At 68.1% G+C, this 56,959-nt stretch carries 50 protein-coding genes and 1 tRNA gene (1 of these 51 cut by a window edge); 14 read left to right on the forward strand and 37 right to left on the reverse strand.

The genetic code is table 11. From position 1 onward, the window contains the following. A partial coding sequence (locus IPV09_RS07845) for a hypothetical protein (protein WP_370590256.1) occupies positions 1–608 on the forward strand: 608 nt, incomplete at its 5' end. Between the two features lie 183 nt (positions 609–791). Beyond that, complete coding sequence (locus IPV09_RS07850) at positions 792–2,033, forward strand: multidrug effflux MFS transporter (protein ID WP_207474693.1); 1,242 nt, start codon at positions 792–794, stop codon at positions 2,031–2,033. A gap of 194 nt (positions 2,034–2,227) precedes the next feature. Here IPV09_RS07850 and IPV09_RS07855 read toward each other — a convergent pair whose 3' ends face one another. From IPV09_RS07855 to IPV09_RS07865, 3 genes are all read right to left on the reverse strand, one after another. Beyond that, positions 2,228–2,590 (reverse strand): hypothetical protein, encoded by a 363-nt coding sequence (locus IPV09_RS07855; RefSeq protein WP_207474694.1) that lies wholly within the window; start codon positions 2,588–2,590, stop codon positions 2,228–2,230. 978 nt (positions 2,591–3,568) lie between these two features. Then, entirely contained in the window at positions 3,569–4,744 is a 1,176-nt protein-coding gene (locus IPV09_RS07860; RefSeq protein WP_207474695.1) for a Gfo/Idh/MocA family protein, read from the reverse strand. A gap of 92 nt (positions 4,745–4,836) precedes the next feature. Continuing rightward, a complete protein-coding gene (locus IPV09_RS07865; protein ID WP_207474696.1) occupies positions 4,837–5,235 on the reverse strand; it encodes a hypothetical protein in 399 nt (132 codons plus the stop codon). A 110-nt stretch (positions 5,236–5,345) separates the two neighbouring features. Between IPV09_RS07865 and IPV09_RS07870 the strand changes: the two genes are divergently transcribed. After that, complete coding sequence (locus tag IPV09_RS07870; RefSeq protein WP_207474697.1) at positions 5,346–7,226, forward strand: DUF6884 domain-containing protein; 1,881 nt, start codon at positions 5,346–5,348, stop codon at positions 7,224–7,226. 38 nt (positions 7,227–7,264) lie between these two features. Here the strand turns inward: IPV09_RS07870 and IPV09_RS07875 are convergent, their stop codons facing one another. Next, on the reverse strand, positions 7,265–8,152 hold the full coding sequence (locus tag IPV09_RS07875) for a TIGR01777 family oxidoreductase (RefSeq protein ID WP_207474698.1): 888 nt from the start codon (positions 8,150–8,152) through the stop codon (positions 7,265–7,267). A gap of 116 nt (positions 8,153–8,268) precedes the next feature. On the opposite strand from IPV09_RS07875, the gene IPV09_RS07880 reads away from it, so the two are divergent. From IPV09_RS07880 to IPV09_RS07900, 5 genes are all read left to right on the forward strand, one after another. Beyond that, positions 8,269–11,367 carry a DUF3427 domain-containing protein gene (locus IPV09_RS07880; RefSeq protein ID WP_207474699.1) on the forward strand — a complete coding sequence of 1,033 codons (3,099 nt, stop codon included), beginning with the start codon at positions 8,269–8,271 and terminating at the stop codon, positions 11,365–11,367. 118 nt (positions 11,368–11,485) lie between these two features. After that, positions 11,486–11,947: a Pvc16 family protein gene (locus IPV09_RS07885; RefSeq protein WP_207474700.1), complete on the forward strand. Its 462-nt coding sequence runs from the start codon at positions 11,486–11,488 to the stop codon at positions 11,945–11,947. A 126-nt stretch (positions 11,948–12,073) separates the two neighbouring features. Next, positions 12,074–12,235, forward strand: a complete 162-nt coding sequence (locus tag IPV09_RS07890; protein ID WP_207474701.1) for a hypothetical protein — start codon at positions 12,074–12,076, stop codon at positions 12,233–12,235. 243 nt (positions 12,236–12,478) lie between these two features. Beyond that, positions 12,479–13,588, forward strand: a complete 1,110-nt coding sequence (locus IPV09_RS07895; protein ID WP_207474702.1) for an acyl-CoA desaturase — start codon at positions 12,479–12,481, stop codon at positions 13,586–13,588. A 281-nt stretch (positions 13,589–13,869) separates the two neighbouring features. Continuing rightward, entirely contained in the window at positions 13,870–15,447 is a 1,578-nt protein-coding gene (locus IPV09_RS07900; RefSeq protein WP_207474703.1) for an FG-GAP-like repeat-containing protein, read from the forward strand. Between the two features lie 6 nt (positions 15,448–15,453). On the opposite strand, the gene IPV09_RS07905 is transcribed toward IPV09_RS07900, so the two are convergent. From IPV09_RS07905 to IPV09_RS07925, 5 genes are all read right to left on the reverse strand, one after another. Further along, positions 15,454–16,314, reverse strand: coding sequence for an exodeoxyribonuclease III (locus IPV09_RS07905; RefSeq protein WP_207474704.1), 861 nt, complete (start codon positions 16,312–16,314; stop codon positions 15,454–15,456). Continuing rightward, a complete protein-coding gene (locus IPV09_RS07910) occupies positions 16,311–16,982 on the reverse strand; it encodes an NAD(P)H-binding protein (RefSeq protein WP_207474705.1) in 672 nt (223 codons plus the stop codon). The genes IPV09_RS07905 and IPV09_RS07910 overlap by 4 nt, the downstream gene beginning before the upstream one ends. Positions 16,983–17,153: 171 nt before the next feature. Further along, on the reverse strand, positions 17,154–18,734 hold the full coding sequence (locus tag IPV09_RS07915; protein WP_207474706.1) for a glycoside hydrolase family 10 protein: 1,581 nt from the start codon (positions 18,732–18,734) through the stop codon (positions 17,154–17,156). A gap of 265 nt (positions 18,735–18,999) precedes the next feature. Next, on the reverse strand, positions 19,000–21,537 hold the full coding sequence (locus IPV09_RS07920; RefSeq protein WP_207474707.1) for an ATP-dependent Clp protease ATP-binding subunit: 2,538 nt from the start codon (positions 21,535–21,537) through the stop codon (positions 19,000–19,002). A gap of 276 nt (positions 21,538–21,813) precedes the next feature. After that, a complete protein-coding gene (locus IPV09_RS07925) occupies positions 21,814–22,155 on the reverse strand; it encodes an Lsr2 family protein (RefSeq protein WP_207474708.1) in 342 nt (113 codons plus the stop codon). A gap of 241 nt (positions 22,156–22,396) precedes the next feature. On the opposite strand from IPV09_RS07925, the gene IPV09_RS14220 reads away from it, so the two are divergent. After that, the gene (locus IPV09_RS14220) at positions 22,397–23,542 is read left to right on the forward strand and encodes an NADH-quinone oxidoreductase subunit D (RefSeq protein ID WP_207474709.1); all 1,146 of its coding nucleotides are present in this window, start codon (positions 22,397–22,399) and stop codon (positions 23,540–23,542) included. A 75-nt stretch (positions 23,543–23,617) separates the two neighbouring features. On the opposite strand, the gene IPV09_RS07935 is transcribed toward IPV09_RS14220, so the two are convergent. The 9 genes from IPV09_RS07935 to IPV09_RS07975 all read right to left on the reverse strand — a co-directional run bounded on the left by IPV09_RS07935 (position 23,618) and on the right by IPV09_RS07975 (position 31,826). After that, a complete protein-coding gene (locus IPV09_RS07935) occupies positions 23,618–24,289 on the reverse strand; it encodes a hypothetical protein (protein ID WP_207474710.1) in 672 nt (223 codons plus the stop codon). A 67-nt stretch (positions 24,290–24,356) separates the two neighbouring features. Further along, positions 24,357–24,881, reverse strand: coding sequence for a DUF3180 domain-containing protein (locus tag IPV09_RS07940; RefSeq protein WP_207474711.1), 525 nt, complete (start codon positions 24,879–24,881; stop codon positions 24,357–24,359). After that, entirely contained in the window at positions 24,878–25,417 is a 540-nt protein-coding gene (gene folK, locus IPV09_RS07945) for a 2-amino-4-hydroxy-6-hydroxymethyldihydropteridine diphosphokinase (protein WP_207474712.1), read from the reverse strand. The genes IPV09_RS07940 and folK overlap by 4 nt, the downstream gene beginning before the upstream one ends. Beyond that, positions 25,414–25,779 (reverse strand): dihydroneopterin aldolase, encoded by a 366-nt coding sequence (folB, locus tag IPV09_RS07950; protein ID WP_207474713.1) that lies wholly within the window; start codon positions 25,777–25,779, stop codon positions 25,414–25,416. Before folB ends, folK begins: the two co-directional genes overlap by 4 nt. Before the next feature lie 155 nt (positions 25,780–25,934). Continuing rightward, positions 25,935–26,765, reverse strand: coding sequence for a dihydropteroate synthase (gene folP / locus IPV09_RS07955; protein ID WP_207474714.1), 831 nt, complete (start codon positions 26,763–26,765; stop codon positions 25,935–25,937). Between the two features lie 2 nt (positions 26,766–26,767). Beyond that, positions 26,768–27,361 (reverse strand): GTP cyclohydrolase I FolE, encoded by a 594-nt coding sequence (folE, locus tag IPV09_RS07960; protein WP_207474715.1) that lies wholly within the window; start codon positions 27,359–27,361, stop codon positions 26,768–26,770. Positions 27,362–27,372: 11 nt separating this feature from the next. Next, positions 27,373–29,490, reverse strand: a complete 2,118-nt coding sequence (gene ftsH / locus IPV09_RS07965; protein WP_207474716.1) for an ATP-dependent zinc metalloprotease FtsH — start codon at positions 29,488–29,490, stop codon at positions 27,373–27,375. A 74-nt stretch (positions 29,491–29,564) separates the two neighbouring features. Beyond that, on the reverse strand, positions 29,565–30,908 hold the full coding sequence (locus IPV09_RS07970; RefSeq protein ID WP_207474717.1) for an endonuclease/exonuclease/phosphatase family protein: 1,344 nt from the start codon (positions 30,906–30,908) through the stop codon (positions 29,565–29,567). Between the two features lie 102 nt (positions 30,909–31,010). Further along, positions 31,011–31,826: a helix-turn-helix domain-containing protein gene (locus IPV09_RS07975; protein WP_207474718.1), complete on the reverse strand. Its 816-nt coding sequence runs from the start codon at positions 31,824–31,826 to the stop codon at positions 31,011–31,013. Positions 31,827–32,075: 249 nt separating this feature from the next. On the opposite strand from IPV09_RS07975, the gene IPV09_RS07980 reads away from it, so the two are divergent. Then, positions 32,076–33,425, forward strand: a complete 1,350-nt coding sequence (locus IPV09_RS07980) for a DUF4921 family protein (protein WP_242681379.1) — start codon at positions 32,076–32,078, stop codon at positions 33,423–33,425. A 24-nt stretch (positions 33,426–33,449) separates the two neighbouring features. On the opposite strand, the gene IPV09_RS07985 is transcribed toward IPV09_RS07980, so the two are convergent. Genes IPV09_RS07985 through dacB form a run of 5 tightly spaced genes read right to left on the reverse strand, consistent with a single transcriptional unit; the run spans position 33,450 to position 39,441 of the window. Further along, positions 33,450–35,414 (reverse strand): DUF5107 domain-containing protein, encoded by a 1,965-nt coding sequence (locus IPV09_RS07985; RefSeq protein ID WP_207474719.1) that lies wholly within the window; start codon positions 35,412–35,414, stop codon positions 33,450–33,452. Continuing rightward, positions 35,401–35,952, reverse strand: a complete 552-nt coding sequence (hpt, locus tag IPV09_RS07990; protein ID WP_207474720.1) for a hypoxanthine phosphoribosyltransferase — start codon at positions 35,950–35,952, stop codon at positions 35,401–35,403. The genes IPV09_RS07985 and hpt overlap by 14 nt, the downstream gene beginning before the upstream one ends. 10 nt (positions 35,953–35,962) lie before the next feature. Next, a complete protein-coding gene (gene tilS, locus IPV09_RS07995) occupies positions 35,963–36,958 on the reverse strand; it encodes a tRNA lysidine(34) synthetase TilS (RefSeq protein ID WP_207474721.1) in 996 nt (331 codons plus the stop codon). A gap of 12 nt (positions 36,959–36,970) precedes the next feature. Further along, positions 36,971–38,002: a zinc-dependent metalloprotease gene (locus IPV09_RS08000; protein ID WP_207474722.1), complete on the reverse strand. Its 1,032-nt coding sequence runs from the start codon at positions 38,000–38,002 to the stop codon at positions 36,971–36,973. Further along, positions 37,999–39,441, reverse strand: a complete 1,443-nt coding sequence (gene dacB, locus IPV09_RS08005; RefSeq protein ID WP_207474723.1) for a D-alanyl-D-alanine carboxypeptidase/D-alanyl-D-alanine-endopeptidase — start codon at positions 39,439–39,441, stop codon at positions 37,999–38,001. The genes IPV09_RS08000 and dacB overlap by 4 nt, the downstream gene beginning before the upstream one ends. Before the next feature lie 66 nt (positions 39,442–39,507). On the opposite strand from dacB, the gene IPV09_RS08010 reads away from it, so the two are divergent. After that, positions 39,508–40,068, forward strand: a complete 561-nt coding sequence (locus IPV09_RS08010; protein WP_370590257.1) for an inorganic diphosphatase — start codon at positions 39,508–39,510, stop codon at positions 40,066–40,068. Then, positions 40,068–41,072, forward strand: coding sequence for a TRM11 family methyltransferase (locus IPV09_RS08015; protein ID WP_207474724.1), 1,005 nt, complete (start codon positions 40,068–40,070; stop codon positions 41,070–41,072). Before IPV09_RS08010 ends, IPV09_RS08015 begins: the two co-directional genes overlap by 1 nt. Before the next feature lie 9 nt (positions 41,073–41,081). Here the strand turns inward: IPV09_RS08015 and IPV09_RS08020 are convergent, their stop codons facing one another. The 3 genes from IPV09_RS08020 to IPV09_RS08030 form a co-directional block, all read right to left on the reverse strand. Continuing rightward, entirely contained in the window at positions 41,082–42,089 is a 1,008-nt protein-coding gene (locus IPV09_RS08020) for an acetylxylan esterase (protein ID WP_207474725.1), read from the reverse strand. 101 nt (positions 42,090–42,190) lie between these two features. After that, on the reverse strand, positions 42,191–42,529 hold the full coding sequence (locus IPV09_RS08025; protein ID WP_207474726.1) for a P-II family nitrogen regulator: 339 nt from the start codon (positions 42,527–42,529) through the stop codon (positions 42,191–42,193). After that, the gene (locus tag IPV09_RS08030; protein ID WP_207474727.1) at positions 42,526–43,902 is read right to left on the reverse strand and encodes an ammonium transporter; all 1,377 of its coding nucleotides are present in this window, start codon (positions 43,900–43,902) and stop codon (positions 42,526–42,528) included. Before IPV09_RS08030 ends, IPV09_RS08025 begins: the two co-directional genes overlap by 4 nt. A gap of 205 nt (positions 43,903–44,107) precedes the next feature. Here IPV09_RS08030 and IPV09_RS08035 point away from each other — a divergent pair, with 205 nt between their 5' ends. Next, entirely contained in the window at positions 44,108–44,599 is a 492-nt protein-coding gene (locus IPV09_RS08035; protein ID WP_207474728.1) for a hypothetical protein, read from the forward strand. A gap of 9 nt (positions 44,600–44,608) precedes the next feature. Here IPV09_RS08035 and IPV09_RS08040 read toward each other — a convergent pair whose 3' ends face one another. From IPV09_RS08040 to arsD, 10 genes are all read right to left on the reverse strand, one after another. Beyond that, positions 44,609–45,079 (reverse strand): histidine phosphatase family protein, encoded by a 471-nt coding sequence (locus tag IPV09_RS08040; protein ID WP_207474729.1) that lies wholly within the window; start codon positions 45,077–45,079, stop codon positions 44,609–44,611. 17 nt (positions 45,080–45,096) lie between these two features. Then, entirely contained in the window at positions 45,097–46,440 is a 1,344-nt protein-coding gene (locus tag IPV09_RS08045) for an FAD-dependent oxidoreductase (RefSeq protein WP_207474730.1), read from the reverse strand. Between the two features lie 55 nt (positions 46,441–46,495). After that, a complete protein-coding gene (locus tag IPV09_RS08050; RefSeq protein WP_207474731.1) occupies positions 46,496–49,504 on the reverse strand; it encodes a GtrA family protein in 3,009 nt (1,002 codons plus the stop codon). Positions 49,505–49,575: 71 nt separating this feature from the next. Further along, positions 49,576–50,622, reverse strand: a complete 1,047-nt coding sequence (locus IPV09_RS08055) for a glycosyltransferase family 2 protein (RefSeq protein WP_207474732.1) — start codon at positions 50,620–50,622, stop codon at positions 49,576–49,578. Between the two features lie 22 nt (positions 50,623–50,644). Continuing rightward, positions 50,645–50,720 (reverse strand) — tRNA-Thr (locus IPV09_RS08060). A 101-nt stretch (positions 50,721–50,821) separates the two neighbouring features. Continuing rightward, a complete protein-coding gene (locus IPV09_RS08065) occupies positions 50,822–51,469 on the reverse strand; it encodes an arsenate reductase ArsC (RefSeq protein ID WP_242681380.1) in 648 nt (215 codons plus the stop codon). Next, complete coding sequence (locus tag IPV09_RS08070) at positions 51,462–51,890, reverse strand: arsenate reductase ArsC (RefSeq protein ID WP_207474733.1); 429 nt, start codon at positions 51,888–51,890, stop codon at positions 51,462–51,464. The genes IPV09_RS08065 and IPV09_RS08070 overlap by 8 nt, the downstream gene beginning before the upstream one ends. 48 nt (positions 51,891–51,938) lie before the next feature. Next, entirely contained in the window at positions 51,939–52,640 is a 702-nt protein-coding gene (locus IPV09_RS08075) for a helix-turn-helix domain-containing protein (RefSeq protein ID WP_207474734.1), read from the reverse strand. Between the two features lie 75 nt (positions 52,641–52,715). Continuing rightward, complete coding sequence (gene arsA / locus IPV09_RS08080) at positions 52,716–54,464, reverse strand: arsenical pump-driving ATPase (RefSeq protein ID WP_207474735.1); 1,749 nt, start codon at positions 54,462–54,464, stop codon at positions 52,716–52,718. A 50-nt stretch (positions 54,465–54,514) separates the two neighbouring features. Further along, complete coding sequence (gene arsD, locus IPV09_RS08085; protein WP_207474736.1) at positions 54,515–54,904, reverse strand: arsenite efflux transporter metallochaperone ArsD; 390 nt, start codon at positions 54,902–54,904, stop codon at positions 54,515–54,517. 94 nt (positions 54,905–54,998) lie between these two features. Between arsD and IPV09_RS08090 the strand changes: the two genes are divergently transcribed. Beyond that, on the forward strand, positions 54,999–55,349 hold the full coding sequence (locus IPV09_RS08090; RefSeq protein WP_242681381.1) for a helix-turn-helix transcriptional regulator: 351 nt from the start codon (positions 54,999–55,001) through the stop codon (positions 55,347–55,349). 2 nt (positions 55,350–55,351) lie between these two features. On the opposite strand, the gene IPV09_RS08095 is transcribed toward IPV09_RS08090, so the two are convergent. Continuing rightward, positions 55,352–56,959 carry the 3' portion of an alpha/beta hydrolase gene (locus IPV09_RS08095; protein WP_207474737.1) on the reverse strand. The gene runs 90 nt beyond the window's last position, so only the last 1,608 of its 1,698 coding nucleotides appear in the window; its start codon lies off the right edge, out of view; its stop codon occupies positions 55,352–55,354.

The following is a 56,959-nucleotide window of genomic DNA, read 5'->3' on the forward strand; positions in this document are numbered from 1 at the left end:
CACAGCAGGGGTCCGGTCCGCAGCGGGGACCCGGGCCACAGCGGGGACCCCAGTTGCCGCCGCCCTTGCTGCCCCCGCCCGGTTATGGGATGCCGCCGGGCTACGGCACGTACGGCTACCGTCCACTGAAGCCCGAGCCGCCCAAGCCCAGCGCCAAGCGCAAGCTGGCCATCATCATCGTGCTGGCACTCACCGCCCTGGCCTTCGTCGGCAGCATCATGACCCCGCTGGTCTACCCCGCCGGTCAGCCGTGGAGCGGTGGCATCTTCCTGTGGCAGTGGACGCCACACCTGTTGACCGACCAGACCGAGTTCACCGTCGGCGCCTTCGTGTTCTTCTTCATCACCACCATCGGCTCGGCCGTCGGGGCGCTGCTGGCCTCGGCCGGGGTGATGGGCAGGATGCCGACCATCGTCTGGCTCGTCGTGGTCGGTCTGAACCTGCTGGTGGCCCTGTTCATGTTGTTGATCGTGGCCGTGGCGGGCGCCGACGAGAGCCTGTCGGTGGGGCCGGCGCTGTGGCTCAACATGGCTGGCATGGCCGGGGTGGGCGTTGCGCTGGGCACTGCGCGGCACCGCGCCGTGTGGATGCGCGAGTCCACGGTGTAGGAATCCTTTGACCGCTCCACGGCAAGGGAATCCACGGTGCGGGTGGTATTTCTCACACTGGCGCTGGTGACGTAGAATTACCCCGCGCCCCTGCCCGTTGGCCGCTGTGCGAGACGGGTCGTCCAATGTCAGGTCCCGCGCCCGGGACCTCGGCCGGACGGCGTGAACCCCAGGAGTTCACCCATGCACCAGACCGCGACGCCCACCCTGCACCGCGGTGACCAGATGACGTCCAATCGGCGCCTGTTCACCATCATCACCCTCGGACTGCTGACGGCCCTCGGCCCGTTCACGATCGACCTGTACCTGCCCGCATTCCCCGCCATCAAGGCCAACATGGGCATCAACGACGCCCAGGTGCAGGTGACCCTGTCGGCCACCGTGCTTGGCTTCGCGCTCGGCCAGTTGCTGGTCGGCCCGCTCAGCGACCGGCTCGGACGCAAGTGGCCGCTGCTGGCGATGACCAGCGTGCACGTGATCAGTTCGGTGCTGGTGGCGATCGCCCCGAACGTGGAGTTCCTGACGGTGATGCGCGCCCTGCAGGGCATCGGTGCTGCCGGTGGTGCCGTGGTCGCGATGGCCATGGCCCGTGACCTGTTCAGCGGCCGACGGCTGATCAAGATGCTGTCGAACCTGGCCCTGATCAACGGGCTGGCGCCGATCATCGCGCCGCTGGTCGGGTCGTGGCTGGTGACCATCATCGACTGGCGTGGCGTGTTCTGGGTGCTGGCCTGTTACGGCGCCCTGATCGTGCTGTTGGTGGCGACGCTGATCGTCGAGAGCCGTCCGCCCGCCGAACGCACCGTCGGTGGTGTCTCTGCCGTGTTCGCGGCCTACCGCAGGGTGCTGGGCGATCGGACCTATATCGGGGTGGCGCTGGTCGCGGCCTTCTCGTTCGGCGGCCTGTTCAGCTACGTCGCCAGTTCCTCGGTGCTGCTGCAGGAGGGCTTCGGCCTGTCCCCGCAGGGCTTCGGTGCCGTCTTCGCGATCTGCTCGGTGGGGGTCTTCGTCGGCGTCCAGCTGGGGAGTCGACTGGCCGCCAAGGTGGGTCCGCAGTGGATCCTGGTGGCCGGCACCACGCTGATGGTCGCGGCCGCCACGTCGTTCCTGCTGCTGCACAGCGCCTTCGACGGCTACGTCGCGCTGGTGCCGGCCATGTTCGCGTTCACCACCGGTTTCGGCGCCTGCATGCCCAGCGCGCAGGTGCTGGCGCTGCAGAACCACCGCGCGGACTCCGGTGTCGCGGCGTCCCTCATGGGTGCGACCAACATGCTGGTGGCAGCCACGGTCGGCCCGGTGCTGGGCGGTTTCGACATGACCAGCCCGGTGCCGTTGGGCACCGCGATGCTGATCTGCGCCCTGTTGGCGACGGTGATGCTGTGGACGGTCGTGCGGCCCCGATCGGTGCAGGTCAACCTCGACTGACCGCTCAAAGCTCGTGCTGAACGCTTCAGCGTCGAGCCGTGCCTCCGACCCCTCAAGGTCCAATTTGGCGAGCCGACCCGCATACGCGGTTGGAAGCCCCGCCCGACTGGACAACCGCTGGCAATCGGACCGTTACGACACGCGCCACCGGCGGGCTTGTAGACGGAATGCTTCAGGGTAACTAAGTCCAGGGCCTACCAGACGTAGAGGACGACCTTCGTGGGGGTGCCCTTTGGCACATATACGGACGCCCGAGCCTGCACCTTCTCACCAGAAGCGAGACGCTCCGGCGCAGAGGTGAAGTCCAGCCACGCTCCACCCACGATCTTTCCCGACCCATCGAGCAGCACGACGGCTGAGCTGATCTCGGCTGTCTTCACGTCTCCCGATGCAGCGATAACCGCCGTCACGTCGTAAGTCTTTGCAGTGGGATGCAGGTCGTACTCCGAGCGCTTGAAATTGGACTTTTCGACGGTCACCAAGGACTTGAACTCGCCGCTCTGCAACGTACCCTGTCTTGTGATCGCCACCGTCGCCTTGGCGGGAATGCCAGTCAAGTGAGCACCACCTGCTCCGCCGACGTAATACCATGTCCCTCCGGGACCGATAGGGGGCAAGGCAGTGTCGTAAGATCCAACGATCACCCCGTCCTTGTCCAACGCCTTCCAAGAGGCAGTCGCGCCAACACGTGTCTGGTTCGCCGGATTAGTGAACTTAACGACGAAACGCGCGAATGGGTCATCGTTGAAGTAGGTGTGAACGACCTCCGCTTGGAGGGTAGGGCCGTCTGTCGTACGCGTGGGTGTATTCGGCGCGATCGACGGTGACGTGGGTGCGGGCTCGGACGCGGGTGTGCTGCTGGCACCCCCACCGCATCCCGCTAGCACCAGAAGTACCGCAAAGATCAGAGAGAGGTACGGGCGTCGCATTATCTTCCTTCGGTTCATCCGGCTTGCATCGGCGCGGTCGCGGTTGGTTCGTTCAGGTCGGTCGTCCTTTGTCCCACGAACGGCTGCGAGAGCCAGCAGGGGGCTCTACAGAGTCCTGGGATCGCTGACCGTTCCTCGACTTTCGACTAGGAGCAGCGTAGTGCGTCCACTTGTGCTTCATCAGCCGCTGACTTGTGGAGTGAGATCTAACTCGCAATGACACATCGGTGCACCGTCACAGAAATTGCTCACAGCACCCGGGCCGACGTGCCCGAAGCTAGTCCAATTACTGCGGACGCTCGTCGTCTTCGCAGACGCGGGATACTGCCACCACCGAGAAGAGTCAGCCCCAAGTTCTCGTCACGATGTTCGTGACGAGACGCACCCAGGATTGCACCCCTTCATTGAGCAGGTGTCCCATCCCATGTACCGCCAGCGCAGGGCGCAAGCTTGAGGCACTTCATCCCCATGTTTAGGACGGCGCGCCTCTGGGCGCCGGATGGACCTCCCGGGGAAATGGCGCGGCCTCGACGCGAGTTTCTGACCGTAGGCGACGTCGAGTGTCCGACTCAGTCGACCAAGGTCACGGACCGCCCGTGTCCCTGCTCAGTTGCGCGGCGGGTGTCCGCCCTCGGCGCTGATCCTGGCGTTGAGTTCGGTCAGGAACAGGTCCTCGTCGAAGTCGAACGGCACCTCACGGCCCAGCCAGGACGACAGCAGCATCGCACTGGACAGCCGCAGCGCGTCCAGACCCCCGGACGCCGTGACCAGCACGGGTTCACCGAACAGGATGGCGCGGGCGAAATTCGTCAGCACCGCGGCGTGGTCCACGCCGAAGTCCGAGGTGCCCTCGACCACCTCGGTGGTGCTCAGCCCCGACCAGTCCACCGTGCCCTGGACGATCTGCTGCAGGGTGGCCGCGTCCATGGATTCGGAGAACTCGGCCATCGGGCGGTCCAGCCGGGTGATGGTCGCGTGCCGGCTGTCCTGCACGACGACCTTGCCCTGGTCGCACTGGATCTCGAGGCGGTCGACGCCCAGCATGTCGTGGGTGGCCGTGACGAAGGTGCCGCTGCCCCGCTGGCCGTAGTCCAGGACGGCAGTGACGTCGTCCTCGACCGTGATGTCGTGGCCGAAGCCGTAGCGGATCTTCGCGAACACTGACTCCGGGGCGCCGCACAGCCACTGCCACAGGTCGATCTGGTGGGCGGCCTGGTTGATCAGCACGCCGCCACCCTCCCCGGCCCAGGTGCCCCGCCACGGGGAGCTGTCGAAGTAGCTCTGCGGCCGAAACCAGTTGGTGATCGTCCAGTTCACCCGGCGGACCTGGCCCAGTTCGCCGCTGGACAGCACCTGCTTGAGGCGGATGAACAGCGGGTTGGCGCGCTGGTTGTACAGGACGCCGAGCCGGACGTCGGGATGCGTCTGGGCCACCTGGAGCATCCGGCGCACCTGCTGCGGGTAGACCCCCACGGGCTTCTCGAGCAGCACGTGCACGCCGCGTTCGATGCCGGCGACGGCCAGGTCGGGATGCAGGTAGTGCGGGACCGTGGTGACGATGGCGTCGACAGTTCCGCTGTCCATCATCTCGATCGGGTCAGTGAAGAACGGGACGTCGCCGAAGCGGTCCTGGACGGCCGCTCGGGAGGCGGCGCTGCGGCCGCTGAAGGCGCCGACGGTCATGTTCGGCACGTGGCCGTCGGCGACCAGCGTGGCGTAGAAGGCACCCTGACCGCGGGCGCCGACGATGCCGAGTCGAACGGGTCCGGTGTGGTCGGTCATGGTGGTCCTTCCGGGGTGCTGGCGCTGCCGCCGAAGCCGTGGCGGATGCCCTCACGCTAGCGTCCGGGTCGGGTTGGAGGGATGGTGGGCCGTCACTCGGCGAGGAAGACCAGTCCCTCGTGGGTGACGGTGTAGCAGAACAGGTTCCCGGTCGCGTCGTAGAAGCTCAGGTCGACGTTGCCCAGATCGGTGAAGTCCACGCGGTCACCGCGCGGGTCTCGATGGAGGACGAAGAGCCCACCCAGATCGGCCAGGGCCGAGATGATCGCCCGGTCATAGCCATAGCGGTGCAGGACAGCCCGTGGCTCTGCCCGGTCGTAACCCGGACGTGCACTCACGCCCTCAAACCGATCAGGCGCCAGGTACTGGAGCCGCTCTGTGAGCGGATGACCGGCGTCGTCGTGGAAGACCATCTCGACCACGGCCATGCGCAGACGCAGACTGTGTAGCAGGGCCAACTGCTGGCCGGGGGTTTCGGTGTCGATGGCCATTCGGAGGTCGACGCTTATGGAGTAAGGCTAGGAGAGAAAAACCGCGGGACCCCGGTGCCGCGGGTCGAAATCATGGCCGAGGACCCAGGACTGGGACTACATTCACGGGCATGGCGAACTGGGAACCTTTGCGCATATTGCTCGCTGATAGTCGGTCGCCAGTGACGCTGTCCTGGCAGGAGCTGGACGAATTGGTCGGCGGAATGCCAACCTCGGCGACCCACCACGTTGCGTACTGGTCCGGTGATCGGTCCCAGTGGGCCGGGTTCAGAGCGAAGGCGACGGTCGGAAGCTCCGTCACCTTCACACGCGCCGTTGATACGCGTTCGTCCTCGAACGGCCACACAACGCAGACCCATGTGGGAGCCGACATCATTCTGGTCAGTTGCGCGAAGCGCAAGGGCGACGAACCAGCCCCTGCCAAGGATCTGTACACCTCAGCGCTGTTCCGCGAGGCGCGCGCCTACGCCGAGCGCTCCGGTGCGCCTTGGTACATCCTGTCGGCCAAGCACGGCTTGATGGAGGTCAACGACGTGATTGCGCCGTACGACATGAGAATGCAGGACCAGTCCGCTGCCTACCGCCGGGAGTGGGGAGCTAACGTCATGGAACGACTGCACGAACTCGTCGGGCCAGTAGAGGGGATGACCATCGAGATCCATGCGGGGGCCGACTACGTCGCCCCCATCAGGAGTTTGTTGGTCATTCGCGGCGCCACTGTCGTGGAGCCGCTTGCCGGCCTGCAGCAGGGCCGGCGCCTCGCGTGGTATTGCCGCGACCGGTCAGACGCTGCCCCGGCAGCTGCACCTTTGTCACAGAACAGGAACGACGAGGTCGATATTGTCGAGCTGGCTGAGGCACTCACCAACAAGCACAATCGCGTGACCTTGTCAGACTTTGTGGCGAGCAAAGACCCACGGATGGACTCCCCCGGCCTGTACAGCTGGTGGATGGATGCGACAGGCGCGGCCGAGGTGAGCCATGGTCTCGGTCTCGAGGTAAGGCCGGGTTTGGTTTACGTCGGCCAGGCTGGCGCCCACCATTCAGAGGCGCAGAAGGCCTCCACCAACACCTTGTGGAAACGGATTGTGAAGATGCACTGCGGCCGACGGCAGGAGTTCTCGACGCTGCGCCGGACGCTTGGTTCGACCTTGGCGGAGGCTCGCGGCGAGTCGGGCATCGACGAATCGGCGCTCACCAGCTGGATGCTGGTTCATCTCCAGATCATTGCTCTCCCAGTCGCCGACGCGGCCACTCTCCGCGCCGTTGAAACTGAAATTCTCAGTCGGCTCGATCCACCGTTCAACCTCCACGAAGTTGAACGCACCGAACTGCGGTCACGACTGATGGCACTGCGCAAGAAATACCACCGTGGTCATCCCCGACACCCTCAACAACTCGCGGAAAAGAGTCCCCCAACGGCGGCCGCCCACTACGTGGACGCGCCGGATCCTTCGATTGACGAATTGATCACGCTGGTTTCTGACACCACACGTGGGATGACACCCGCGGAGTTCATCGCCGCCAAGACCCAAGACATGGATTCACCGGGAATCAACGCCTGGTTCGTGGACCAGCCCGGAGCTGACGAACTGAGCCTTGGTCTGGGCCTGCGTCTTGGACCCGGACTGGTCTACGCCGGACAGGCAGGCGCTGCCCGAGCAGACGGACAGAAGTCGTCCAACACCCTGTGGCTGCGGGTCACGACGATGCATCTCGGAGCGCGGCGCGACCTGTCCACTCTTCGCGAGAGCCTCGCGGCACTGCTGACGGAGGCCCACGACCAGCCCATCAGCGAAGGCGACCTCAGCCAATGGATGCATGAGCATCTGCGACTCATCGCCGTCCCGGTGGCCGATTCAGTCACCCTGCGTGATGTCCAAGGTGCGGTGGTGCAGAAGTTGGACCCCCCGCTCAACCTCCGCGGTGTGACAACAACCGCGGCACGTCAGCGCCTCGCGGAGCTACGGAAGAAGCACCGGCCCAGCTGACTTGTACCCGTCAGCCGGCCCCGGATGCAACCAGGGTTTCAGTTCACCGCCTCCATCGCCTCGTCGACGTCGTCGTGAAGGAACTGGAAACCGTTGTCCAGCAGCACCTTCGGCAACGCCTGCTGGCTCGCCAGCAGTGCATCGTCGACCATCTGGCCGGTGAACAGCAGCTTGGCCGCCGGCAGGGGCAACGGTAGGAACGCGGGACGGTGCAGAGCCACCGCGAACGCCTTGGTGAAGTCGACGTTGCGCACCGGGTTCGGGGCGGTCAGGTTCACCGGCCCAGAGATGTCGTCGTGGGTCAACAGGAACTCACACGCGCGGACGTAGTCGTCGACGCTGATCCAACTGACGTACTGGTTGCCGTCGCCGATGCGGCCACCGGCACCCAACTGGTAGAGCAGTCGCTGCTTGCCGAGGATGCCGCCGCTTCGGGTCAGCACGTGGCCGGTGCGGACTTTCACCACGCGGACGTGGTCGGGTGCCTGGTCTGCGGCCAGCTCCCAGTCGCGCACCAGTTCGGCGAGGTAGCCGGTGCCGTTCGTGGATGCTTCGGTGAGGCGTTCCGACCCCCTGTTGCCGTAATAGCCGATGGCTGAACCGGACAGGAACACTCTGCAGTTCGGGGCCTCGGCCAGGGCGTTGGTAATCGTCTGGGTGCTGGTGAGTCGCGACGCCCGCATGGCTCGCTTGTGGGACTCGGTCCAGCGGGAGTCGGCGATGCCGGCGCCGGCGAAGTTCACCACCGCGTCGACGTCGGTGAGTCCGGGGGCCGCGATGGTGCGGCTAGCCGGGTCGAAGCGGCGCTCGTCGGCTCCGTGAGGTTCACTGCGGACGAGTCGGATGACCTGATGGCCGTTCTGGCGCAGGTGTTGGGTAAGGGCAGTTCCGAGGAGTCCGGTGGCACCGGCGATGGCGACGCGCATGAAGCTAGTTTGTCAGGTACGCCATGGGGCCGGCGTACTCCCTGACAAAGGCACTCGTCTCGGTCCGACATGTGCCCGCCTCAAGATTCGTCGGGGCGTTATGCCAGTCTGTTCCCATGACCCTCGAGGACCCACATTCTCTACCCGAAGGCGCTTATGACGCCGTGGTCACCAGCGAAATCGAGGCTCGACTGCGCAAGACGCTCCTGCAGCGGGAAATCACAAAGATCGATGAGGCACACCTACCTGACTTGCTTTCCCGCCATGTACAGGGCAGTCTGCGTCGTTACCTGACCGGATTGAAGGCTGAGGATCGTGTTGCCGCGGTGAACTCGCTGTTGGAAAACATCGACGCGGCCGGGGACATGATTCCAGGTCCACCGAGCAAACTCATCTCTCTGCGTCCTGAGCCTGGACCAAGTGTTCAAGCTCGTCACGGTGTTCACCCGGTCATGCCCCTCAGCGAGGTGGCGCTCCTGACCAATACCGGTTCGGAACCGAACTTCGGCCACGAGATCCGCGGAGAGTTGGCGACCGCTGACGAGGTGTATCTCATCTGCGCGTTCATCAAGTGGTACGGAATCCGGACCCTCGAGCGTCAGATGCGGGAACTGGCGGAGCGCAACGCCACCTTCAAGGTGCTGACTTCCACGTACCTTGGCTCAACCGAGCGTCGCGCCCTCGACCGACTCGTCCGGGAGTTCGGCGCCGAGGTCCGCATCAGCTACGAAATCGAGCGCACCCGACTGCACGCGAAGGCCTGGCTCTTCCACCGAGACAGCCAGTTCCACACCGCATATGTCGGCTCCTCCAATCTGACGAGTACTGCACTCCTTGACGGCGTCGAGTGGAACGTTCGGCTCAGCCGCTCAGTGACTCCCAGCCTGCTCCGAAAGTTTGGCGCAACGTTCGAGACCTACTGGAACAGCGAGAATTTCGAGGAGTACCTCCCTGATCGCGATGGCGACCGGCTCGAAGCGGCCCTCGCCGAAGCCCGCGGCGGTGGCGCCGCTCACCGCGTGACGATCTCCCTATCGGGCCTAGAAGTACGCCCCTACCCGCACCAGCGCTCCATCCTTGAGGCTCTCGAGGTCGAGCGGACGGTGCATGGCCACCATCGAAACCTTGTCGTCGCAGCGACGGGCACAGGCAAGACCGTCGTTGCGGCCTTGGATTACCGTCGGTTGTGCCACGGTGACCGCCGCCCCTCACTGCTCTTTGTAGCGCACCGCAAGGAGATCCTGGACCAAGCACGACGTACGTACCGTGAGGTGCTTAACGACCCAAACTTCGGCGAGCTGTACGTAGGCGGATCTCGCCCCGAGACATGGCGACACGTCTTCGCTTCCGTTCAGTCGCTGAGCGCTGCAGTCGTCGGTGGTATGCGTCCGGAGGCCTTCGAGATCGTCGTTATCGATGAGTTCCACCATGCTGCTTCATCGAGTTACCAACAGCTGCTGACCCATCTGCAACCGAAGGAACTGCTCGGCCTCACTGCTACCCCTGAACGCACTGACGGCATCGATGTTCGCAAGTACTTTGACGGCAGGACCGCTGCTGAGATCCGCCTGTGGGACGCCCTTGAAGCCGAGTTGCTGGTGCCCTTCCACTACTTCGGTCTCAGCGATGGCACCGATCTCACGCAGGTGTCATGGCGAAGCGGACGCTACGACCCTGTCGAGCTCGAAAACCTCTACACAGCAAATACTGCCCGACTGCGTGTCGTCTTGAGTCAGCTGCAGGACAAAGTGCCTGACCTGACGGCCATGCGTGCGCTCGGGTTCTGCAGCGGTGTCAAGCACGCCCAGTTCATGTCTGATGCGTTCAACCAGGCGGGGATATCCGCAGCATGGGTGAGCGGAGCCACCGCTCCAATCGAGCGCGCCCAGACACTCCGAGACCTGACCGCTAGGAAGGTCAACATCGTCTTCAGCGCTGATGTCTTCAACGAGGGGCTGGACCTACCGGACGTCGACACCGTCTTGTTCCTGCGTCCAACAGAGTCAGCCACGCTCTTCCTTCAGCAACTTGGGCGAGGATTGCGTCGCACCAAGGACAAGGCAGTCCTTACAGTTCTGGACTTCGTGGGCAATCACCGCAAGGAGTACCGCTTCGATACGCGTCTGACAGCACTGACGGGAATCGCGCGCGGAACCCTCCGGGAGCACGTAGAGCGCGAGTTCCCGGAGCTGCCAGCCGGATCACAGCTGCTTCTCGACCGTCACACACAAGCCCAGATCCTCGAATCGCTGAAGCGCCAGATCACTACGCGTTGGGCAGAGACGGTGAAAACACTCAGGAACCTAGGCGACGTGACCCTTGCCCACTTCCTTGAGGCCAGCGATGTGCCGCTGAGCCAAGTGCTGAAGACGGACCGCAGCTGGACACAGCTACGCCGCGAAGCAGGGTTGCCAACCCCACCCGGTGGAGAACACGAGACACCGCTACTCAAGCGCGTCGCTGCCTTCGCTCACGTGGAGGATGCTGAGCGCCTCTACAGGTACCGCGAGGTGCTCACCGGTTCCACGCCCTATGCGCACTTGTCCCCCACCGACCAGATCTGGGCTCGGATGGTTCTCTTCTCACTGTGGCCGAACCTGCCGTTCGACAATTACGAAACACCTCTGCAGATCATCCGCAGTGAGCAGGCCGTGGTCTCCGACATCCTCGACGTGATGCAACTAGGCGTTGACTCCGCCACCCATCTGCCGGAGCCGCTCTCCGCCGGATTGTCATGGCGACCGCTACGGTCCCATATGAGGTACTCCCGTGAGGAACTATGTGCCGGTCTCGATTACGCCTCTCTAGACCGTAAACCTGCCAACATGCGCGAAGGAGTGTTCTACGCCGCAGACCTCGATACGGATGCGCTCCTGGTCACGGTCAATAAGGCTGAGCACGAGTTCAGTTCGACCACCATGTACGAGGATTACGCGATCAGCAGCGAGCTCTTCCATTGGGAAAGTCAGTCACGCACCACGGTGGCTTCGCCCACCGGGCAGCGATACATCAACCAACGCACCACTCGCAGCAACATCCTTATTTTCATGCGCCCCCAGCGGTCATCCGAGCTGGGTAAGGGCGCCCCATACCTGCTCTTGGGGCACGCCGACTACGTGCAGCATGAAGGAGAGCGGCCGATCGCGATTACGTGGCGTCTGCGGCGACAGATGTCACAGGACCAATTCGCGGTTGCTGCAGTCACAAGCATCTAGTAAGACAACTCAGCTAACGACTGTGGAGCCCCTCAGTGGTGGATCGGCGCGGAGTAGGTCAGCGTGGGGATCTTGCGCTCCCCGTGTCCTACATCCAGTCCCGTGCTACACCCTCCTCATGGCCACCATCACCTCCATCCTGGACGTCCTCGCCGCATCCGTGACCCCAGCACTCGCCAACGCCGTCCCGGGCGCCGAACTACGCCAGCAGCGGCCGCAGGACGCCGAGTCCCTCGCCTGTCTCTACCTGCTCGGACTTTCTCCCACTGAGGCCACCCACCACCTGACTGCGCCCCGTCCCGGCCCGAGGAACCAACCCATCCCCGCGGCCACCTCCACGGCCGAGGTCCTGTTCAGCTTCCACGGCACCCAGGCGCCGCAACTGCTCGAGTCGGTGCTCACCACGCTTCACCAGCAGCCCGTTGTCCAGGTCGGCGACCAGCCCGTCCCGGTGCGGCTGCAGCCGACATCCTGGGCTGATCTGTGCGCGATCTGGACCATGCTCGGTGAGCCACACTCGCCCTGCCTCGTCTACCAGGTGGGGCCGTTCGACGTGGATACGACCATCGGTCCCGGCTGAGCTGATCCCCCGTCCCGCCGACGGCCGGCACGCCACGGTGGGCGACACTGATCACGCGGCTCCATCCGCCGCGTCTGATATCGCCGTCGACACCGCAGCCCGACCCTGAGGCGTATCGTCGATGGCATGTGGACACTCCTGGTCATCCTGCTCGTCGCCTGGGCGGTGCTGTCAATCATCGGTTTCGTCTTCGAGGGTCTGATGTGGCTGGCCCTCATCGGAATCGTGCTGTTCATCGGAACGTTCGTCATCGGCATCATCCGGCAGAACGGCAAGCGCCTGCGCTGATCACAGGTTCGGTGAGTCACCCGTGGCAGCCGACGTGCCTCGACGACTGGTCGGGCACCGCTCACAGCCGCGTGCGTCGGCCAGACCTGGCCTTGCTCCGGGGAGCATCACGTCACGCGGACATCACATCTGGTGGAACGGCTGAATTTCTCGGGTTGCTCAAACTACACTAGGACTAGCTGTCGGCAATTGCCTGTGGCGTACAAGATGTAAATGTGCATCCAGATCCATAGGTAAAACTGCATGAGCGAAACCCTCCTGGCTCCCGCCGCACCGGCGGTGACGATCTCCAAGTACAAGGACGCGAGCTCCTTCCCGCCCCAGCTGCGGGCCTACGTGGAGGTGTCCACCGTGGCCAAGGAACTGGGCCTGCTGAAGAAGGCACGCTGGTTCTACATCCTGCTGATGGTCGGCCTCGGTCTGGCCCTGGCTGGTTGCGTCGCCGGGTTCATCCTGCTTGGTGACAGCTGGTTCCAGCTGCTGATCGCCGGCGCCCTGGGCGTCATCATCACCCAGTTCGCGTTCATCGGCCACGAGGCCGACCACAACCAGGTGCTGGAGTCCAGCGAGAACAACCACAAGCTGGCCCGCATCCTCGCCGTGGGTGTCGTTGGCCTGAGCCTGTCCTGGTGGAACAACAAGCACTCTCGCCACCATGGCAACCCCAACCGGGTCGGCAAGGACCCCGACATCGAGCGCGACACCGTCTCCTTCCTCGAAGAGGACGCCGCCAGCTCACGCGGGATCGTCCGCTGGATCAACCGTCGCCAGGGCTGGCTGTTCCTGCCCCTGCTGACCCTTGAGGGCGTCAACCTGTACAAGCACAGCTTCACCTACGTCCTGGGTCGCGGCCCGGTCACCAAGCGGTGGAGCGAACTGGCAATGATGCTGACCCACTTCGCGGTGCTGCTGGTGCCGGTGTTCCTGATGCTGCCGCTGGGCATGGCCTTCGCCTTCCTGGGCGTCCACTTCGCCGTCTTTGGTTTCTACATGGGTGGCGCGTTCGCCCCCAACCACACCGGCATGCCGATCGTGGACAAGAAGGCCAAGCTCGACTTCTTCACCAAGCAGGTGCGGATGTCGCGCAACATCAAGGGCGGCTGGGCCGCCAGCCTGCTGATGGGTGGCCTGAACTACCAGATCGAGCACCACCTGTTCCCGACGATGGCGCGCCCCCACCTGGGCCGCGTGCGCAGCATCGTCAAGGAGTACTGCGAGACCCACAACGTGCCCTACACCGAGACCACCCTGCTGCAGTCCTATGGCGTGGTCATCCGCTACCTCAACGAGGTCGGACTGGCTGCCCGCGACCCGTTCGCCTGCCCCATGAACACCCAGTTCCGCCGCGTCTGAGCACGCACCCCGCACCACCACCCGAGACCCGGGCCGCCACCGTGCGGTCCGGGTCTCGTCGTCTGGGGGTGCCGGGAGCAGGACGGCGCTCTTCCCCGCATGCCCTGGCGTGGCTTACGCTCGGCGGGTGACAGGACGACCCTGTCCCCCTCGCTGGACACGACCCCTGATGGCGGCCCCCCTTCCACACTGGCGGTGCCTGCGCGACGCCAGGTTCACTGCCGACCCACGTGTCGTCCCTGGACATCACTGCGTCGGCGCCCTGCCGAATTGAGTCCGCCATGCGCCACCCCACCGTCCTGTCTGTCCCCTTCCGCCTCGCTGCTGCCCTGGTGACAGCGCTCACGGTGCTCGTGACCGGCATCCTGCCCGCCAGCGCTGAGCCCGCGCGTCCGCTGCCCGCGATCGTCGTGGTCTCCATCCCCGACGCCCAGTTCCGTGAGTGCCTGCGACTCCGACTTGGCCTGGCCCCCGGCGTGCCCATCTGGGACGTCCACCTGAACGCGATCCCGACGCTCGACTGCAGCGCTCGACCCATCTCGAACCTGACCGGGTGGCAGCACCTGATCAACATGACCGATTTCTCCGGCTACGAGATGAACCTCACCGGCTCGCTGACGGTGCCCGCGCAACTGACCAGACTGGAGCGGATCAACCTCAACCGCAACACCCTGACCACCATCTCCTTCCCCGCCGCACTCACCGGCCTGAAGGAGATCCGTCTGATCGGCAACCGGCTCCACCGCATCTCGCTGACCAACAGCGCCACCCGGATCCAGGACGTCCACCTGGGGAACAACCGGCTCACCGACCTCAGCAGCCTGTCGTGGATGCCGACCTCGGCGCAGGTGCACGCCGGAGCCCAGCAGATTCCGCTGCCGACCGTTCCGCTGGGTGTCGCCACCACCCTCACCCTGCGCGACCACCGCGGCCGGGCGCCCGCCCTCACCGTGGCGTTCGGCACCACCTACTCCGGCGGCGTGCTGACCAACACCACTGCGGGGACCAAGATCCACTCGTTCACCCAGACCGGCCCCAGCACCCCGTACGGCACGTACTCGGGATTGGTCGTCCAGACCGCGACGATGGCGCCGGCCACCGGCAAGCTGGGTGACCACACCGGTGACGGCCTGACCGACATCTTCGCCACCGATGCCGGCGGCAACCTGCTGTTCTTCCGTGGCTCGGCGTCCGGCCCGGCCACGTTCCTGGGCAGTCGCGGCTCCGGGTTGGGGCCGATGACCTCCATGAACCAGATCAACGACATCACCGGCGACAACCGCTCCGACCTGCTGATGCGTCGCGGCGGGGACCAGTCGCTGTGGTTGTACCGCAGCTTCTCCCTGGGCTACCTCGAGCCGTGGCAGCGGATGGGTCAGAACTGGGGCGGCATGGACCAGATCGTCCCCGCCTTCAACCTGGCCGGCGGCTCGACCCAGTACGTCGTGGCCCGTCGCGCCTCGGATGGGCTGCTGTTCCGCTACACCCTCACCGCCGCGGGGCTCACCGACATCCGGCTGATCGGACAGCACTGGCAGGGCATGCGCCAGATTCTCTCGGTGGGTGACTTCAACGCCGACGGCCGCTCCGACGTGCTCGCGATCCGCGCCAGTGACGGCACCTTGTGGGCCTACGACGGCACCCCACAGGGGACGATCGGGGCCGGCCGGCAGGTCGGCCACGGGTGGAACGGGTTCATCCGCGGCTTCAGCGCCGGCGACATGTCCGGGGACGGCCGCCACGACCTGCTCAGCCAGCGCAACGACGGCGCGGTGTTCGTCTACAACAATCTCATCGGACGCTGGGCACCCGCCCGCCAGATCATGAGCGGTGCCAGCGGGTATGTGCTGATGGCCTGAACAGCCTCAGTCCTGGGCCTGGGGCAGGCGCACCTTCCCGCTGCGGCGCGGGTTGGACGGCGGCGGCACCACCGGGCCAATGTCACCATCGGGTGCCTGGTCGAGGTCGACGATCACCGGCGCGTGGTCGCTGGGCAGCTTCCCCTTGCGGGCCGCACGGTCGACCCACGCCGCCTGCACCCGTCCGGCCACCGAGGACGAGGTCAGCACCAGGTCGATGCGCATGCCCAGGTCCTGGTGGAACATGCCGGCCCGGTAGTCCCAGTAGGAGAACAGCCGCTGGTGTTCGGGCCAGCGTGCCCGGACCACGTCGACCAGCCCGAAGTTGGCCAGCCGTTGCCGTTCGGCTGCGGTGACATGGGTGTGGCCGACGTAGGCGGCCGGGTCGAACAGGTCCTGGTCGGCGGGGGCGACGTTCATGTCCCCGCACAGCGCGACATCGTCGGGGCCGGCGGCGACCACCCCCGCCAGGGCGTCGAGCCAGGCCAGCTTGTAGTCATAGTGCGGATGGCCCACCTCGCGTCCGTTGGGGACGTACAGGCTGTGCACGCGGACCCCACCGCAGGTGGCGCTGATCGCCCGCGCCTCGATCGTCCCTTCGTAGTCGGGCTGGCCGGCGAAGTCGGTCTCCACGTCGGCCAGACCAACCCGCGACAACAGCGCCACACCGTTGAACTGGCCCTGGCCGTGGTGGGCGGCCTCGTACCCGAGGTCGGCCAGCGGACCGGCGAACAAGTCGAAGAAGGCGGCGTCGCTGAGCTTGGTCTCCTGCAGGCACACCACGTCGGGGCGGCGCTGCTCGAGCCACGGCAGCAACCTGGGCAGGCGTTGTTTGGCGGAGTTGACGTTCCAGGTGGCGATCCTCACGACGCGATGCCCTGCGGGTTCACGGCCTGGCTGACCGGGGTCTCGCCGTCGTTGAAGTCGATCGTCCGGCCGATGGCGGCGGGCTCGGTGACCACGGCGACGATCATCTGGGCCACATTGCCGCGCGATACCTGACCGCTGCCCGGGGCACCGTCGGCGTCGAGGACCTCGACCATGCCGGTGGGGTTGTCGGTGGTCAACCTGCTGGGACCAAGGATCGTCCAGTCGAGCCTGCTGGCCCGCAGCGCCTGGTCAGCCGCGGCCTTGGCCTCGGCGTAGGCGAAGAACGAATTGTCGGGCTCGACACCGTGGTCGGCACCGGCGCCGGCGTAACTGACCATGACGTAGCGGCCCACCCCGGCGATGGTGGCAGCCTCGATGGAGGTGATGGCGGCGTCCCGGTCGACGGCATAGGTGCGTTCTGGGTTGCCGCCGCCAGCGCCGGCCGACCAGACCAGGACGTCCTGTCCGACGAGCAGGTCGGTGAAGGCGGCGGTGTCGAGGTGCTGGACGTCGGCGACGTGCGGGGTGGCGCCCGTGGCCGCGACCTCAGCCTCGTGGTCGGGGTTGCGGATCACCGAGGTGACCTCGTGGCCGGCCTCGACCAGCAGGGGTGCGGCCAGCAGGGCGACTCGTCCGTGTCCGCCGATGATCATGATGCGTGCCATGGTTTCCTCCGGGATGGTGGGGCATCGGTGAGTCCCACCCTAAGCGGCGTGGTCAACTGCTGACGCTGCGTCAGCAGACCCACACGCAGCACGCGGAGGCTGGTCGGCGACCGGCCCCGGGCATCTGCTGACGCTGCGTCAGCAGATGCCCAGCGGCTCAGCGGCGCCTCCTCAGTCGACGTGTGCCGCCCCGCTCGGCGCGCTCTGGTGCCAGAGCCTGTCGTAGGCCGTCACCACGTACCAGCCGTCGGCATCCGCCTCGGGCAGGTCGACCGACTGACGCACACCATCCCGGGCACGCACCGTCACCAGCAGGTGGCGGGCGTCCTGCAGTTCGGCGGCGGCGAAGTCAGGCCCCGACACCGTCCACACGGCGAAACTGGTCGCATGCGAGTGCGGCAACTTGTTCCACCGCACCGTCACGCCCGACCCCGACCGGACGACGCTGACCCCGACCGGCGCCTGCGGGGCCCGACCACCCAGGTGCTCGATGACCGGCACCAGCGCCGGCGACTGGTAGTGGTCGGCGACCATGATCGACACCGCGTTCTTGACGTCGGCGCGGACGTCCTTGGCGCTGAAGAACACGTCGCCGTCGACCTGCGGGTAGTCCTTGTTGAACTCCAGGTGCTTCGACAGCTCCTGCGGGTCGGTGAAGACCCCCGAGGTGTTCTTGTACACCGCCTGGCCGATGTAGAGCGCCACGTCGGTGCCCTCGACCACGCCGGCCCACCACGGCACCAGCTTGGCGTAGTCGGCCACCGTCAACCCGATCTGCCAGTAGATCTGCGGGTTGATGTAGTCGACCCAGCCCTGCTTGACCCACTGGTAGCTGTCGGCGCTGATCGCCGAGTACGACTCGGTGCCGCCGGTGTCCGACCCCCGCGGATCGGTGCGCCGGTTGCGCCAGATGCCGAACGGGCTGATGCCGAACTTCACCCACGGCTTGACCGCCTGGATGCGTTCGCGCATCTCGCGCACCAGCGCGTTGATGTTGTCCCGGCGCCAGTCGGCCAACGGGACGCCACCACCGTAGGTGGCGTAGGTGTGGGCGTCGGGGTAGTCCAGCCCGCCCGACGGGTAGGGATAGAAGTAGTCGTCGAAGTGCACCGCGTCGATGTCGTAGTGCTCCACGGCGTGCATCATGGCGTCCTCGACGAACTGGCGCACCGCCGGGATGCCCGGGTCGTAGTAGAGCTTGCCGCCGTAGGCCCACACCCAGTCCGGGTGCTGCTTGGCCGGGTGGTCGGCCACCAGGTCGGCCTGGTTGGTCTGCATCGAGACCCGGTAGGGGTTGAACCAGGCGTGGTACTCCAGGTTGCGGCGATGCGCTGCCTCCACTTGGAAGCCCAGCACGTCGTAGCCCGGGTCGACACCCTGGCTGCCGGTCAGGTAGCGCGACCACGGCTCGTACGGTGAGGGCCAAAAGGCGTCGGCTGTGGGACGCACCTGCGAGATGACCGCGTTCAGGTTCAGCTCGTCGGCCAGGTCGAGCCAGGCCTCGAACTCGGCCTGCTGGACGGCCACGTCCAACCCGGTGCGCGAGGGCCAGTCAATGTTGACCACCGAGGCGATCCACAGGGCCCGGAACTGGCGCACCGGCCGTGGCCCGTCGTCACCGCCCGAGGTCTCGGCGCGGGCCGGCACCGAGGTGGTGATGCCGGCGACGAATGCCGCACCCATCACGGTGGCGCCGCTGCCCAGCTTCAGCAGGGTCCTGCGGTCAAAGGGGGAACCGCTTTCGAACTGCATGGATGCCTCCTTGCATCACGGGAAATCTGTTCCGCCCACAGTGCCCACGCCAGCGACCTGCGGGGGCCGAAACGGTGAGGTGCGTCACTGCAGCTGCGCGCTTCCGCCCCCCGCCGCCGCCGTCCGCGTCCATCAGCACTCCTCCCCCGGCAGCACTCGTCCGCGCCCGGCAGCACTCGTCCGCGCCCGGCAGCATTCGTCCGGACATGCACAGACGGCGCCGAGTGAACTCGACGCCGTCTGTGGTGTGACCGGGTGGTGCTGCTCAGCCCTCGCGCTCGACCGACCCCTCAATGGGGGCGGCGCCGCCCAAGCTGGCCAGGGCTGCCGGGTCGTCGGGCACCTCCGACTTGGCGTTGCCGGTGAACGTGAACGGGTGCTCCGCCCCCGCCTCGGCGACGTCGACCAGGACGACCTCGCCAGCCTTGAGCTCCCCGAACAGGATCTTCTCCGCCAGCACGTCCTCAATGTCACGCTGCAAGGCACGACGCAGCGGTCGGGCGCCCAGCACCGGATCGTAGCCGCGCTTGGCCACCAACGCCTTGGCGGCGGCGGTCAACTCGATCCCCATGTCCTTGTCGCGCAGGCGCGCCTCGAGCTGGGCGACCATCAGGTCGACGATCTGCTCGATCTCGGCCTGGGTGAGCTGATGGAAGACCACGATCTCGTCGACGCGGTTGAGGAACTCGGGACGGAAGTGCTGCTTGAGTTCGTCAGCCACCTTCGCCTTCATATTCTCGTAGCTGGACGCCTCGTCGCCGGTGCGGCTGAAGCCCAGGCTCGAGCCCTTCGCGATGTCCCGTGAACCCAGGTTCGTGGTCATCACGATCACCGTGTTCTTGAAGTCGACCACGCGACCCTGGGCATCGGTGAGTCGACCCTCGTCCAGGATCTGCAGCAGCGAGTTGAAGATGTCCGGGTGGGCCTTCTCGACCTCGTCGAACAGGATCACGCTGAACGGCTTGCGGCGCACCTTCTCCGTCAACTGGCCACCCTCTTCGTAGCCGACGTAGCCGGGGGGCGAGCCGAACATCCGCGAGGCGGTGTGCTTCTCGGAGTACTCCGACATGTCCAGGGTGATCAGGGCGTCCTCGTCACCGAACAGGAACTCGGTCAGCGCCTTGGTCAGCTCGGTCTTGCCGACACCCGAGGGGCCGGCGAAGATGAACGAGCCGCCGGGACGCTTGGGGTCCTTGAGGCCTGCGCGGGTGCGGCGGATCGACCGCGACAACGCCTTGACGCCGTCACGCTGCCCGATGATGCGCTTGCCGATCTCGTCCTCCATGCGCAGCAGACGAGCCGACTCCTCCTCGGTGAGCTTGAAGACGGGGATGCCGGTGGAGCTGGACAGCACCTCGGCAATCTCCTCCTCGCCCACCTGCGCGGCGGTCGTGGTGTCCCCTGCACGCCACTCGGCCTCCTTGCCGGCACGTTCGGCGAGCAGCTTCTGCTCGTCGTCACGCAGTCCGGCGGCCCGCTCGAAGTCCTGGGCGTCAATCGCGGCTTCCTTCTCCAACCGGACCGCAGAGATCCGCTCGTCGAACTCGCGCAGGTCCGGCGGGGCGGTCATCCGCTTGATGCGGAGCCGGGCGCCGGCCTCGTCGATCAGGTCGATGGCCTTGTCGGGCAGGAAGCGGTCCTGGATGTAGCGGTCGGCCAGGTTGGCGGCCGCGGTCAGGGCCTCATCGGTGATGGTGATGCGGTGGTGGGCCTCGTAACGGTCGCGCAGGCCCTTGAGGATGTCGATGGTCAGCGAGATCGACGGCTCGGCGACCTGGATCGGCTGGAAGCGCCGCTCGAGGGCGGCGTCCTTCTCGATGTTCTTGCGGTACTCGTCCAGGGTGGTCGCCCCGATGGTCTGCAGTTCGCCACGCGCCAGCATCGGCTTGAGGATCGAGGCCGCGTCGATGGCACCCTCGGCGGCACCGGCACCGACCAAGGTGTGGATCTCGTCGATGAACAGCATGATGTCGCCGCGCTGCTTGATCTCCTTGAGGACCTTCTTCAGTCGCTCCTCAAAGTCACCGCGGTAGCGGGAACCGGCGACCAGGGCACCCAGGTCGAGGGTGTAGATCTGCTTGTCGCGCAGGGTCTCGGGGACGTCGCCGCGGACGATGCCCTGGGCCAGGCCCTCCACGACGGCGGTCTTGCCGACGCCGGGCTCACCGATCAGCACCGGGTTGTTCTTGGTGCGACGGCTCAGCACCGTCATCACCCGCTCGATCTCCTTCTCGCGCCCGATCACCGGGTCGAGCTTGTTCTCGCGGGCGGCCTGGGTCAGGTTGCGTCCGAACTGGTCGAGCACGGTACCCGACTGGGGCGCGGCGCTGCCCTCGGGGGCACCAGCGGTCGAGGGCTCCTTGCCCTGGTAGCCGCTGAGCAGCTGCAGGACGGTGTTGCGGACCCGGTTGAGGTCGGCGCCGAGCTTGATCAGGACGGAGGCGGCGACGCCCTCGCCCTCACGGATGAGTCCGAGCAGGATGTGCTCGGTGCCGATGTAGGAATGATTCATCTGCAGCGCTTCGCGCAGCGAGAGTTCCAGCACCTTCTTGGCGCGCGGGGTGAAGGGGATGTGGCCGGTCGGCACGGTCTGGCCGTGGCCGATCACCTCTTCCACCTGCTCGCGCACAGCCTCCAGGGAAATCCCCATCTGCTCCAGGGCCTTGGCAGCGACGCCCTCGCCCTCGTGGATGAGTCCCAACAAGATGTGCTCGGTGCCAATGTAGTTGTGGTTGAGCATCTTGGCTTCGTCCTGCGCGAGCACGACGACGCGTCGGGCCCGGTCAGTGAACCGCTCGAACATATGGTCTCCTCCATCGCACTTCCCACAGGCCGTGAGCCGAACGATCCATGTCGTCTGGAGCCACCGGGGTCCTTGATGATCCCGGTAGCAAGTGTCACCAGTCTAGTAACGACGCCAACCGCATTCACCTTCCAGCGGTTCGCTGGCAGCGGATGCCTGCCTCAGGCCATCCTCGCGCACGGCGGTGACACGAAACGTCCGCCCCGGTCCAGTGGTCCGGGGCGGACGTCAGCGACGCAGTGTGCCTGCGCGGGATGGGGCAACACCCCACCATGATCAGGCGTGCGCGGCCTCGTAGGCCTCGACGACCTCCTTGGAGACGCGACCACGCTCGGAGACCTTCATCCCCTGGCTCTGTGCCCAGGCGCGAATGTCGGCCCCCTGGGAACGCCTGCCGCGGCCCCGACGAGCGCCGTTGGTGGCGCTGCCGGTACGACTGCGCCCACCCGTGCGGCGTGCGTGACCGATCCACACCGCCAGCGAATCGCGCAGCTTGGCAGCATTGGCCTCATTCAGGTCGATGTCGTAGGAGACGCCATCGAGGGCAAATGACACGGTCTCGACCGCGTCGCCGCCATCGAGGTCATCCTCGATCACCAGAATCGTGCGCTGTACCATGTGAATCCCCCTCATTGAGGACCGGCCGAGGCCGATCCGTGGGCCACTCGCCAGTGGCCCTCTTCGTCAACGTACATTCTGTACCCCGGCCGGGGTCCTGACTACAACTCGCGTGAGTTATTTGGTTGCAATAGATAAAAACATACTGGCTGTGCCGCCATCTGCAAAAGGTGCCGGTGCCATCAGCGCGGCACCATCGGCCCGGGATGCAGGTGCGGGCGATCTGCGGCAGTCTGGTGGGGTGACCCCTATCGAACAATGGTGGCTCGGCGCCCTGCCCCCCGGCACCGCCGCGGATGCCGGCGTCGAACGCGTGATTGATCTGGGTCCCCAACATCCCTCACGGGCCGGCCTGGTGGGGCTGCGGGTTGAGCTCGACGACCAGCGTCGGATCACCCGAGCCGCCATTCAACCCGGATTCCTGCACCGCGGCGCCGAGAAGTTGTTCGAGGTGCGCGACTACCGGCAGGTGTTGATGTTGGCCGACCGCCACGACTGGCAGGCGCCGTTCAGCGGCGAACTGGTGGCCGCGCTGGCGTGCGAGCAGTTGTTGGGCCTCAGCGCTCCCCCGCGGGCCGTGTGGTTGCGCACGCTGCTCGCGGAGGTGGCCCGGATCGGTTCGCATCTGGCCTTTTTGAGTTGGGTTCCGCATGCCCTGGCCGATGCCGATCTGGCGGCCCAGTTGCGCGGCGTCCGCGACGAGGGGCGGGAACTGATGCTCGCCTTGAGCGGGAATCGACTGCACCCCATGCTCAACCGGCTCGGTGGCCTGTCCGTCGACGCCAACGCCGCCTGGTGGGACCGGTTGGCCCGGTGGCTCAAGACGGTCGAGGAGCTGCGAATAGAGGCCTGGACGGCTGGGCTGGGGCTGCCACCGGGGCTGGGGACAATGTCGGACCGACAGGTTCGCGCATTCGGGGTTTCCGGGCCGGCCGCCCGGGCCAGTGGACTGGACGTGGACCTGCGCCGAAAGCCGGGATATCTCGCTTATCCGAACGTCCAATGGGCCACTCGGACCATTCCCGGACGAACCGGTGACGCGACCGCGCGATTCCAATGGCTGGCATATGAAATATGGAATTCCGTCGACTGCATTCGCCAGTGCAGCACCGCCGTGGCCCATGTTAATTCACCCATCAACACCAAGCTGTCGCGCATCATCAAGCTTCCCGACGCGGAAACATGGTTGGCCATAGAGGCACCGCTCGGGGTGGCCGGCATTCACGTGGTCTCGCGCGGGGCCACCACGCCGTGGCGCTTCAAACTGCGCACGCCCACCTTCGCCCAGATGAATGCCCTGCAACAGGTGCTCGTGGGTGTGCCCGAGCAATGGGCCCCGGCGGTGATCGCCTCGTTGGGCTACACGATCGGCGACCTGGACAAGTAGTGCCGGCACGCACATCGACCCCGCACGCGGCGGGGTCGATGGTGGTCCATGCTCGGGGAGGATCTCCGGAAAGGTTCAGGCCTGCTTGCGCTGGTCCAGGAAAGGCATCTTGAGCTGGGCCAGGTCGACGATGGTGGGGTGGTTGCCGTCACTCCACAATTCGGCAGCCGTCGGGATGCCGCCGTTCATGATGGTGCGGGCCGCGGTGCGGCGCGGCAGGGTGACCACCTGCGCGTCGGTGCGGCCAAGCTCTGCCATGGCGGCTTCCAGTGCCTCGAACTCGGCCTGGCGGGCCGCCAACTGCTGCTCGAGCTCGCTGATGCGCACACCGCGGCGGTCGCTCTCGGAACGCACCGAGACGAGGTTGCCGCGCAGGGTGGACAGTTCCAGCTGGCGAGCGGACAGGTCGCCGCGCAGGGCGGCGAGTTGCTCACCATGGGCCCGGTAGCGGCTGGTGAAGGTGTCGATCATGTCCATCGACTCGACGTGGTGGGCATGGGCAGCCAGCGAGGCCGCCTCACGGGAGGCCTTCAGTTCGGTGCGGTGCAGCACCTCGAGCCGGCTGATCTCGCGGAAGGCGAACCAGACGGCGAAGGCGGCCCCCAGGATGCTGGCGAACAGTCCGGCGCGGACCATCCAGATCGGCCCGAAGGCGCAGATGAGTCCGATGACGGTGGCCGCGATCATCAGCCACAGGCTGGCGCGGCGCTCACGGAAGGAGGAACGGGGAAGAGCATGGGAGGCCATGGCGCCATGCTATTGCCTGCGGCGGTGCACGGCCAGCGACAGGCCGCAACGCACCAGGGATTGCCCCTCAGGCGCCGTCCGCGGAGTCCTGGGGAGGGTCGGCCCGGCAGGCACGTTCCAGCAGGTAGCCACCCAGGGCGAACATGGCCCCGGCCACTGCAGCGCCTGACCCGGCGACCGCCCGCTCGGAGTACAGCGGCACCTCGAGTCGTCCGAGTTGGGCCACGATGTAGGCCAGGTGTCCGCCGACCAGCAGCAGGCCGGTGAACAACATGCTGCGGCCCAGCACCAGGGCGGCCAGCGGCACCTCGAAGTCGGTGCGTCCGTCCGGGTCGTCCAGTCGGCGGCGCAGCCACACCGAGCCGATCGCGGCAGCCGCGGCCATCAGCACCAGCAGCACCGACATGGTCCAGGGGGTGACCGGCAGCACGGCGCCGATCAGGTCGAAGAGGCTGACGGTGAGCCAGCCGAGCAGCAGGCCGAGGACCAGACCGAGCAGCACCAGAGCGGGACCGGCCGGTGTGAGGCGCGGCTGCGGCGGCGGCGCTGGACGGCGCGGGGGTTCCGGTGCGTCGTCGAAGACGCGGCTCACGGAAGCTCGATGACCTCGTCGGTCTTGTGCACCCCGGTCACGTCGACGTCGCGGACCAGGTCGGCGATCCTGCCCTTGCCGGGCAGTTCGCCCAGCGGGTCGGCCTCCAGCCACGGCACCAGCACGAAGCCCCGCTCGTGGGCGCGCGGGTGGGGCAGCACCAGCTCGTCGGTGTTGCGCTCCCGCTTGCCGACCATGACCAGGTCGATGTCGAGGGTGCGCGGGCCGTTCTCGACGTCGCGTCGGCGTCCGAAGGCCTCCTCGATGGCGAAGGCGCGTTCCAGCAGGGTGACCGGCTCCAGGGTGGTCTCGCAGACCAGCACCAGGTTGTAGAAGTCGGGCTGCTCGACCTCGCTGATCGGATCGGTCAGGTACACCGAGGAGACATCCACCGGGATGACGTCGGGGGTGGTGGCCAGCTGGGTCACGGCGGCCTGCAGGATCTCCAGGCTGTCGCCCACGTTCGAGCCGAGGCTGAAGACGACCTTGCTGATGGGGCGAAGGTTGCCGAGGGTATCGACGTCGATGAACGTCATGACTTGCTCCTGATCACGGTGATGGTGACGTCGGTGAACGGCACCGGGATGGGGGCATGGGGTTTGTGGACGACAACCTCCACAGTAGTGACCGGGTCAATCGCCAGGATGTCGTCGGCGATGCGACCGGCCAGGGTCTCGATGAGCTGCAGCGGTTCGCCGGTGATGTGGCCCACCACGCGTTCGGCGACCTCGGCGTAGTTGACCGTCCCGGCCAGCTCGTCGCGGGACAGGTCGACCGGGGCCTGCCATCGCACGTCGACCAGGAACTCCTGGCCATCGCGGGTCTCCTGGGGCAGCACGCCGTGGAAGCCAGTGGCGCGAATGCCGGTCACTGTGATCCACACGGGCTCAACTGCCATGGCGACGACCTTTCGCTTGTTCGTTCGTGACACTACCGGAGGCCGGTGGCAGCCCTCCGGGTCACCCCCAGGGGTGGGACTGGCCGGGGCCGGTCAGGGGCGCGGTCGGCGTTGTTGGGCGACTGCTGACGCAGCGTCAGCAGTTCCCCACCGACTCATCTGTTCTGCTGCTGGGACCGCAGCCGGGCCACCACCTCGGTGGCGTCACGATGCTGGCGCACGGTGTGGGTGCGCACCGCCCACACCCCCTGCAGGGCGCACAGGGTGGTGATCGCGACCGCGGCGTCGTCACGCTGCAGCACCGGACGGGGACCACGCTCGTCGCTGAGCAGGTCACCCAGGAACCGCTTGCGCGAGACCCCGACCAGCACCCGGAAGCCGAGACCCAGGAAACGCTCCTGGTCGGCCAGCAGCGCCCAGTTCTGGTCGGCGTCCTTGGCGAAGCCGTAGCCGGGGTCCAGGATCACCCGTTCGCGGGGGATGCCGGCGGCCAGGGCCGCCTCGACGCGGCCGCGCAGTTCATGGTCGACCTCGGCGGAGATGTCGTCATAGCGGGCCAACTCGTTCATCACCGAACCATGGCCACGCCAGTGCATGGCGACGTAGCTCGCCTCCGAGTCGGCGACCACCCCCAGCATGTCGGGGTCGGCCAGGCCGGCGGACACGTCGTTGATGATGGCCGCGCCCTCATCGATCGTGGCCCGGGCGACGCTGGCGCGCATGGTGTCGACCGAGACGCTCACCCCGCGCGCGGCCAGCGCCGCGACGACGGGAACCACGCGACGCAGTTCCTCCTGCTCGGACGGACGCGTGGACCCGGGCCGGGTGGACTCGCCCCCGACGTCAATGATGTCGGCCCCCTCGTCCAGCATCCGCTGGGCGTGGGCAAGGGCGTCCTCGTGGGCGAAGTGGTCACCGCCGTCGCTGAACGAGTCCGGGGTGACGTTGAGGATGCCCATCACCAGGGTTCGTGGCGGCGCTGCCATGCTCAGCGCCTGACGGAGTTGATCAGCGCAAACGCCTCGGCACGCGTCTCGGCGGCCCGCATCGAGCCGCGGACGGCCGAGGTGGTGGTGCGCGAACCCGGCTTGCGGACCCCACGCATGGTCATGCACTGGTGCTCGGCCTCGACCACGACCAGGCAGCCACGCACGTCGAGGTGCTCGACCAGGGCATCGGCGATCTGGGAGGTGAGGCGTTCCTGCACCTGCGGACGCTTGGAGTACACGTCGACCAGACGGGCCAACTTGGACAGCCCCGTCACCTTGCCGTCCCCGTCAGGAATGTAGGCGACGTGGGCGACCCCGGTGAATGGCAGCAGGTGGTGCTCGCACATGCTCCACAGTTCGATGTCGCGCACCAGCACCATCTCGTCGTGGTCAATGGCAAAGGTGGTGGACAACACCTCGGCGGGGTCGTGGTGCAGGCCCGCGAAGATCTCGGTGTAGGCGCGTGCGACCCGTCCGGGGGTACCGCTGAGGCCCTCGCGGTCGGGATCCTCACCAATGGCGTACAGGATCTCGCGGACCGCGTTCTCAATGCGCGGCAGGTCGAAGTCGTTGAGCTCGAGGTCTGAGGTCATGGACCCCGCCCTCAGCGGTTGCCGGGCGGCGGACCCCACGGGTTGCCACCCTGCTGGCCGGGGTACTGCTGCGGCGGTCCCCACTCCTGGGGCGGCTGCCACGGCTCGTGAGGGCCGTCCTGGCCGCCCGGCAGTCCGGTGTGCCCGAGCTGGCCCGGGGGCAACTGCAGGCCACCCGCGGGGTGCGGCTCAGGCTCCTCGGCGGGCAGTTCGGGCAGCTCCACCGGCGGCAGGTGCGAGGGCACCCGGTTCTCCGACCCGGTGTAGCCGCCGCGCTCGGGCCAACGCTTCAGGTTGGCGAAGATGCGGGCGACGTCTGCCTTGGTCAGGGTCTCCTTGGCGACCAGTTCACGGACCAGTTCGTCGAGGATGTCGCGGTTGGCCTCCAGGACGTCGAATGCCTCCTGGTGGGCGGTCTCCAGCAGCTGGGCGACCTCCTGGTCGACGATGGCCGCGGTCGCGTCGGAGTACTCCTGGCTGCGTCCGGCGCCGCCGGTCATGCCGAGGAAGGGTTCGGAGTCGCCGCCGCCGAGTTGGACGGTGCCGATGCGGGCGCTGAAGCCGTACTGGGTGACCATTGCCCGGGCCACCTTGGTGGCCTTCTCGATGTCGTTGCCGGCGCCGGTGGACGGGTCGTGGAAGATCAGTTCCTCGGCCGCCCGGCCGCCCATCATGTAGGCCATCTGGCCCAGCAGTTCACCGCGGGTCTGGCTGTACTTGTCCTCGTCGGGCATCACCATGGTGTAGCCCAGTGCCCGACCGCGGGGCAGGATCGTCAGCTTCTGCACCGGGTCGACCCCGGGCATCGCCGCCGCCACCATGGCGTGGCCGCCCTCGTGGTAGGCGGTGACCAGACGTTCGTGCTCGTTCATCAGGCGGGTGCGCTTCTGCGGGCCGGCGATGACGCGGTCGATGGCCTCGTCCAGTTCGCCGTTGCCAATGAGCGGAAGGTTCAGGCGCGCCGTCAGCAGGGCGGCCTCATTGAGGACGTTGGCCAGGTCGGCGCCGGTGAAGCCGGGGGTGCGGCGGGCCACCGAGTGCAGGTCGACGTCGTCCGACATGGGCTTGCCCTGGGCGTGCACCCGCAGGATCTGGGCGCGGCCGGACATGTCCGGGGCCTCCACCGAGATCTGCCGGTCGAAGCGGCCCGGACGCAGCAGGGCCGGGTCCAGCACGTCGGGACGGTTGGTCGCCGCGATCAGGATGACCCCGCCGCGCACGTCGAAGCCGTCCATCTCGACCAGCAACTGGTTCAGGGTCTGCTCGCGTTCGTCGTGGCCGCCGCCCATGCCGGCGCCGCGGTGGCGACCCACGGCGTCGATCTCGTCGATGAAGACGATGGCTGGGGCATTCTCCTTGGCCTGCTCGAACAGGTCACGCACGCGGCTGGCGCCGACGCCAACGAACATCTCGACGAAGTCCGAGCCGGAGATCGAGTAGAACGGGACCCCGGCCTCGCCGGCCACGGCACGGGCCAGCAGCGTCTTGCCGGTGCCGGGCGGGCCGTAGAGCAGCACGCCCTTGGGGATCTTGGCGCCCACGCGCTGGAACTTGGCCGGCTCGGAAAGGAATTCCTTGATCTCCTGGAGTTCCTCGATCGCCTCCTCGCATCCGGCGACGTCGGCGAAGGTGTTCTGCGGGGTGTCCTTGGACGCGATCTTGGCGCGGGACTTTCCGAAGCCCATCACGCCCCGTCCACCGCCCTGGCCGCCCTGGATCAGGTTCATGACGACGAAGAAGCCGACGATGAGCAGCAAGAACGGCAGGAAGTTGTAGAGCAGGCTCGACCAGAAGCTGGGCCCGGGGTTGGAGCCGACCCACTCGTCCAGGGTCTTGGCGGCGTAGCGCTCGTTCAGCGTGGTGATCAGGTCGTCGGCCTGGTTGTTGACCCAGGTGGCCTGCACCTTGGTCCGGCCCTCGTCCTTGGTGATCCGGATGGTCTGCTCGCCGTCGATCAATTCGACCTTTTGCAGCTTGTCATCACTGTTGATGATGGCCACGGCCTCGGAGGTGGGGACGTCCTTGAAACCGGTCGCCTGACTGGCGAAGTTCATCGCCGCAATGATCAGCACCAGGGCGATCAGGATCCACACCACGGGACCGCGGAAAGCCTTCTTCAGGTTATTCAATGTTTGTCCTCGCCAGGGCCCGACAGATCGGAGGCAAGCCTACCAGCGGCTGTCGAACGCTCACCCGGCCACGATCAGCGTCCGGTGTTGGGCAGCGCTGGTGGGCGGAGTCGGGTCTGGCTCGGGGTCGACGACGGAACGGTCGGGGTCGGACGGCTCGGCGTCGTGGTGACGACGGGGGTGGTGACCGGGGTGGTCTGGTCGCTCACGAAACCCACCCTGGCCCAGACCAGTCGGTGGTCGGAGGTGGGGAACGGGAACTGGCCGGTCAAGCGCGACAGGTCGTCGGCGGCCAGCGGCCAGAACACTCCGGCCGCCGACACCGTCATGCTGGTGGCGCTGGGAAGGACGTAGTCCACGCGCAGATTGCCGGGGCGCGGGTCATCGGCGAAGTCGGCCGTGTCGTACTTGGGGTCGCTGGTGTGGGTGAGGTTGGCGAGCCCCTGCAGGTTGCTGGCCTCGACGGCGCCCTCGGAGGTGGGCATCGGGTCGAGCACCTGCGGGGAGTTGAGCAGTTGCTGGATCGAGCCGGGCGCCGAGTCCCCGTCGTTGGGGTCGGAGTTGTAGTCGCCCAGGATGACGAAGTTCGCGTCGGTGTCCAGCCCGCCGGTGGTGCCGGTGTCGTCGTAGAGGTAGTCGGCGGTGTCGGCGATGTAGTCGGCCCAGATACGGATCTCGTCGTGGTTGCGCAGCTTGTTGCGCATCTCGGGTCCGTCGAAGCTTGGGGGCGTCGGGTGGGCGGCCAGGACGTGCAGCGTGGTGCCGTTCACGTCGATGGGGATGTCGGCGTGGGTCTTGGACGAGAGCCGGAAGATGTCGAGTTCGGCGGGGCTGTAGAAGTCGGCGGGGGCGCCGGTGGCGGGGTCGTCGGGCAGCTTCGCCCCGGGCATGTCCTTCCACAGGAAGTTCTGGAAGGTGCGCACCTGGTCGTGCTTGATCGGGTATTTGGAGTAGACCACCATGCCGTACTGGCCGGGGAACAGGCCAAAACCAAAGGCGTCGTCCGGGCCGCCCACGGTGCCGTCATTGTTCAGGTCTGCACCGCTGGGCACCCCGGTGTTGACGGGCGCGATCCAGTAGTAGGGGTAGTCGGCCACCGGCGCCCCGTTCTGGGACACCGTGAGGTAGTTGTCACGGAACAGGGAGGCGGCAGTGCCGTCGGCGACGTAGTCGAACTCGTTGATCAGGATGATGTCTGCGCCCGAACGCTGGATGGTCTCGGCCGCGTTGCGGGCCTGGGCATTGCCGGGGGTGGACAGGTCGCTGACCAGTTGACCCGCAGCGTTGCGGTTCAGACTGGCGTTGAAGGTGGCGACGGTCAGTTCGGGTGCCGCGTCGGCCGTCGCCGGCCGGGCGGAGACCGCGGCGAGGGCGAGCAGGGCAACGACCGACAGTGCGGTGAGGGATGTGCGCAGCATCTCGGGATCCTCAGGACGTGGACGACGGGGACAGCAGCAGCGTAGGTCGGTTGAGGTGGCCGTGGGCCAACCGTGGGTGAACTTCAGGCGACGACCCACACCTCAGGCGACGTCCCAGTCGTAGGACTCGCAGCGGCACCGGCAGTCAGGGAGGCACAGGTCGCTCTGGAAGCACTCGTCGGGGCAGGAACACGGTTCGGGCTCGGGACGTGGACCCCGCCTGGCTCGGGCTTCGGCCTGGGCGGCATCGCGCATGGCCCGTTGGGTGGCCCGCCAGTGGATGTAGTCGGTGGGGGTGGTGATGTCGTGGCACCAGCGGTTCCAGACGAGGCTGTGGAACGGCACGCAACCCGGGGCCCGTGACACGACCCGGCCCGTGAGCGCCGCACGACGCTCGTCGCGGCACAGTCGGCGCGGCGCGTGGATCGATCGCACCTCCTTGCGGTCGGATGGCCGGGGTTCCCACAGGTCCTCGTCCCACAGGTGGACGTCGAGGTGTGCCGGCATCCGTCGCCCGCCCCGATCGCGCAACGTCTCGCTGGGGGCCGTGGCGACCGGGTGGTCGTCGGCGTCGACCAGTCCGAGTCGGCACCCCGCGATCTCGGCGATGGCGGCCAGCATGTCGGCCGTGGGCATCCTCGAACCGGACTCCCACCGGGCCACCGTGCTGGGACAGACGCCCAACAACGCCGCCAGATCACGCTGGCTCAGGTCGGCGATCCGTCGGCAGCGCAGGATGATGCCCTGCACGTCGAACCGAGGTTGGTGGGTGCGACCGCCCTCGAGGCGCTGCTCGTGGTCCCCGTCCGCCGACCCCACGTTCGGCGCGTCACCCGGCGCGTGGTCACGCAGCGCGTCATCCTGTGCGTCGCCAACCGGTGCCTCACCGGACCGAAATCCCCACATTCCACGCAACATGGCTGTTCCTCCACTGGTCTGCACTGACCTTGGTCCCAGTGTGCGGAGGGGGTCGGACAAATCCTGTCCCTGGCCGTCCCGCGGGCAGTGCGGTGAGGTCGTTGGCGAGCTGCTGACACAGCGGAAGCAGCTGCCCAACGACCCATCCCACGCCTTCTCGCCCCCACCTGCTGACACAGCGGAAGCAGTTGCCCAACGACCCCACCGACCCCCTTCTCGGCCGGGCCCGCTGCGCACTAGCCTTGCCGCATGTCGCCGCAGCCGCAGGAGCAGGGCTTGGACCCGGAGCTCGCCAGCTACATCGCGGTGATGGCTGATGGAACGGTCAAGCAGCGCAACCCGTTCAGCGGCACCCACGTCTGGACCATCCCTGGGCGGGGGCATCGTCCCTTGAGCGACACCTCCGTCGTCCCGCTGCCGCTGGACCCCCGGGAGCAGGGACGCCACTGCGCCTTCTGCGACAAGCGCTACCTGGAGACCCCACCGGAGAAGTCCCGGGTGGTCCGCAGCGACGGCGGGTGGCACATCCTGCACGACCTGCCCGCCGAGGACCTGTTCACCACGACCGCGGAGTTCCGACGCATCCCCAACCTCTACGAGATCCTCAGCTACGACTACTGGGCCAAGAACTACGGCTACGAGCTGCCCCCGGCAGTGAGGGCCCGACGCGCCCGCTACCTGTCCAGCCCCGCGGGCCGGGCCCACGTCCTGGCGACCGCGACCACCAAGCTGCGCGCCGCCGGACGCGGCCGCGACGCACTGGACGCCCTGGGCGAACAGGCCCTCCTCGCATCCGCAGATGGACTGTTCGGCGGCTGCCACGACGTCATCGTCGGACGCCGGCACTTCGTCGACGGCGCCACCGACACCTCGCAGCTCGCCTCCTCGGGAACCCTGGGTGTTGAGGAGCACCAGCACTACATCGCGTTCACCGTGGACTCCCTGGGACGGCTGTACGAGGCCAACCCCCATGCCCGCTACGTCGCGGTCTTCCAGAACTGGCTGGCCCCGGCGGGCGCGTCGTTTGACCACCTGCACAAGCAACTGGTGGCCATCGACGAACAGGGCAGCACCAACGAGGCCGCCATCGCGAGGCTGCGGTCCAACCCCAACCTCTACAACGAGGCGGGCGTCAACTACGCCGCCGACCACGGCCTGCTGCTGGCCGAGAATGAGCATGCGGTGGCCTTCGCTGGCTTCGGGCACCGGTACCCGTCCATCGACATCTACTCCACCTCGGCGACCTCACGCCCTTTCGCGCAGGACGACGACGAGATCCGCGGCATGAGTGACGTCATCCACGCGATCCATGCGGCGACTGGTGCTGAGGTGGCCTGCAATGAGGAGTGGCACCATCGCCCACCCGGCGCCGAGGTGGCGATGCCGTGGCACGTGACAGTGAAGTGGCGGTTGTCGACGGTGGCAGGCTTCGAGGGGGGCACGAAGCTCTACCTCAACACCGTGGACCCGTTCAAGCTGCGCGACCGGATGCTGCCGCGCCTGCGGGAGTTGCGCGACTCCGGGGCCATCGCTGCGCTGCGGCTCGGCGAGGAGTGCTCGCTGGCACCAAACCGGCTGCGCTACCAGCAGGGACGCTGAGCCAGCCCCCGTCTCGGCCCGATGTCAGGCCCGTCCCGGCTCGATGAACATGCGGAAGTCGTAGTGGGCGGGCAACGGCTCCTCGGTGCCCAGCAGCCGCTGGTGGTCGAACCACAACTGGTCCAGGCTCAGGTCCCCCTCGCGCAGGTCGGGCAGCAGCAGCGGCCGCGCCAACAGCTCCCCGGCGCCGGCGGCATCACCCACGGCGACGCGGGCGGCGGCCTCGAGGTACTGGACCCGAGGAAGGTTCCGCTGCTCCTGCGAGAGGCCCTCGACCAGGGCAACAGCCTCGTCGTCGCGTCCGGCGCTGCGCAGGGCCACCAACAGCTCCACCAGCAGTTCGTCGGCGGCCGGTCCGCTCAGGCCGGTCGCCAGACCGTGCGCCTGGTGCAGCAGGTCGACCCGCTCGGCCCCGTCCGGGCCGGTGAGGGCCAGCGCCCGCGCCGCGGCGGCGCTGGGTTGCACCGACAGGCTGAGCCGCCACAGCTCTCGAGCAGTGGCGGTGTCCCCCGCGGCGTGTTCGGCGAAACCGAGCATCAGCTGCTGGGCCGGGCCGGGATCGGCCTGGCGCAGACGCTGCACCCAGCCCTCCCCGGCGATCACGCCGGTGGACAACCCGTCGCCCCACAGCTCATCCCCGACCACGCCGGTCTGCGCCACCTGCAACCAGGCGCGTTGTTCCTCGTCCATGACGGCAGGGTCGTACGGTGTGGCCAGATTCTGCGGCAGGTCGCCCACGGCGACGGCCAGCGCTCCCCAACCCTGGTTCTCCTCGGCGCCCACCGACGTCCAGCCCTCACCGACGGGGGCCGCGGCGATCTTCGTGAGCACCCGGTGCGCATGGTCCAGCGCCGGGGCGTCGACCGCCGGTCCAGCGGCGGCGGCCACGGCGGCGGCGTAGTCGCCCTGGGCGTCCTCCGGGTCCAGCTCGATGGCCGAGTAGGTCTCGGTCCAGGTCCACCTCTGCCCAGCGGGCAGCCGCAGGTGCTCGAGCTGCGTGCGGGCCAACCCGGCCTGGATCTCCAGGTAGGCACCCTCACCGGACAGCCAGCGCTGCCAGGAGTCGCCCCCAGACGCGGTCCCCCAGACGAACAGTTTGCGGCTGATCAGGCGGGAGGTCGACGCGTGCGCCAGTCCTCGTCCGGCCGCATCGACCGCCGCGATCCATGGGTGCTCGGCGCGGGTCTCGAAGAAGTAGTCACCGCTGTGGCGGGCCAGGTCGGGGCGGGTGATGTCCACGCCCTGGTGCACCGGCACCGGCACCCGGTGCAGCTTGGCGACGTAGCCGAAGTGGAAGGCCGAGTCGGCCTCGACCAGCACCCGCCCGCCCTCCACCTGCGGGACGGCGATGTTGGACCACCAGTAGACCGGTCGATCGGTGGGGTGCGGGTTCGCCAGGGTGACGTGCACCGCCAGCTGGGACGCGCCCGCGGGCAGCCACACGTCGAGCTGCCAGTCCAGTTCCAGCAGTCGCTCATAGGCCCACATCCGCAGCACCTGGACGCCGTCCTCCTCGACGATTGCCGCCGAGATCGGGTCACAGGTGAGGCCCCAGTGGCCGGTGACGCCCAGGTTCCATTCCACCCCGCCGGCGAACCAGGCATTGCGCAGGGCGAGGTTGGCCGGCTGCACCCAGTCGGCCTGGTGAAGAAGTTCGCGGCCACTGTCCAGGTCGGTCAGCGACCACAGTCGTCCGCCCAGGTCCAGCAGGAAAGTGGCGCGCAGGTGCTCGTTCTCGAGCACCGCCACCCGCTGGGTCTGTTCGACCGGCTGCCGGTCGTAGACCGCCTGGTGGCGGTAGGGCAGCATCGTCGTGGGCCGGTCGGCGTGGTCCTGGTCGACGCCGAGCAGTTCCTGCTCCTCGGCCGTGGCAAGACGTCCACCCCCGCCGTGCAGGATGGGCAGCCCGGGGCGTCGATCCAGTCCTGCCGCCCGCACCGGGCGCTGCTCGATGGTGATCATCTGGCTGGCCGCGTCAGCGGTAGACATGCTCGGACAGGGTGCCGACGTCGCGCAGGTTTCGGTAGCGTCCGGCGTAGTCAAGCCCGTATCCCACGACGAACTCGTTGGGGATGTCGAAGCCGACGTACTTCACCGTGACGTCGCTGGTCAGCGCCTCCGGCTTGCGGAACATGGTCATGATCTCCAGGGAGGCAGGTTCGCGCGACTGCAGGTTCTGCACCAGGTAGCTCAAGGTCAGACCGGTGTCGACGATGTCCTCGACGATCAGCACGTCCCTGCCCGAGATGTCGGTGCTCAGGTCCTTGAGGATGCGCACCACACCGGACGACTGGGTGCCCGAACCGTAGGAGGAGATGGCCATCCAGTCCATCGTGCAGTGGCTGGACATGGCCCGCGACAGGTCGGCCATCACCATGATGGCGCCGTTGAGCACGCCCACCAGCAGCAACTCCTTGCCGGCGTAGTCGCGGTCGATCTGCTGCCCCAGTTCACGCACCCTGGCCTGCACCTGCTCTGAGGTGTGCAGCACGTGATCGAGGTCGTTGGCAATGTCCTTGGCATCCACGGGTTACACCCTAACCGGGTCCTGACCCCGGCGAGCACACCAGGAGGCCGTCATGGCGTGCCACCACCACGCCGGGCACCTGCACCGGGCCCTGGCCGTGCCAGTCGGTGACCAGGGCCAGCACCTGGGCCACGTGCACCGCCGAGACCTCGTTCGCCCGCTGGGCCAGGAGCCAGCGGCGGACCACCCGCGACGCGATCGCCGGCGGGAACCCGGCGCAGACGCGGCAGTCGAGGGCTCCGCGGCGCACTGCTGACGCTGTGGCAGCAGTGGCCCAGTCCTCCAACGCGTCAGCGTCGGCCCGGGCCAGGTCGGCCGTCCGCGCCAGCGCCTCGGCCACCCCCGGACCCAGTTCGGCCTCGAGGGTCGGCAGCACCGTGTGGCGCACCCGCACCCGGGTGAACCGCTCGGCAGCGTTGTGCGGGTCGTCCCAGACGTCCAGGCCCCACTGTCTACAGGCGGCCCGGGTGACCGCACGCCGCAGCCCCAGCAGCGGTCTGATCACCGGCGGCCCGGCGGCGTCCTGGGCCACCGGACGCATGCCCGAGAGCGACCTCAGTCCCGACCCGCGCGCCAACCCGAGCAGCACCGTCTCGGCCTGGTCGTCCAGGGTGTGGCCGAGCATCACGGCACCGGCACCGGCGGCAGCGCGCAGGGCGTCACGTCGCGCCCGGCGGGCCGCCGCCTCCGGCCCGTCACCGGTCCCCAGCACCTCGACCCGGGTCACCGACGCCGGCAGCCCCAACGCCCGCACGCGCTCGGCGGCGGTCGCCGCCACCTGCACCGACCCGCGCTGCAGACCATGATCAACAATGACAGCTCGCACCTCAGGACCTTGATCACCGGAGCGTTCGGCGGCCCTCACCGCCCAGGCGGCTCCGGCTGCCAGCGCCATGGAATCGGCTCCCCCGGACACTCCCAGCACCACCGGTCCGGCACTGGGCAGGGCTGCCCTCACCGCCTGGGCGACCCTGAGAGCATCGGGGCCGAGTTCACGCCGTGCCACCGTGGTCCCAGCTCACCGGGGCCGGGCAGCCAACCCGAGCACCCGCTTGAGCCACTGCTGCGGATCCAGCAGTTCCGCGCGCGTGGGCAGGGTTGCGGGCGACTCGAAGACCCGGTTCAGGCCGGGGTGCCCGGCCACGTCCAGCACGGCCCGACAGAACGCCGCCCCGTCGCGGTACTGGGCCAGCTTGGCGTCCAGGCCGACGAGTTTTCCGATGGCGGCGAACCGTCCGGGGTTGTCCCGACGCGCCTCGAACCGGGCCCGGATGGAGGGCAGCGTGGTGATCACCCCGGGGCCAGCCAGGTCCATCAACACGTCGGCATGCCCCTCGAGCAAGGACATCACCGCGTTGACCTGGTCGAGCGGTTCGGCGGCCTGGGGTGCCGAGAGCAGATCCAGCATGGCGCCATGTGACTGCTGCCGGGGGGAGCGTCGCAACCCGCGCAGCAGCACGTCGGTGACCGTCTCCCCCGCCTCGTCCTCTGCCGCCAACACCCGGTTGACCAGCGACAACAGGTAGTCGGGAAGCCAGGGTGCGGCAGCGAACTGCACCCGGTGGGTCTGCTCGTGCAGCGCCACCCAGGTGCGGAAGTCGGTGGGCACCAACCGCAGCTGGCGTTCGACGTGGATGACGTTGGGGGCGACCAGCACCAGCCGCGGGGTCGGACTGAACGGGTCGAACTGGCCCAGGATCCGGGTGCCCAGCACCGCCAGCAGCGCCCCCAGCTGGGTGGCCATTGCCCGTCCGGTGACCCGCTGGGCCAAGCTCGGTCGGGCGGGGGCGCCGAGCCGGTCCCACATCGACCGGGCGGTGCCCACCATGGCGGTGGCCCACGCCCGACGGTCGATGACCATGTTCAGCCCATCCTCGACCAGCGGCAGCCCCGAGGTCTCGGTGATCAGGCCCGGCGCCATCTCGGCGGCACGTCGCAGGTCGTCGACCGCGGCCCGACGCTGCTCGGTGGTGGTCGGCGGGCCGGGTCGCATCAGCCGGTGGCTGAACGCCGCGGCGAGGTCGAAGTCGACCCAGGGCAGGGAACTCACGGGCAACCACACTCACTGACGACCGCCGCTGCGGTGTCGATCCAGGCTCGGGCCCACCAGTCGTCCTTGGACTGGTTGACGATGAAGACGATGATCACGCTCTGGCCCGAGGCGGTCACCGTCCACCCGGACAAGGATGACACCTCACTGAGGGTGCCGGTCTTGGCGTGCACCCGGCCCCGGCCCCCGGCCGACTCGTCGATCAGGAAACGATCGCGCAGGGTCCCCGAGACCCGTGCCACCGGAGTCGCGGTGAGCAGACCCCGCAGCCGCTCGGTGGTCGCGATGGTCCGCCAGGCCGCCGCCAGCATCTCGGCGTTGACCAGGTTGCTGCGGCTCAGCCCGGACCCGTCGTGCACCTGGGCCCCCTGACGCCACACCTTGAGCTCGGTGAGCACCTGCTGCAGCGCCCGGGTGCCGCCCGCGAAGGATGCCTCGGCGTGGCGTGACAGGGCGAGGTGGCGCAGGATCATCTCGGTGGCGGTGTTGTCGGAGGCGACCATGGCGATCGTGACGACCTGTTCCAGCGGCAGCGAGTCGACGCTGGCCAACTCGGCTCCCCCGGACGCACGGGGCGTGATGTTCCCGGTCACGGCGATGCCCTCGGCCTTCAACTGGGCCGCGAAGACTGCTGCCGCGGCGGCGGCCGGCGCCTGGGCCCGGGCGCTGTTCGTGATGGTGCCGTCGGCATTGCGGGTCCTGCCGCCGTCCACCATCAGGGCGCTGATCCGGGTGACCTGGCTGGCGTAGCCGGCGGGCCAGGTCGGAGCCCAGTCGGGCCCGGCAAACAGGCTCTGGTCGAAGCCGAGCGTCACGCTCGTCCGCCCGGACGCGCGCAGCGCCCGGGCCGTCAGCCGGGCCAGTTCGGCGGTGCTGGCGACCCCGGGCTGCTGCGGGTCGGGGATGCTGCGCAGGTACGGGTCACCGCCGCCGGTGAGCACGATCACTCCCGCCGCCGGGCTGGTGACCGTGGTGCTCAGCACGTGGTCGCCGGGCATTGAGGCGAGCGCCCCCAGCATGGTCAGCGTCTTCATGTTCGACGCCGGGATCATCATGGCGGCCGGGTTGTTGGCGTACAGCACCCCGCCGGAGCCCGAGTCCAGCACCAGGGACGCCGATGCCCCGTTGAACTTCCTGGGGACCGCGGTGAGTCGTTGGGCCAGTGTGGCCGGGGCCAGCGTCGCGTCCGGTGCGGCCAGCGGCGGCGGTGAGACCACCGCGGACGCGACCGGGGTGGTGCTCGGTGGCGCCGGGAACAGGGTGCTTGCCGCAGGCGGCAGGGCCAGGGGCTCGCGCAGTCCAGTAGCCTCCAACAGGGGGGCATGTGCAAAGCTGATCCCACCGACGAGGCCCGTAGTCAGCATGGCAACCAGTGCTGCCGCCAGACCCGTGCGGCGCGGTCGGGGCTCGCTGGTGTTCGCGGACTCCAGCTGGGTCACTTCCGTCCTCCGAACACGCTAGGCTGCCCCCTGACGAGGGTGTCCCCATCATAGAGAGAGCAAGCCGTGACCAACGATTCCAAGTCTGTTGAGCTCAGCCCCATCCCCGATGGCATCACTTTCGACGTCACCATCGAGATCCCCAAGGGCACGAAGAACAAGTACGAGATGGACCACACCACCGGTCGCATCCGCCTTGACCGCACCCTGTTCACCTCGACGCAGTACCCGTACGACTACGGGTTCGTCGAGGGCACCCTGGGTGAGGACGGCGACCCGCTGGACGCCCTGGTGCTGGTGCCCGAGCCCACCTTCCCCGGCTGCCTGATCGAGTGCCGCGCCGTGGCGATGTTCCGGATGCGCGACGAGATGGGCGGCGACGACAAGGTGCTGTGCATCCCGACCGCTGACACCCGCCAGAACAACATCGTCGACATCGAGTCGGTCTCGGAAATGATGCTGCTCGAGATCGAGCACTTCTTCACCGTCTACAAGGACCTCGAGCCCGGCAAGTCCGTCGAGGGCGCCACCTGGGTCGGCAAGACCGAGGCCGAGCAAGAGATCCGCAACTCGATCGAACGCGCCAAGGGCACCCCCTTCGAGCACCACCACGCCAACCTGGCCTGATGGGTTCGTACCTCGTCCTGCTGGCCCCTGCTGCCAACCGGGTCTACGCCGGTGGCGCGGACGTGCTGGCCGCCGCCGAACTGCAGATCTGCCACCCCGGCGAGCTGAGCACCGAGCCGGTCGTGGTGGCCGGGGTCGACTACCTGGCGGTGACCGCCGAGTCGCTTGATCCGGTGGTCGTCGCCGGTCAGTCCGCCTCGTTGGCCCTGTTCGAGCGTTCCGCCGACGAGCGCGGCGACCTGCTGCGTCCCGTCGAGTTGCCGGGCGTCGACTGGTTGGACGAGGACCTGGTCACCATCCCGAAGTACCCGGGCAAGACCAACGAGCAGTTCACCCGGCTGCTGACCAATGTCACCCTGGCCGCGGTGCACCGCGAGCCCGGCCCGCGGGAGATCCTTGACCCGATGGCCGGACGCGGCACCACGCTGATGACCGCCTGGCTGATGGGCCATGACGGCTTCGGCGTGGAGGCAGACCCAAAGGCGGTGGAGGCGATGAGCGCCTACCTGAAGACGTGGTTGCGCCGCAAACGCCTCAAGCACACCGCTGACACCACCCCGGTGCGTCGCGAGGGGCGCGCCATCGGCAAGCGCTTCGATGCCACCCTGCGCCTGCCCGAACGCCGGGAGCTGGTGATGGCCACCTTCACCGGTGACGCCAGGGACTCGGGTCGACTGTGGGGCCGACGCAAGTTCGACGCCATCGTCACCGACGCCCCCTACGGTGTGGTGCACGGCGCCACCGTGGAAGCGGGCAGGGGCAAGCGGGATCGCTCACCGGCCGGGTTGCTGACCGACGCGCTGCCCATCTGGGCCGGACAGCTTCGTCCCGGCGGGGCGCTGGGCCTGTCGTGGAACACCCACGGGCTGGCCCGCGAACAGCTGGCCGGGCTGATGGCCGCCCAGGGTCTCGACGTCATGGACGAGGGTCCCTGGCTGCAGTTCTCCCATCGGGTCGACTCCTCGATCCAGCGCGACCTGATGGTGGGCGTCAAACCGCTGTGACCGGCGGGCTCAGCCGTCGACGAGCCCCTCAAGCCAGACCAGCTGCTGCCAACGCTGTACCGGACCGCCGCCCTCGTGACCCGAATGGGTGTAGACCTCGATCGTGGTCGCCGACGACTCCTCGCGGGCAGACCCCCACTGGTTGTAGGCGGCGAACACCGTCGACGGGGGGCAGACCTGGTCCATCAGCGCCACGCTGAAGATGGCCGGGATGTCGGCCCGGGTGGCGAAGTTCACCCCGTCGAAGTAGCTGAGGATGCGCAGCACGTCCTGCTCCCGGTGGGGAGAGGTGCGGATGTAGTTCGAGATCTCCTTGTACGGCAGCGCGTCGGTAAGGGTGATGGCCCGAGCGAAGTGGCACAGGAACGGCACGTCGACCATGGCCCCGGCCAGGGACACGTCGGCCAGCGTCGCCAGTCCTGCGGTCGCGATGGACAGCCCGCCACCCTGCGAGCCGCCCTCGACGAAGACTTGGCTGGGGTCGACCTGCGGCAGCGACTTGGCCACCTGCACCGCCCGCAGGCAGTCGATGTAGAGCCGACGGTAGTAGTAGGTCTCGGGAGCGGCGATGCCGCGGGTCATCACCCCCGGCCAGGAGTTGGCCCCGGCTTCCGGGTCGCTGTCGGGGGTGCGGTCGAAGAGGGTGAAGTGGTTCCAGCCCTGGCCGCGGGTGTCGACGACGAGGTGGGCGTGGCCGGCGCCGGTGAACGGGGTGGCGAACGGGAACTCCCGGCCGCCGGCGTAGCCGATGAAGCTGACCACCGCCGACAGCGGTTCGGTGGCACCGGCCGGCACCAGCAGCCAGGCCCGCACCCGGGTGCCGCCCCAGCCGGCGAAGCTGACGTCGTGGGCGTCGACCAGCTTCTGGTGGTTCTCGAAGGGTTCGGCCCGGACGTCCAGGTCGATCTGGGCCACCTCGTCGAGGGTGCTGCGCCAGAACTCGTCGAAGTCGGCCGGTTCGGCCACCTCGGGACGGTAGGTGCGCAGGTCGTCCAGCGGAAGATCAAACAGGGCCATGGCGAGATCCTAGGGGCACCACCATGGCCGGGGCGAGCCGTTGGCGCTCTGCTGACGGTGTGTCAGCAGAGCGCCAGGGGTGTCAGGAGAGCGCCAGCGACTCAGACGGCCAGGGCATCCACCTCGCCGGTGCGGATGCGGACGACGTGGTCGACGGGGGTGACCCACACCTTGCCGTCCCCGACGGAGCCGGAGCGGGCGTGATCCACGATCACGTCGACGACGGCGTCAGCCTCGTTGTCCTCGAGCAGGATCTCGATCTTGACCTTCTCGATGAAGTCGATCGTGAACTCTGCCCCGCGGTAGACCTCGGTGTGGCCGCGCTGCCTGGCATAGCCGCTGACCTCGGTGACGGTCATGCCGCGGATGCCGTACTGGGCCAGCGCGATCTGGACCCCCGCCAGGACGGCGGGCTGGATGATGGCGGTGACGAGCTTCATGCCACGGGCTCCTTCTCGGGGGTGGGGACGTCCGACGGTGCCGACGGCGACACGGGTGCCTGGGGCACCACCAGGGTGGAACGGACGCGGTAGCTGGAGTAGCCGACGCTGCTGAGGTCGTAGCCGTTCTCGGCATGCGCGGCCAGGTCGATACCGGTCGCCTCGGCGGCGGGACTGATCCGGATGCCCATCGTGTACTTGATGGCCAGCGCGATCAGCAGGCTGACCACCCCGGAGTAGACGATCACGGCCAGCGCGCCCAGCGCCTGTCGGCCGAGCTGGTCGAAGCCGCCCGCGTAGAAGACGCCCGCCACACCGTCGTTCAGGGACCCCTTGGCAAACAGGCCCACCGCGAGGGTGCCGACCAGACCGCCGAGCAGGTGGACCGCCACCACGTCCAAGGAGTCGTCGATGCGGAACTTCGACTTCCACTTCACCGCCAGCGCACAGGCCACGCCGGCCAGGACACCGATGGCGATGGCGCCCAGCGGGGTGACGGCCGCGCAGGCCGGGGTGATCGCCACCAGTCCGGCGACCACACCCGAGGCGGCACCCAGCGAGGTGGCATGCCCGTCCCGGACCCGCTCGACGACCAGCCAGGCCAGCATCGCCGCACCGGCGCCGACCAGGGTGTTGACCCAGGTCAGACCGGCCAACTCGTTGGCGCCCAGCGCGGAGCCGGCGTTGAAGCCGAACCAACCGAACCACAGCAGCCCGGCGCCGAGCATGACCAGGGTCAGGTTCTGCGGACGCATCGGCTTGGTGCCGAAGCCCAACCGGGGTCCCACCACGATGGCCAGCATCAGCGCGGCCATGCCGGCGTTGATGTGGATCGCGGTGCCGCCGGCGAAGTCAATGGCACCAATCGTGTTGGCGATGAAGCCACCCTTCTCGGAGACCGCGCCATCAAAGGCGAAGACCCAGTGGGCTGCCGGGAAGTAGACCAGGCTGGACCACACCAGGGTGAACACCACCCAGGCGCTGAACTTCATCCGGTCGGCCACCGCGCCCGAAGCCAGGGCGGTCGCAATGATGGCGAAGGCGGCCTGGAAGCCAATGAAGACCAGCAGCGGAATCTGGTTGCCGGGCTCCCCCAGCAGCACGTCTGCGGTGTTCTGCAGACCCGCGAACTGGGTCGGGTCACCGATGATGCCCTTCCAGGAATCACCGAAGGCCATCGAGAAGCCGAACAGCACCCACAGCACACCCACGGTGGCCATGGCGATGATGGACATCATCATCATGTTGAGGACGCTCTTGGCGCGGACCATGCCGCCGTAGAACAGCGCCAGGCCGGGGGTCATCAGCAGGACCAGGCCTGCCGCGGCAAGCACCCAAGCGGTGTCGCCGGTGTTGAGCTCGAGAATTGTCATGCCCAAAACTGTGCTCGGCTGATATTTCGCCAAGACGTGTCGTCCGCGTCGATCACGTTTCAATGCGCGCCCCAGTGTTAACGGCTCGTGTCATCACCCGGCCAGGGGCCCCGACCCCGCACCTGCCGGACCGGTGGCGGTGGTTTGTATGCTGGGCTTTCGAGGAGCCAGCAACACTGGTGGCGACGAGGCGGGAGGTGCCGCGATGTACTGCGCTCGCTGTGGTGATGACGTCGCTGCCCGCGCCGTGGTCTGCCGCACCTGCGGCGCCGACCTGACCCGCGCCGGTGCCCTGCGGATGACCGTCGGCGGCCTCTACGAACATGCCGCCGACCTGGGGCTTCCCCCCGGTCTGGTCGACCGGCTCGACCGCGACGAGGCGGCCAGGCGTCAGGCCGCGGCGCCGGGCCGGGCTGCCACCCGACCAGTGGACGAGGACGCCGCGCTCGAGACCCGACTCGTGCCACGGGTGTCCACCCCCACCGAGCCCGACGAGGTGGTCGCCCACCCGGCGGTCAACCCGCAGGCAAGCAGCACCCGCAGCACCATCATCGCGACCGCCCTGGTGGTGTTGCTGGTGGTGGCGGCGATGCTGCTGGTCAATGCCCTGGCCCAGCGCCTGATGGACCCGTTGCCGCCGATCGGTCCGCCGGTCACCAGCAGCGCCCCGCAGACGCCCAGCGCCACACCGACCTGACCGGCCGGTTCAGCGCTGCAGCACCCGCACCTCGTGCTCACCCAGTTCAGACCAGGGACCCTCGAACTCGAAGCCGGTGACGGTGGCGGTCGGGAAGTGGCACAACAGTTCGTCGGCCGCTCGAGGTTGGGTCGCCGACAGCAGTTCCGCGGCGAGCGCGGGGATCGTCGGTGAGTGGCCCACGACCAGCACCGTGGTGACCTCCTCGTCCATCTCACCGATGCGCTGGCGCATGGTCTCGACGTCACAGTTGTACAGCGCATCCATGTACTCGGCGCGGCAGTCAAGACCCAGTTCGGTGAACGTCTCGGTGGTGCGCGTCGCCGACGACACCAGCGCCACGTCGACGCCCGCCAGCCGCAACCACTCCCCCGCCTCGCGGGCATCGCGTCGCCCCCGCTCACTGAGCGGACGCGACTTGTCCCCGGCAGGGCCAGAGACCTCAGCCTTGGCGTGCCTCATCAGGTACAAAGTCCTCATGAACCCACGCTAGTCGCTCAGCCGAGGCGGCGTCCGATCGCGGCGGCAGCCTGCTGGCCCGAGCGCACCGCACCCTCGAGGTAGCCGTTGAAGCGGGCGGCATACTCGGCCCCCGCGAACTCGACCGGGCCGTGCGGCTCGGCCAGCGGTGGGCCGGATGCCGTCCACACGCCGGGGGCGAAGTGGGCGCCGTGGCAGCCGCCGGTGAAGGGGGCGGTGCTCCAGTCACGCTCGACGTACTCGGCCATGGCCGGGCCCTCACCGAAGGCGGTGGACACCGACTGGGACAGGGCGGACTGGCGGAATCCGGGGGTGCGTTCGGACATCCCGTCGCCACCGGCCCCGAAGAAACCGACCAGGATGCCGGCCTTCTCGGGGTCGTCACTGACATCGAAGAGCACCCGCACGGTGCCGGAGTCGGCGCCCATCTGGCCCGAGAACCCGGCGTCGCGCCACCAGGCTCGCGGGTACCGGGCGACAGCCTTGACGACGCGGCCGAGCGGGACCTTGGCGGCCAGGTCGGCACGCCAGTCCTCCAGGGGAGGGTTGTAGGCGAACTGGACGGCCAGCTTCGGCGGCACCGCGACGATGGCGGTGCGCGCCGTGACCGATTCACCGTCACGCAGGGTGACCACGACGGCGTCCCCGGTGGTGTCGATGCCGACGACCTCGCAGTTCAACCGGACGACGTCGCCAAGTTCAGCGGTGAGGGCGTCGGTCACCTGGGCCATCCCACCGACGACCCGCTGCTGGCTGACCCCGCCGTTGACGGCGATCAGCGATTCCATGTCGACGCCGCTGTTGGCACGGCGCAGACCCTCGGCCAGGGTCACCTCGGCGGCACCGACACCGAAGGCGCTCTCGAAGACCCGGGCGAACCAGGCCTGACCGCCGGGGGTGCGCAGGTTGCTGTGCACCCAGCGACGCAGGTGCTGGTTCAGCCATGACTTGTTGCCCTCGGCCCAGACGGTGTCCCGGTTCATCCGGCCGGCGAGTCGCCGGAACCGGGCCAGCCCCTGCCCCAGGTCGGCCACCTCGAAGGGGTTCAGGCTGGCGTCGATCTCGTCCTGGCTGGGCACGGTGGTGACCACGTCCCCCATCCGCAGTGAGACGTCGCCGACGCTGGCGCCGACCAGTTCCAGACCGAGACGCCGCACCAGGGCATGCATCCGGGAGTGCGGTTCGGCGATCCATTGACCGCCCAGGTCGGCGGTCGCGCCGTCGCCGAGGACGGCCGTCTCAACCCGGCCACCGACCCGGTCCCTGGCTTCCAGGACAACAACGCTGTGCCCTCGTGCGACAAGCTCGCTGGCGGCACTCAGCCCGGCCGGGCCAGCTCCGATGATGGCGCAATCAAGCACAGGAGTCCCCTCTCTATCTTTCCCACTCACGTCGTCCTCACTGTACAAAGCCGGCTCAGCCGACCGATGGCGGGGTCGCCTCAGTGGGCCGCCGAGCCGACAGCACGGTCAGCGCGATGGTCGCCAGCATCGCCAGCAGGCTGCCGATGATGCCGAACCCCAGTCCGGGGGTTCGGTACACGCAGGACACCTCCGTGGCGTCCTGGACGGGCACCGCGAGCAGTCCCCCGCGGCTGGCGGTCTCGACGGGACGCCCGTCGGCCCGGCATTCCCAGGCCGGCTGGGAGGTGGTGGCAATGACCACCTGCCCGGTCTGCGGCCGGGTGAACCGCGCCGTGATCCGGCGCCCCTCGGCGGTGGTCAGGGGCGGGCTGGTTGCCGCCACTTCGGCGGCCAGCGCCTCATGGTCGATGCACAGGGCCAGACCAAGCGGGGTGTACTTGGTGTCCCGCGACAGGTGGCTCAGCTCAATGGGCTGCCCGGCCGGCGCCAGGTCGTCGATGAACTGTCCCTGGGAGCCGACCACCCGCTGCCCGGCAGCGCTGTCGACCCAGGTCGCCCGTCCGGCCAGGTTGGGGGTGCGGAAACTGGGGCTGCCGGCGCGGCAGGTGACCCGGTAGACCAGTGTGTGTCCCGGTCGCGAGGCCACCACGGCGTCGCTGCTGATGGTGGGCACTTCCCCGTCGTCCCAGGCCAGGTCGAGCGTGGGAGCACTGACCACGGCCGTGTTGAACAGCGAGGCCCAGGTGGCCACGGGGTCGTCGGCTGCCGCCGCCGGCGAGGTGAGCGTGCGCACCATCGGCATCACGGGGGTGACGGCGACCGAGCCGCTGCCGTGGTCCCAGCGGGCGCGCAGCGAGAGCAGCACGTCGGTGAGCAGGCCGGGCTGGTCATAGATCTGGCGGCCGCCGGCCCACAACCCGTAGTCACGCAGCGTCGTCTCCAGGTCGGCGGGCAGCGTCGAGGCGTACATGGAGACACCGGGCAGGCCCAACCGCAATGGGGCGTTGGCCGTGTTCCAGCGCGGCTGGGGGCTGTTCAGCGGGTTGCCGGTGCGGTAGTTGGGCCAGTCGGCAGCAGCCAGGACGGCCCGGGACTGCTGGCGTTCGCCGCCCCACGCCTTCACGTACGGGTCGCTGACGCCGTACGTGTGGCGCGAGTGGGGGGTGACGATGATGCCGGACCAGACCAGTTCGACGACCACCCCGAAGATCAGGATGACCTGACCGGTCCAGCGCCACCCGGGACGCCTGCGGGGCAGCAGTCCGTACAGAAACAGGGCCGCGATGGTGACGTAGGGCCCGAGCCACCATCGCGCATGGGTGACGTGGGTGAGGTCGGCGTCGGTGCCGCCGGCATGCCAGACCAGCAGCGAGACCACGACCAGGGCCAGCAGCAGCTGGGTCCTGGTGAGCCATCCGCTGGGGTGCTCGGCGGGCCGGTGGAGGCCCGGCTCAGCGGCCTCGGCGGGCTCGGCGGCGGCTTCGGTGAAGGCATGCCAGCCGACCACCACCAGCAGCCCGACGATGACGAAGCTCCAGCGGTGGGCATTGCCGTTGGGCGTGTCACCGCCATTGAACACCTGGATCGCGGGCTTCCACTGCAGGGAGGTCACCGCGACCACCGCCAGCGCGCACCAGGCGATGCGGGCGCGCCACCCCAGGGCCGGGGCCAGCAGCACTGCGGCGGCGGCCACCAGCAGCAGCGAACCCGCGAACAGCATGGGGGGAAAGTCGATGCCGGCGGTGAAGCCGAACAGCCGCAGCGTGATCTCGTCGGGTGTCACCCGGTTCAGGGTCGAGGGGGCGGCGGCGGCGTGGCGGACCGCCTGCAGCGAAGGCCACAGCAGCCACCAGGCGGTGCCGACCCCGAGCCCGCCGCGCAGCGCGAAGCCCGCCAGCCCGCGCAGCAGCGGCCCGCGGGTGGCGACCAGCCAGACCACCAGGAAGATGGCGGCGCCGATGCTGGCCATCATCGCCGAGTAGTAGTTCGACCACCAGCCCAGCGCGACCAGGGCGACGGGGGCCACCACCGCCCGGTGGCGCACCGTCAGCACGCCGGCGATGCACATCAGCGGGAAGGCCAGCAGGCCGTCCAGCCACTGCGGGGTGGTCATGCCGAGCTGGATCACCCACGACGAGGTGCCGTAGCCGACCGCCAGGGCGACACCGGCCAGTTTCGGGGCGCGGGGGCGCAGCAACTGCAGCAGGGCCATCATGGCGCCGGCGGCCAGGCCGACCCGCAGCAGGGACACCGCCAGGATCGCCAGGTCCATCCAGCGCAGCGGCAGCAGCGCCACCAGCAGCGTGAACGGGCCCCCCAGGTAGGTGGCGTACTCCGCCAGGAATCCGGTGCCGGCCGCCCCCTGCCAGGTGAAGGCAGCATCACCCAGGGCATGGCCGCTCAACACGTCGTGCAGGTAGAGGTGGAAGGGCAGGTACTGGGGGCCGTAGTCGCCGATGCCGCGGCCGATCTCTCCGAAGGGGGTCAGTCCCAGCGCCCGGGCAATGAGCACGTTGGCCACGACGGCGCCCAGCGCGGCGCTGGCAGGTGCGGCCAGGGTGCGTCCCAGCCCGGCCCAGTCACGAACCGGGGCGTCCGGGTCGCGCCCGACCAGCACCATCCGGGTGATCAGAAAGGTGAAGGGGATCGCCAGGATGCCCATCACCAGGGTGATGTAGCGGGTGTCGGCGCTGAACAGGCTGACCAGCAGCACCGACCCGAGGGTGGTGAAGGCGACGTTGACCAGGGTGGTGGCCGGGAACGCGACGAAGCTGCGCCAGCTCGGCGCGACCCGGTAGGTGAACCAGCAGTTCGCGAAGTAGCTGAACACCACCGACGCTGCCCAGGCGACCAGGTGCGCGGCCACGTAGGGCATCGTGGTGGCCAGCAGCAGCCGGTACAGCCCGTAGTAGACGCCGGTGTTGGCGACCCCGACCAGCCCGAAGCGGACAACCTGGCCCACGACGGGCCGGCGGGCGATGCCGGCCAGTCGGGGCGGCATCCGGTCGATGACCACCGAGACCTGGCGCGAGAGGGGGTAGGCGCGCCGGCTCTCACTCATCGAATCGTCTCCTGGTCTGTTGGCGTCGGGTGGGGCCCCGGACGATGCCGGTCATCACGCAGCGTCCGGGGTCAGGCACGGTGCTGGTCCCGCCGGACCCCTTCGACGATGGCGTCACGGCTCAGCGGCACCGAGTCCAGGGCCGCGGAGTCGACCGGGGTGATGCCAGGACGGGCCAGGTTCTGGCCGTGGTCGTTCACGGACTCGGCGATGATGTAGTGCGGACGGCCCTTGACCTCGAGGTAGATCCGTCCGATGTACTCCGCGATGATGGCCAGGCTGATCAGTTGCACGCCGCTGAACATGGTGACGGCGGCGATCGTGGTCAGGTAGCCCGGGGTCTGAACCCCTTGGCGGAGGAAGCCGACCAGCAGCCACACCAGGTGCGCCACGGAGACCAGGATCGCGAAGACCCCGATCCCGAAAACGAAGCGCAGCGGCTTCTGGTTGAAGCTGAGCACTCCGTCCAGTCCGTAGTTCACCAATGACCGGAAGGTCCACGACGACTCGCCGGCATCGCGTAGCACGTTCTCGTAGCTGATCACGGTGGTCGGGTAGCCGATCCAGCTGAACAGTCCCTTGGAGAACCGGTTCTGCTCGCCGAGTTCCAGCAACGACTCGACCGCCCGACGGCTCAGCACCCGGAAGTCCCCGACGCCGTCGGTCAACTCGACGTCGACCAGGCCGTTGACCAGTCGGTAGTAGGCCTTGGAGAACCAGGTGCGGATCGCGGAATCGCCCGAGCGGGACCGTCGGGCCACGACCTGGTCGGCCTCGCCCTGCAGCAACACGGCGACCATGTCACGCAACAACTGCGGCGGGTGCTGCAGGTCGGCGTCCATGATCGCGACCGCGTCGCCGCGACTGGCGCGCAGCCCGGCCAGCATCGCTGCCTCCTTGCCGAAGTTGCGGCTGAAGGAGATCACCCGCACCCTGACGTCATGGGCGGCCAGACCTCGGGCAATCTCGAGGGTGGCATCACGCGAACCATCGTTGACCAGGATCAGTTCGAACTCGCGGCTCAGGCCGGCGGTGGCTGCCAAGGTCTCCTCGTAGAGCCGCTCCAGGGAAGCGGCCTCGTTGTGGCACGGCACGACGAGCGAGAGCATGGCGAGCATGGTGTGAGCCTAACCGAGGGGGTGGAGCCGTCTACGGGAATCGAACCCGTGGCCTGCGCTTTACGAGAGCGCCGCTCTACCGACTGAGCTAAGACGGCCTGCCGGGACGAACCCGGCCGGGATGACTATACCGCCTCCTGGCGCGTGCTCCGCACCCTCCCGACCCGCAGCTCGCCCTGCGGGTCGTACTCGCTGGGGATCAGGTCTCGCTCAGCAGCTCGGCCAGGAGCCGTTCAATGCGGGCGTCAATCTCGTCCCTGATCCGCCGCGCCTCCTCGAGGGAGACGTCGGCGGGATCCTCGATCTCCCAGTCCTCGTAACGCTTGCCGGGGTAGATCGGACAGGCGTCGCCGCAGCCCATCGTGATCACGGCATCCGCGGCCCGCACGACGTCGTCAGTGAGCGGCTTGGGGAATTCCTGGGACAGGTCGATGCCGAGCTCGGCCAGCGCCGTGACGGCGGAGTCGTGAATGGCAACGGCCGGCGCCGATCCGGCAGAGCGGACGTGGACCCTCCCCCTCGCCCGGTGCGCCAGCAGGGCCGCGGCCATCTGAGAACGGCCGGCGTTCTGGACGCAGACGAACAGCACCTCGGGGACGTCGTGGGGAAGCGCCCCGCGCGTCTGGGCCAGCGCCGTGAGACGGTCGCGGGCGAAGCGGGCGGTCAGGTTGGGCAGGTGCACCGTGACCTTGGCCGTTCGGGCCAGTGCGGTGTAGGACTCGGCGACGTAGCGCTCCACCATCTCGGGCCCGAAGATCCCCTGAAAGCGGGTGGACAATTCGGCGGTGATCGTGTGCAGCTCCCGATCGGGGTTCACCAGACCCGGCAGTGACCGCCGCTCATCCATGATCGCGCGTTGAGGTCGGGGTGGCGACGAGGCTGGCAATGAGGTCCTCGACGCGCGCCTTGATCTCATCCCGGACGGGCCGAACTCCTTCGACGTCCTTGCCCGCTGGATCCTCCAGCTTCCAGTCCTCGTAGCGCTTGCCCGGGAAGATCGGGCAGGCGTCGCCACAACCCATGGTGATGACCACGTCCGATTCCTTCACCGCGTCGGTCGTCAGGACCTTGGGGGTCTGGGCGGCGATATCGATGCCGACCTCGGCCATCGCCTGCACCGCGGCTGGGTTGACCCGGTCGGCGGGGGCGGACCCTGCCGAGCGAACCTCGACCTGGTCACCGGCGAGGTGGGAGAGCCAGGCCGCGGCCATCTGGGACCGGCCGGCGTTGTGGACGCAGACGAACAAGACACTGGGACGATCGGACACGGGTTGCTCCTTGGATGGGGTGGGGCTGGGTGGGACGGGCTGACTCGGTCAGGGGTGGGCCCCGGCACGACGAGCGCCGGCGAGGGTCAATCGTGTGGACAGGGCGCTGACACGGCGGCTCAGGGCGTCAAGCGCGTCGTCGAACGCCTCGGGGGTAGCCGAACGCACCGGGTCCGGGATCGACCAGTGGACGTCGACGGGAAAGTCCAGCTCCTCGTGGGCGCGGTCGCACACGGTGACGACCAGGTCGTCGGGGGCGCGGACCGTGTCGACATTCTGGGGGCGGATGGCGGGCAGGTCGAGACCGTGCCGCTGCGCGGCGGCGATGGCACCGGGGTGGATGCGATCAGCTGGATGGGTGCCTGCCGAGACAGCCGGTACCTCACTCGAGCGTCGCCACAGCGCAGTGGCGAGGTGCGAGCGGGCGGAGTTGGCGGTGCACAGGAACAGCAGCCGGGGCACGGCGCGCAGCGGAACCGTGACCGACTCATCCAACGCAGCCGCGGTGAGCTGCACGTAGGCGCGACGTCCGTCCCCCTCGGAACGGACGCGGGCCACGATTGCTGCACCCTCGAGAACGTTCAGGTGGTGGGCGAGAAGGTTGGACGGAATGGCCAGCAACTCGGCGAGTTCCGAGGGAGAGGCATCACCCCAGCGCAGCACGTCCACGATGCGCAGCCGCGCACGGTCGGCCAGCGCCGCATGGACGGCCACGCGCCGTTCCAGATCCCGCACCTCGTCAATATTCATTGACTCAATGATTGTTGAGCCAAACTGAGATGTCAACCGTACCTGCGTCAATGGCGAGCCAGACGGCAGGCAACCTCAGGTGGCCAGGGCAGCCAGCCGGTCCGCGCCGACGGGCTCACGAGTCTGGGTGGGGATCACCGCCAACCGCGGTGCCTGGGCGGTGACGGCCTCGATCTGGTGCTGCTCGGCTCGTGCCCGGGTCGCCAGCAGCGGGCTGGTGGGGCGGGCAGCCGCCAGGGAGTTGTTCACGACCCAGCCCCACGGATGGATGTCGGCACGCTCGAGGTCGGCGACCAGGCCCTGGGCCTCGAGGATCGGGGTGGTCTCGGGCAGGGTGACCACCAGGATCTTGGTGTGATCCGGGTCCTGGAGGCGCATCAGCGGCGTGGTGACGCGGCCCTGCTGGGCCTCATCGAGGTGGCGGGTGATGTCGCGGTGGTAGGAACCGGTGGCGTCCATCAACAGCAGGGTGTGTCCGGTGGGGGCGGTGTCCATCACGACAAACTGATGCCGGGCGCGGTTGACGGCGCGACTGAACTGCTGGAAGACGGCGATCTCTTCGGTGCAGGGGCTGAGCAGGTCCTCGGCAAGCGCCGCACGACCGGCGTCGTCGAGACTGGCCCCCTTGGTGGCCATGACGTGGTCGCGATAGGCGCGGGTGGCCTGTTCGGGGTCGATGGCGCTGACCTCCAGACCGTCGATGTCGCCGTCGAGCGTGGTGGCCAGATGGGCTGCGGGGTCGGTGGTGGTGAGCAGCACCTTCTTGCCCTTGCGCGCCAGGGCGACGGCGATGGCGGCGGCGACGGTGGTCTTGCCGACCCCGCCCTTGCCCATGGTCATCACCAGTCCATGGTCGGCGGCCGCCAACTCCTCGATCTGCTCTGACAGCGCGGGCAGAGCGCCGAAAACATCGCTGGTCACGTTCTGGTCGGTGCTGCTCGCGTCGGGGCCGAACAGACTGGCGAGTGCCTCCAGCCCCACCATGTTGTCCCGCTTCAGGGTGATCTCATCGCGCGGCAACTGGGCAAGACTGGTCGGCATCGACGCCAGCGCAGCCTGCTCGCGGGCGCGGATCGCACCGTGCAGCCCGTCCTCGCTCCCGGGCGGCAGGACCCCGTTGACGACCAGGTACGAGGCGAAGATGTCGAGTTCGGCGAGTTCGCCCAAGGTGCGGGCCACCTCGTCCAGACTCGACGACTGGGCCCGGGCGACCAGCACCAGGCGGGTGGAGGTGGGATCGGTGAGCGCGTCGACAGCGCTGCGGTAGGTGGCGCGGTTCTTCTCCAGGCCGGCCATCGGGCCGAGGCAGGAGGCGTCACCCTTGCCGGCGTCGAGGTAGTCGGTCCAACTGCCCGGCAGTTGCAGCAGGCGGATGGTGTGACCGGTGGGAGCGGTGTCGAAGATGACGTGGTCATAGTCGGCGGTGGCCTCGGGATTGGCCAGCAGGTCGGTGAACTCGTTGAACGAGGCGATCTCGGTGGTGCAGGAGCCGGACAGTTGTTCGGTGATCGTCGCGATCTCCTTGGCCGGAAGAATCGCCCTGACCGGGTCGATGATCCTGTTGCGGTAGTCCTCGGCGGCCTGGTCAGGGTCGATCTCCAGCCCGTCGAGTCCGGGAACGCTGGTGATCGGGGTGATCCGATTGCCGATGGCGGTGCTGAACACCTGTCCCACGTTGCTGGCCGGGTCGGTGCTCACCAGCAGCACCCGCCTGCCCTGGTGGGCCAGGTGGACGGCGGTGGCGCAGGCGATCGTGGTCTTGCCGACGCCGCCCTTGCCGGTGAAGAAGAAGTGTCGGGGCGGGTGCTGCAGGAAGGCGGTCATCACGGGCTCTTTCGGTGTGCTGGGCAGCGGTGTGGTGGTGCGATTTGCCGTCAGCAGCAACCGGAGGAGCCAGTCGCGGTCCCGCCCCCGCAGCAGCCGCTGGTGACGACCGGGAGTTCGGCGCGCTCCCCCTGCTCAGGCTGCCCGGCATAGCGCAACAGTTCCTGGCGGCTGGGGTGGCGACCGGTGAGCACGGTGACGTCGTCAACCAGGGTCAGCGGCAGTCCCTCAGAGCCGGCGGCCTGCAGGAAGGTGACCACGACCGGGTTCTGGGCGAACAGTGCCGGATCGCTGGCGAGGTTCGCGCGCTGCACGTCCACCCCCTGCTCCTGGAGCGCGTTCACGTCCGCGGTGAACGTCACGAGTTCCTGGTCGAGTTCCGGGCCACAGACCCCGGTGTTGCAGCACAGCGCGGGTTCGAAGATGCGGATGGCGGGCATGGAATCCTCCAGCAGTTCATATCGACGGGCATCAATGCTTTGAGCATCCTCTGTGACATCGACGTTTGTCAATACGATCGCGTAGGCTGGGCCCATGATGCCGACAATCGAGCCCGTCCTCGGGGACGGGATTGACTCCTGCGCTCCGGCGACCCAGACGATTCCGGTTGCTGCTGCCGAGGACCTGGCGGCCGTCGCGAAGGCGCTGTCCGACCCGGTGCGGCTCCGCATCTTCCATCACATCGCGGCCAATTGCTGCTCGAGCGTGTGCGCCTGTCACCTGCCTGAGGTGTTCGGCGTCAGCCAGCCGACCCTGTCCCACCACCTCACCAAGCTCGTCAACGCCGGTCTCGTGCACCGGCAGATGCGGGGACGCTGGGCCCACTTCACCCCCCGGCCCGAGGGTTTGGCCGCGCTGCGCACCTTCCTGGCGGACCTTCCCTAGGGTCAGCAGGTCAGCCCGTCGGCGGGCACCGTGTTCTTGTTCACGAAGTCCTGGACAGCCTTCTTGGCGCACTCATTGCCCAGGGAGTAGACCCCGTGGCCGGCACCCTTCCAGGTCACCAGCACGCCCGAGTCGAGTTGCTCTGCCATCCACTGGGCCTGTTCGTAGGGGGTCGCCGGGTCGCCGGTGGCCCCCAGCACCAGGATCGGCGGCGCGCCAGTGCCGGTGAGCTTCAACTGGTCCATCGGCTTGGCGGTCCAGTAGGTGCACTGCATGCCGGGGCCCATGTAGGTGCCGAAGATCGGGGCAAGCTTCTTGGCCTTGTCCCAGTCCGGACGGACCTCGGCGGCCCCCTCGTCGGTGGAGTCCGCGCAGGCGATGGCCGGGAAGCTGAACGCCAGCGAACCGTAGTTGCCGTTCTCGTCCTTGCCCTTCAGCCAGCCGGCGGCGAGCAGCAGGAAGCGCGGCTCGTTGCCCTCGCGGGCGAAGCGCAACGAGTTCATCAGCGACTCGTAGGCCTGCTCACCGGAGTACAGGAACGAGGCCACGCCCAGCACCCCGTCGTTCTGGGTCAGGGTCTGGGTGGCACCCTTGATCGGGTTCTGGTCCAGGTCGGCGAACCAGTCGCTGAGGTTCTTGACCACCGCATCCTGGCTGTCACCGTAGGGGCATTCGGAGTTCTTGGCGCACCAGGCGCCGAACTCCTTCAGGGCCAGGTCGAAGCCCATGGCCTGGATGACGGTCTCCTTGTCGGTGATGTTCACCGCCGAGTCGAGCACCAGTCGTCCGGCCCGCTTGGGGTACAACTCGGCATAGACCGAGCCGATGAACGTGCCGTAGGAGACGCCGAGATAGGTTAGGTGCTGGTCGCCCGCCAGGTGGCGCAGGTAGTCGAGGTCGCGGACGGTGTCAATGGTGGAGATGTGGTCGAGCAGGCCACCGGACTTCTCGCGGCACCAGTCGGCGAACTCCTTCTGGGCGTTCCCGAGGGCGTTGAACTCCTGGTCGTCGTCGGGGGAGATGTCGGCCGCGTTGTACTTGTCCATCTGCTCGTTGCTGGCGCACACGACCGGGGTGGAGGCACCGGCCCCGCGGGTGTCCCAGCCAATGATGTCGTAGCCGGGGAAGCCGGAGGCATCAAAGCCGTCGACGTAGTCCTGGCCCGACCCGCCGGGCCCACCGGGGTTGATGAACATGGTGCCCTGCTTGTCGCCGCTGGCCGGACGCTTCTTCATCTTCAAGGTGATGGCCTGACCATCGACCTGGTCCCAGTCGAGCGGCACCAGGACGGTGCCGCACTGCATGCCGCCCTGGCAGTCGGCCCAGGTGATCCGCTGGTTCAGGTAGCGGTCCATGCCCTGACCGGCGGGCGGGTTGGCGAAGCCCTCCGGGGTCGCACTGGACGCCACCTGGCGGCGGTCGGGAGCCGTCGGCGCATTGGGCCACACCGCGTGCTTGGACTTGTCATAGGAGGCCACCGGCACGTCATTGGGGTCGATCGTGGCCGGCGCGTCGGTGGACCGGGGCTGGCTGGAGGACTGCTGCGTGCTCGGCTGCTCGGTCGGCTGCTGGGTCTGTTGGACCTGGGTCTGCGCGTCGGTCTGGTCGTT

It is taken from the genome of Tessaracoccus sp. SD287, assembly GCF_017355265.1.
Lineage (GTDB): Bacteria > Actinomycetota > Actinomycetes > Propionibacteriales > Propionibacteriaceae > Aestuariimicrobium.

What these genes read in the sequence shown, in the direction of transcription:
- IPV09_RS07850 (WP_207474693.1), top strand. Translation starts at nt 792, where the DNA reads ATGCACCAGACCGCGACGCCCACCCTGCACCGCGGTGACCAGATGACG.
- IPV09_RS07860 (WP_207474695.1), bottom strand. Translation starts at nt 4,744, where the DNA reads ATGACCGACCACACCGGACCCGTTCGACTCGGCATCGTCGGCGCCCGC.
- IPV09_RS07865 (WP_207474696.1), bottom strand. Translation starts at nt 5,235, where the DNA reads ATGGCCATCGACACCGAAACCCCCGGCCAGCAGTTGGCCCTGCTACAC.
- IPV09_RS07870 (WP_207474697.1), top strand. Translation starts at nt 5,346, where the DNA reads ATGGCGAACTGGGAACCTTTGCGCATATTGCTCGCTGATAGTCGGTCG.
- IPV09_RS07875 (WP_207474698.1), bottom strand. Translation starts at nt 8,152, where the DNA reads ATGCGCGTCGCCATCGCCGGTGCCACCGGACTCCTCGGAACTGCCCTT.
- IPV09_RS07880 (WP_207474699.1), top strand. Translation starts at nt 8,269, where the DNA reads ATGACCCTCGAGGACCCACATTCTCTACCCGAAGGCGCTTATGACGCC.
- IPV09_RS07885 (WP_207474700.1), top strand. Translation starts at nt 11,486, where the DNA reads ATGGCCACCATCACCTCCATCCTGGACGTCCTCGCCGCATCCGTGACC.
- IPV09_RS07890 (WP_207474701.1), top strand. Translation starts at nt 12,074, where the DNA reads ATGTGGACACTCCTGGTCATCCTGCTCGTCGCCTGGGCGGTGCTGTCA.
- IPV09_RS07895 (WP_207474702.1), top strand. Translation starts at nt 12,479, where the DNA reads ATGAGCGAAACCCTCCTGGCTCCCGCCGCACCGGCGGTGACGATCTCC.
- IPV09_RS07900 (WP_207474703.1), top strand. Translation starts at nt 13,870, where the DNA reads ATGCGCCACCCCACCGTCCTGTCTGTCCCCTTCCGCCTCGCTGCTGCC.
- IPV09_RS07910 (WP_207474705.1), bottom strand. Translation starts at nt 16,982, where the DNA reads ATGGCACGCATCATGATCATCGGCGGACACGGACGAGTCGCCCTGCTG.
- IPV09_RS07915 (WP_207474706.1), bottom strand. Translation starts at nt 18,734, where the DNA reads ATGCAGTTCGAAAGCGGTTCCCCCTTTGACCGCAGGACCCTGCTGAAG.
- IPV09_RS07920 (WP_207474707.1), bottom strand. Translation starts at nt 21,537, where the DNA reads ATGTTCGAGCGGTTCACTGACCGGGCCCGACGCGTCGTCGTGCTCGCG.
- IPV09_RS07925 (WP_207474708.1), bottom strand. Translation starts at nt 22,155, where the DNA reads ATGGTACAGCGCACGATTCTGGTGATCGAGGATGACCTCGATGGCGGC.
- IPV09_RS07935 (WP_207474710.1), bottom strand. Translation starts at nt 24,289, where the DNA reads ATGGCCTCCCATGCTCTTCCCCGTTCCTCCTTCCGTGAGCGCCGCGCC.
- folK (WP_207474712.1), bottom strand. Translation starts at nt 25,417, where the DNA reads ATGACGTTCATCGACGTCGATACCCTCGGCAACCTTCGCCCCATCAGC.
- folB (WP_207474713.1), bottom strand. Translation starts at nt 25,779, where the DNA reads ATGGCAGTTGAGCCCGTGTGGATCACAGTGACCGGCATTCGCGCCACT.
- folP (WP_207474714.1), bottom strand. Translation starts at nt 26,765, where the DNA reads ATGGCAGCGCCGCCACGAACCCTGGTGATGGGCATCCTCAACGTCACC.
- folE (WP_207474715.1), bottom strand. Translation starts at nt 27,361, where the DNA reads ATGACCTCAGACCTCGAGCTCAACGACTTCGACCTGCCGCGCATTGAG.
- IPV09_RS07970 (WP_207474717.1), bottom strand. Translation starts at nt 30,908, where the DNA reads ATGCTGCGCACATCCCTCACCGCACTGTCGGTCGTTGCCCTGCTCGCC.
- IPV09_RS07975 (WP_207474718.1), bottom strand. Translation starts at nt 31,826, where the DNA reads ATGTTGCGTGGAATGTGGGGATTTCGGTCCGGTGAGGCACCGGTTGGC.
- IPV09_RS07980 (WP_242681379.1), top strand. Translation starts at nt 32,076, where the DNA reads ATGTCGCCGCAGCCGCAGGAGCAGGGCTTGGACCCGGAGCTCGCCAGC.
- IPV09_RS07985 (WP_207474719.1), bottom strand. Translation starts at nt 35,414, where the DNA reads ATGTCTACCGCTGACGCGGCCAGCCAGATGATCACCATCGAGCAGCGC.
- IPV09_RS08015 (WP_207474724.1), top strand. Translation starts at nt 40,068, where the DNA reads ATGGGTTCGTACCTCGTCCTGCTGGCCCCTGCTGCCAACCGGGTCTAC.
- IPV09_RS08020 (WP_207474725.1), bottom strand. Translation starts at nt 42,089, where the DNA reads ATGGCCCTGTTTGATCTTCCGCTGGACGACCTGCGCACCTACCGTCCC.
- IPV09_RS08025 (WP_207474726.1), bottom strand. Translation starts at nt 42,529, where the DNA reads ATGAAGCTCGTCACCGCCATCATCCAGCCCGCCGTCCTGGCGGGGGTC.
- IPV09_RS08030 (WP_207474727.1), bottom strand. Translation starts at nt 43,902, where the DNA reads ATGACAATTCTCGAGCTCAACACCGGCGACACCGCTTGGGTGCTTGCC.
- IPV09_RS08035 (WP_207474728.1), top strand. Translation starts at nt 44,108, where the DNA reads ATGTACTGCGCTCGCTGTGGTGATGACGTCGCTGCCCGCGCCGTGGTC.
- IPV09_RS08040 (WP_207474729.1), bottom strand. Translation starts at nt 45,079, where the DNA reads ATGAGGACTTTGTACCTGATGAGGCACGCCAAGGCTGAGGTCTCTGGC.
- IPV09_RS08050 (WP_207474731.1), bottom strand. Translation starts at nt 49,504, where the DNA reads ATGAGTGAGAGCCGGCGCGCCTACCCCCTCTCGCGCCAGGTCTCGGTG.
- IPV09_RS08055 (WP_207474732.1), bottom strand. Translation starts at nt 50,622, where the DNA reads ATGCTCGCCATGCTCTCGCTCGTCGTGCCGTGCCACAACGAGGCCGCT.
- IPV09_RS08065 (WP_242681380.1), bottom strand. Translation starts at nt 51,469, where the DNA reads ATGGATGAGCGGCGGTCACTGCCGGGTCTGGTGAACCCCGATCGGGAG.
- IPV09_RS08075 (WP_207474734.1), bottom strand. Translation starts at nt 52,640, where the DNA reads ATGAATATTGACGAGGTGCGGGATCTGGAACGGCGCGTGGCCGTCCAT.
- arsA (WP_207474735.1), bottom strand. Translation starts at nt 54,464, where the DNA reads ATGACCGCCTTCCTGCAGCACCCGCCCCGACACTTCTTCTTCACCGGC.
- arsD (WP_207474736.1), bottom strand. Translation starts at nt 54,904, where the DNA reads ATGCCCGCCATCCGCATCTTCGAACCCGCGCTGTGCTGCAACACCGGG.
- IPV09_RS08090 (WP_242681381.1), top strand. Translation starts at nt 54,999, where the DNA reads ATGATGCCGACAATCGAGCCCGTCCTCGGGGACGGGATTGACTCCTGC.